The 55,290-nt window shown below is 70.6% G+C and carries 50 protein-coding genes and 1 pseudogene; 27 read left to right on the top strand and 24 right to left on the bottom strand.

Annotated features, from left to right (window positions below):
* The first annotated feature begins 340 nt into the window (after positions 1-340).
* Positions 341-913 carry a hypothetical protein gene (locus ACFZDC_RS11455; RefSeq protein ID WP_391322544.1) on the top strand — a complete coding sequence of 191 codons (573 nt, stop codon included), beginning with the start codon at positions 341-343 and terminating at the stop codon, positions 911-913.
* On the opposite strand, the gene ACFZDC_RS11460 is transcribed toward ACFZDC_RS11455, so the two are convergent.
* The 4 genes from ACFZDC_RS11460 to ACFZDC_RS11475 all read right to left on the bottom strand — a co-directional run bounded on the left by ACFZDC_RS11460 (position 885) and on the right by ACFZDC_RS11475 (position 3,662).
* A complete protein-coding gene (locus ACFZDC_RS11460; protein WP_391322546.1) occupies positions 885-1,502 on the bottom strand; it encodes a Maf family nucleotide pyrophosphatase in 618 nt (205 codons plus the stop codon). The two genes, ACFZDC_RS11455 and ACFZDC_RS11460, sit on opposite strands and share 29 nt — an antisense overlap.
* A 39-nt stretch (positions 1,503-1,541) precedes the next feature.
* On the bottom strand, positions 1,542-1,670 hold the full coding sequence (gene mmpB / locus ACFZDC_RS11465) for a morphogenic membrane protein MmpB (RefSeq protein WP_391322549.1): 129 nt from the start codon (positions 1,668-1,670) through the stop codon (positions 1,542-1,544).
* Positions 1,671-1,835: 165 nt separating this feature from the next.
* Positions 1,836-2,045 carry an acyl-CoA carboxylase epsilon subunit gene (locus tag ACFZDC_RS11470; RefSeq protein WP_391322551.1) on the bottom strand — a complete coding sequence of 70 codons (210 nt, stop codon included), beginning with the start codon at positions 2,043-2,045 and terminating at the stop codon, positions 1,836-1,838.
* A gap of 24 nt (positions 2,046-2,069) precedes the next feature.
* Positions 2,070-3,662, bottom strand: a complete 1,593-nt coding sequence (locus tag ACFZDC_RS11475; protein WP_391322553.1) for a carboxyl transferase domain-containing protein — start codon at positions 3,660-3,662, stop codon at positions 2,070-2,072.
* Positions 3,663-3,773: 111 nt separating this feature from the next.
* Between ACFZDC_RS11475 and ACFZDC_RS11480 the strand changes: the two genes are divergently transcribed.
* Positions 3,774-4,634, top strand: coding sequence for a biotin--[acetyl-CoA-carboxylase] ligase (locus ACFZDC_RS11480; RefSeq protein WP_391322555.1), 861 nt, complete (start codon positions 3,774-3,776; stop codon positions 4,632-4,634).
* 740 nt (positions 4,635-5,374) lie between these two features.
* Entirely contained in the window at positions 5,375-6,499 is a 1,125-nt protein-coding gene (locus ACFZDC_RS11485) for an adenylate/guanylate cyclase domain-containing protein (protein ID WP_391322557.1), read from the top strand.
* Positions 6,500-6,502: 3 nt separating this feature from the next.
* Here the strand turns inward: ACFZDC_RS11485 and ACFZDC_RS11490 are convergent, their stop codons facing one another.
* Positions 6,503-7,099 (bottom strand): hypothetical protein, encoded by a 597-nt coding sequence (locus tag ACFZDC_RS11490; RefSeq protein ID WP_391322559.1) that lies wholly within the window; start codon positions 7,097-7,099, stop codon positions 6,503-6,505.
* Between the two features lie 203 nt (positions 7,100-7,302).
* Between ACFZDC_RS11490 and ACFZDC_RS11495 the strand changes: the two genes are divergently transcribed.
* The 3 genes from ACFZDC_RS11495 (at position 7,303) to hutH (ending at position 11,006) form a co-directional block, all read left to right on the top strand.
* Positions 7,303-8,097 carry an enoyl-CoA hydratase-related protein gene (locus ACFZDC_RS11495; RefSeq protein ID WP_391322561.1) on the top strand — a complete coding sequence of 265 codons (795 nt, stop codon included), beginning with the start codon at positions 7,303-7,305 and terminating at the stop codon, positions 8,095-8,097.
* A 100-nt stretch (positions 8,098-8,197) separates the two neighbouring features.
* On the top strand, positions 8,198-9,385 hold the full coding sequence (locus ACFZDC_RS11500) for a diguanylate cyclase domain-containing protein (protein WP_391322562.1): 1,188 nt from the start codon (positions 8,198-8,200) through the stop codon (positions 9,383-9,385).
* Between the two features lie 64 nt (positions 9,386-9,449).
* Positions 9,450-11,006, top strand: coding sequence for a histidine ammonia-lyase (hutH, locus tag ACFZDC_RS11505; RefSeq protein ID WP_391322829.1), 1,557 nt, complete (start codon positions 9,450-9,452; stop codon positions 11,004-11,006).
* Between the two features lie 92 nt (positions 11,007-11,098).
* On the opposite strand, the gene ACFZDC_RS11510 is transcribed toward hutH, so the two are convergent.
* A complete protein-coding gene (locus tag ACFZDC_RS11510; RefSeq protein WP_391322564.1) occupies positions 11,099-11,893 on the bottom strand; it encodes a hypothetical protein in 795 nt (264 codons plus the stop codon).
* A 42-nt stretch (positions 11,894-11,935) separates the two neighbouring features.
* Complete coding sequence (locus tag ACFZDC_RS11515) at positions 11,936-12,262, bottom strand: hypothetical protein (protein ID WP_391322566.1); 327 nt, start codon at positions 12,260-12,262, stop codon at positions 11,936-11,938.
* Between the two features lie 110 nt (positions 12,263-12,372).
* Here ACFZDC_RS11515 and ACFZDC_RS11520 point away from each other — a divergent pair, with 110 nt between their 5' ends.
* From ACFZDC_RS11520 to ACFZDC_RS11535, 4 genes and pseudogenes are all read left to right on the top strand, one after another.
* A complete protein-coding gene (locus ACFZDC_RS11520; RefSeq protein WP_391322567.1) occupies positions 12,373-12,720 on the top strand; it encodes a hypothetical protein in 348 nt (115 codons plus the stop codon).
* A gap of 218 nt (positions 12,721-12,938) precedes the next feature.
* Complete coding sequence (locus tag ACFZDC_RS11525; RefSeq protein ID WP_391322569.1) at positions 12,939-14,186, top strand: Ig-like domain-containing protein; 1,248 nt, start codon at positions 12,939-12,941, stop codon at positions 14,184-14,186.
* A 305-nt stretch (positions 14,187-14,491) separates the two neighbouring features.
* Positions 14,492-14,833 (top strand): annotated as a pseudogene (locus ACFZDC_RS11530) (ATP-binding cassette domain-containing protein); the annotation flags it as partial.
* A 254-nt stretch (positions 14,834-15,087) separates the two neighbouring features.
* Positions 15,088-18,387 (top strand): S8 family serine peptidase, encoded by a 3,300-nt coding sequence (locus tag ACFZDC_RS11535; RefSeq protein WP_391322571.1) that lies wholly within the window; start codon positions 15,088-15,090, stop codon positions 18,385-18,387.
* A gap of 78 nt (positions 18,388-18,465) precedes the next feature.
* Here the strand turns inward: ACFZDC_RS11535 and ACFZDC_RS11540 are convergent, their stop codons facing one another.
* On the bottom strand, positions 18,466-19,365 hold the full coding sequence (locus ACFZDC_RS11540; protein WP_391322573.1) for a helix-turn-helix domain-containing protein: 900 nt from the start codon (positions 19,363-19,365) through the stop codon (positions 18,466-18,468).
* A gap of 171 nt (positions 19,366-19,536) precedes the next feature.
* On the opposite strand from ACFZDC_RS11540, the gene ACFZDC_RS11545 reads away from it, so the two are divergent.
* Positions 19,537-20,580: an alcohol dehydrogenase catalytic domain-containing protein gene (locus ACFZDC_RS11545; RefSeq protein WP_391322575.1), complete on the top strand. Its 1,044-nt coding sequence runs from the start codon at positions 19,537-19,539 to the stop codon at positions 20,578-20,580.
* A gap of 265 nt (positions 20,581-20,845) precedes the next feature.
* On the opposite strand, the gene ACFZDC_RS11550 is transcribed toward ACFZDC_RS11545, so the two are convergent.
* The gene (locus tag ACFZDC_RS11550) at positions 20,846-22,123 is read right to left on the bottom strand and encodes a GNAT family N-acetyltransferase (protein ID WP_391322577.1); all 1,278 of its coding nucleotides are present in this window, start codon (positions 22,121-22,123) and stop codon (positions 20,846-20,848) included.
* A gap of 293 nt (positions 22,124-22,416) precedes the next feature.
* On the opposite strand from ACFZDC_RS11550, the gene ACFZDC_RS11555 reads away from it, so the two are divergent.
* Entirely contained in the window at positions 22,417-22,749 is a 333-nt protein-coding gene (locus tag ACFZDC_RS11555) for a hypothetical protein (RefSeq protein WP_391322580.1), read from the top strand.
* Positions 22,750-23,081: 332 nt separating this feature from the next.
* Here ACFZDC_RS11555 and ACFZDC_RS11560 read toward each other — a convergent pair whose 3' ends face one another.
* Positions 23,082-24,200 carry a hypothetical protein gene (locus tag ACFZDC_RS11560; protein ID WP_391322582.1) on the bottom strand — a complete coding sequence of 373 codons (1,119 nt, stop codon included), beginning with the start codon at positions 24,198-24,200 and terminating at the stop codon, positions 23,082-23,084.
* Positions 24,201-24,342: 142 nt separating this feature from the next.
* On the opposite strand from ACFZDC_RS11560, the gene ACFZDC_RS11565 reads away from it, so the two are divergent.
* Entirely contained in the window at positions 24,343-25,497 is a 1,155-nt protein-coding gene (locus tag ACFZDC_RS11565) for a cystathionine gamma-synthase (protein ID WP_391322584.1), read from the top strand.
* A gap of 103 nt (positions 25,498-25,600) precedes the next feature.
* Here ACFZDC_RS11565 and ACFZDC_RS11570 read toward each other — a convergent pair whose 3' ends face one another.
* From ACFZDC_RS11570 to ACFZDC_RS11580, 3 genes are all read right to left on the bottom strand, one after another.
* The gene (locus ACFZDC_RS11570) at positions 25,601-25,849 is read right to left on the bottom strand and encodes a hypothetical protein (RefSeq protein ID WP_391322587.1); all 249 of its coding nucleotides are present in this window, start codon (positions 25,847-25,849) and stop codon (positions 25,601-25,603) included.
* Positions 25,850-25,874: 25 nt separating this feature from the next.
* Positions 25,875-26,378, bottom strand: a complete 504-nt coding sequence (locus ACFZDC_RS11575) for a sigma factor-like helix-turn-helix DNA-binding protein (RefSeq protein WP_391322589.1) — start codon at positions 26,376-26,378, stop codon at positions 25,875-25,877.
* A gap of 129 nt (positions 26,379-26,507) precedes the next feature.
* Positions 26,508-27,014, bottom strand: a complete 507-nt coding sequence (locus ACFZDC_RS11580) for a MarR family transcriptional regulator (protein WP_391322831.1) — start codon at positions 27,012-27,014, stop codon at positions 26,508-26,510.
* Positions 27,015-27,176: 162 nt separating this feature from the next.
* On the opposite strand from ACFZDC_RS11580, the gene ilvA reads away from it, so the two are divergent.
* The 3 genes from ilvA (at position 27,177) to ACFZDC_RS11595 (ending at position 30,440) form a co-directional block, all read left to right on the top strand.
* On the top strand, positions 27,177-28,406 hold the full coding sequence (gene ilvA, locus ACFZDC_RS11585; RefSeq protein ID WP_391322591.1) for a threonine ammonia-lyase: 1,230 nt from the start codon (positions 27,177-27,179) through the stop codon (positions 28,404-28,406).
* 196 nt (positions 28,407-28,602) lie between these two features.
* The gene (locus tag ACFZDC_RS11590) at positions 28,603-29,586 is read left to right on the top strand and encodes an ATP-binding cassette domain-containing protein (protein WP_391322593.1); all 984 of its coding nucleotides are present in this window, start codon (positions 28,603-28,605) and stop codon (positions 29,584-29,586) included.
* Positions 29,583-30,440, top strand: coding sequence for an ABC transporter permease (locus ACFZDC_RS11595; protein WP_391322596.1), 858 nt, complete (start codon positions 29,583-29,585; stop codon positions 30,438-30,440). Before ACFZDC_RS11590 ends, ACFZDC_RS11595 begins: the two co-directional genes overlap by 4 nt.
* A 73-nt stretch (positions 30,441-30,513) precedes the next feature.
* Here ACFZDC_RS11595 and greA read toward each other — a convergent pair whose 3' ends face one another.
* Positions 30,514-31,014: a transcription elongation factor GreA gene (gene greA, locus ACFZDC_RS11600; RefSeq protein WP_391322598.1), complete on the bottom strand. Its 501-nt coding sequence runs from the start codon at positions 31,012-31,014 to the stop codon at positions 30,514-30,516.
* 235 nt (positions 31,015-31,249) lie between these two features.
* Entirely contained in the window at positions 31,250-31,648 is a 399-nt protein-coding gene (locus ACFZDC_RS11605; RefSeq protein WP_391322600.1) for a DUF4307 domain-containing protein, read from the bottom strand.
* Between the two features lie 158 nt (positions 31,649-31,806).
* Here ACFZDC_RS11605 and mca point away from each other — a divergent pair, with 158 nt between their 5' ends.
* Together mca and ACFZDC_RS11615 are read left to right on the top strand one after the other, a co-directional pair.
* Entirely contained in the window at positions 31,807-32,688 is an 882-nt protein-coding gene (gene mca / locus ACFZDC_RS11610) for a mycothiol conjugate amidase Mca (RefSeq protein WP_391322602.1), read from the top strand.
* The gene (locus ACFZDC_RS11615) at positions 32,681-32,920 is read left to right on the top strand and encodes a hypothetical protein (RefSeq protein ID WP_391322604.1); all 240 of its coding nucleotides are present in this window, start codon (positions 32,681-32,683) and stop codon (positions 32,918-32,920) included. The genes mca and ACFZDC_RS11615 overlap by 8 nt, the downstream gene beginning before the upstream one ends.
* An 8-nt stretch (positions 32,921-32,928) precedes the next feature.
* Here the strand turns inward: ACFZDC_RS11615 and ACFZDC_RS11620 are convergent, their stop codons facing one another.
* Positions 32,929-36,132, bottom strand: coding sequence for a tetratricopeptide repeat protein (locus ACFZDC_RS11620; protein ID WP_391322606.1), 3,204 nt, complete (start codon positions 36,130-36,132; stop codon positions 32,929-32,931).
* Between the two features lie 205 nt (positions 36,133-36,337).
* Positions 36,338-36,727: a hypothetical protein gene (locus ACFZDC_RS11625; RefSeq protein WP_391322608.1), complete on the bottom strand. Its 390-nt coding sequence runs from the start codon at positions 36,725-36,727 to the stop codon at positions 36,338-36,340.
* A 122-nt stretch (positions 36,728-36,849) separates the two neighbouring features.
* Between ACFZDC_RS11625 and ACFZDC_RS11630 the strand changes: the two genes are divergently transcribed.
* The 6 genes from ACFZDC_RS11630 to ACFZDC_RS11655 all read left to right on the top strand — a co-directional run bounded on the left by ACFZDC_RS11630 (position 36,850) and on the right by ACFZDC_RS11655 (position 46,170).
* Positions 36,850-37,440, top strand: a complete 591-nt coding sequence (locus ACFZDC_RS11630; protein ID WP_391322610.1) for a helix-turn-helix domain-containing protein — start codon at positions 36,850-36,852, stop codon at positions 37,438-37,440.
* Positions 37,421-39,454 carry a DUF255 domain-containing protein gene (locus tag ACFZDC_RS11635; RefSeq protein ID WP_391322612.1) on the top strand — a complete coding sequence of 678 codons (2,034 nt, stop codon included), beginning with the start codon at positions 37,421-37,423 and terminating at the stop codon, positions 39,452-39,454. The genes ACFZDC_RS11630 and ACFZDC_RS11635 overlap by 20 nt, the downstream gene beginning before the upstream one ends.
* A gap of 215 nt (positions 39,455-39,669) precedes the next feature.
* Positions 39,670-40,938: a glycosyltransferase gene (locus ACFZDC_RS11640; protein ID WP_391322614.1), complete on the top strand. Its 1,269-nt coding sequence runs from the start codon at positions 39,670-39,672 to the stop codon at positions 40,936-40,938.
* On the top strand, positions 40,935-42,587 hold the full coding sequence (locus ACFZDC_RS11645) for a phospholipid carrier-dependent glycosyltransferase (RefSeq protein WP_391322615.1): 1,653 nt from the start codon (positions 40,935-40,937) through the stop codon (positions 42,585-42,587). The genes ACFZDC_RS11640 and ACFZDC_RS11645 overlap by 4 nt, the downstream gene beginning before the upstream one ends.
* Positions 42,584-43,768 carry a glycosyltransferase gene (locus tag ACFZDC_RS11650; RefSeq protein ID WP_391322617.1) on the top strand — a complete coding sequence of 395 codons (1,185 nt, stop codon included), beginning with the start codon at positions 42,584-42,586 and terminating at the stop codon, positions 43,766-43,768. Before ACFZDC_RS11645 ends, ACFZDC_RS11650 begins: the two co-directional genes overlap by 4 nt.
* Positions 43,765-46,170 carry a galactose oxidase-like domain-containing protein gene (locus ACFZDC_RS11655; RefSeq protein ID WP_391322619.1) on the top strand — a complete coding sequence of 802 codons (2,406 nt, stop codon included), beginning with the start codon at positions 43,765-43,767 and terminating at the stop codon, positions 46,168-46,170. The genes ACFZDC_RS11650 and ACFZDC_RS11655 overlap by 4 nt, the downstream gene beginning before the upstream one ends.
* Here the strand turns inward: ACFZDC_RS11655 and ACFZDC_RS11660 are convergent.
* The 5 genes from ACFZDC_RS11660 to ACFZDC_RS11680 all read right to left on the bottom strand — a co-directional run bounded on the left by ACFZDC_RS11660 (position 46,154) and on the right by ACFZDC_RS11680 (position 48,907).
* Positions 46,154-46,486, bottom strand: a complete 333-nt coding sequence (locus tag ACFZDC_RS11660; RefSeq protein WP_391322621.1) for a hypothetical protein — start codon at positions 46,484-46,486, stop codon at positions 46,154-46,156. The genes ACFZDC_RS11655 and ACFZDC_RS11660 overlap by 17 nt on opposite strands.
* Positions 46,487-46,534: 48 nt before the next feature.
* Positions 46,535-47,266, bottom strand: a complete 732-nt coding sequence (locus ACFZDC_RS11665; RefSeq protein ID WP_391322623.1) for a Mut7-C RNAse domain-containing protein — start codon at positions 47,264-47,266, stop codon at positions 46,535-46,537.
* Between the two features lie 33 nt (positions 47,267-47,299).
* Positions 47,300-47,941: a TetR family transcriptional regulator gene (locus tag ACFZDC_RS11670; protein WP_391322625.1), complete on the bottom strand. Its 642-nt coding sequence runs from the start codon at positions 47,939-47,941 to the stop codon at positions 47,300-47,302.
* The gene (locus tag ACFZDC_RS11675; protein ID WP_391322627.1) at positions 47,938-48,084 is read right to left on the bottom strand and encodes a hypothetical protein; all 147 of its coding nucleotides are present in this window, start codon (positions 48,082-48,084) and stop codon (positions 47,938-47,940) included. The genes ACFZDC_RS11670 and ACFZDC_RS11675 overlap by 4 nt, the downstream gene beginning before the upstream one ends.
* Positions 48,085-48,193: 109 nt before the next feature.
* Positions 48,194-48,907, bottom strand: a complete 714-nt coding sequence (locus ACFZDC_RS11680; RefSeq protein ID WP_391322629.1) for a hemolysin III family protein — start codon at positions 48,905-48,907, stop codon at positions 48,194-48,196.
* A 280-nt stretch (positions 48,908-49,187) separates the two neighbouring features.
* On the opposite strand from ACFZDC_RS11680, the gene ACFZDC_RS11685 reads away from it, so the two are divergent.
* Positions 49,188-51,011, top strand: coding sequence for a phosphoenolpyruvate carboxykinase (GTP) (locus ACFZDC_RS11685; protein ID WP_391322630.1), 1,824 nt, complete (start codon positions 49,188-49,190; stop codon positions 51,009-51,011).
* A 526-nt stretch (positions 51,012-51,537) separates the two neighbouring features.
* On the opposite strand, the gene ACFZDC_RS11690 is transcribed toward ACFZDC_RS11685, so the two are convergent.
* Entirely contained in the window at positions 51,538-51,954 is a 417-nt protein-coding gene (locus ACFZDC_RS11690) for a hypothetical protein (RefSeq protein WP_391322633.1), read from the bottom strand.
* Positions 51,955-52,168: 214 nt separating this feature from the next.
* Here ACFZDC_RS11690 and rfbA point away from each other — a divergent pair, with 214 nt between their 5' ends.
* Both rfbA and rfbC read left to right on the top strand, forming a co-directional pair.
* On the top strand, positions 52,169-53,122 hold the full coding sequence (gene rfbA / locus ACFZDC_RS11695; protein ID WP_391322635.1) for a glucose-1-phosphate thymidylyltransferase RfbA: 954 nt from the start codon (positions 52,169-52,171) through the stop codon (positions 53,120-53,122).
* A gap of 597 nt (positions 53,123-53,719) precedes the next feature.
* On the top strand, positions 53,720-54,325 hold the full coding sequence (gene rfbC / locus ACFZDC_RS11700) for a dTDP-4-dehydrorhamnose 3,5-epimerase (protein ID WP_391322637.1): 606 nt from the start codon (positions 53,720-53,722) through the stop codon (positions 54,323-54,325).
* A gap of 224 nt (positions 54,326-54,549) precedes the next feature.
* On the opposite strand, the gene ACFZDC_RS11705 is transcribed toward rfbC, so the two are convergent.
* Positions 54,550-55,290: hypothetical protein (locus ACFZDC_RS11705; RefSeq protein WP_391322639.1), on the bottom strand; the 741-nt coding region annotated here is incomplete at its 5' end.

Here is a 55,290-nt window from a genome sequence, read left to right on the forward strand (position 1 = left end):
GCACTTCGACCCGTCCCCAGTGGTGAGCTTGCCCACACGGAGCGTGATGCGGGGCTCGCCCGACCCGCGAAATCCCTTGTCACCCCTTGGTACGCAGGACTCCTTCGGGAAACCCTAGCTCCGTCGTGTGGTCAAGGTCTCTGTGAGAGCGTGCCGCGGGCCACTCCGTTTCTTTGTCGAGTCCCTACGAATGGCCCAATGATTCTTTGCCGCCGACCGAACCCTTGTCCCAGGGTTTACCCGTTAGTAGCGTTCGCGATGACTCGAACGTACTTCAGGTAACAGCAGCTCTGCTCGGGCTGAGGTCGAAAGTGGGTGGGGGCTGGTGGTACGCAGACCGGTGGCGTGGGTCGTGGCGGTCGTCCTCTTGGCCGAGGCGTTCGTGATCGCGGGGCTGAACTGGTTCCTCGGAGTGGTCGTGGACCGGCAGAAGATGTCCCTGGCCGGCCTCGACCCCGACGTCATGTCGACGTCCTCGAAGATCGGCGGCCTCGTCTTCGGCCTCTACTTCGCCCTGTGCGCCCTGGTGGCGCTGCTCGTCGCGATACGCAACCGGGCTCCCGCCGGATTCGGCCGGATTCTGCTGGTCAGCGCCGCGGTGGTGCACGGCCTGCTGGGCGCGTTCGCCTGGGGTCTGGTGGGCTGGACGGCCTTCCTCTTCATGGTGGTGGTGCTCGCCCTCGTCGTGCTGCTCCTGATGACGTACGACCATGACGGCGGCCGGGCACAGGGTGCCTCCGGCGGTGGCGCCGGAGGGCAGGGCGGCGACCCGAGGGCGCAGGACGAGCCGGTCGATGCTCCGGGCAGAGCGGCCGAGTCGCACAGTCGTACGGGTGGGCCGCAGGACGGGGACGAGGAACCGCAGGACTCCGTCCCGGCCCAGGTCACTCAGCCGGCGCCCACAACTCCGTGATGCCGACACCCAGTTCGGCCAGCAGCCGCCGCACGAGGGGCAGGCTGATGCCGATCACGTTGCCGTGGTCGCCGTCGATGCCCTCGATGAACGGCGCCGAACGGCCGTCCAGGGTGAACGCTCCGGCGACGTAGAGGGGTTCGCCGGAGGCGACGTACGCGGCGATCTCCTCGTCCGAGGGCTCGCCGAAGCGCACGACGGTCGAGGCGGTCCCGGAGACGTACCGCTTGGCCGCCGTGTCCCAGACGCAGTGGCCCGTCTGGAGGGTGCCGGCCCGCCCGCGCATGGACTTCCAGCGGGCGGTGGCCTCCTCGGCGTCGGCGGGCTTGCCGAGGGCCTGCCCGTCCAGTTCCAGCACCGAGTCGCAGCCGATCACCAGGGCGCCCTGCACCTCGGGCTTCGCCGCCACGACGGAGGCCTTGGCCTCGGCGAGGGCGAGCGCCAGCTCGGCGGGGGTGGGCGCGGTGACGGCGTCCTCGTCGACCCCGCTGACGATCACCTCGGGCGCGAGGCCTGCCTGGCGCAGGAGGCCCAGCCGGGCGGGGGACTGGGAGGCGAGCACGAGTCGTCTGCGCGGCTTAGCAGTCATGCGGTCAGGTTAGCGGGGTCGCCGCCCGGGGTCGCTGCGCTACCGCAGGCCGATCACGATCATCCCGAGCAGCATGGCCAGGGCCAGGACGAGACCGAGCCGCCGCAGCATCTCCTGCATGTCGCGCAGTTCTTCGGGCGGCTCGTTCTCGGGGTCTGACCACAGCATTCTTCCAGCGTGCGGCCTGCTGTGTGCCGGGTGCCTGAGTACGCGTACTCATGTTGCACCCGGCACCGCACTGAACCGCGCCCACGCGGCGGGGCCGGGTACGGACTGTGCCGGTATGCGGCGGGGCCGCATACCGGCACAGTCCGCGCCCCCGGCCGGCTGCCCTCAGCTCGGCCAGTAGGTCCGGGTCCAGGACGCCGGACCCGGCTGGGGCAGGCGCGCGGCCGCGATGCGGGACGGGTCCGACCAGGAGTCCCGGGGGCCGGGCGCGCCGGGCGGCGTTGCCGCTGCCGCCACGGCGCGGGCGCGGACCACCGCCAGGGCGGCGGCCAGCTCCTCCGGGGTCGGGTTGCCTCGTACGACCTTGATGTTCATGACCGCTCCCAGGGTCCGCGGGGCCTAGAGGGGGATGTTGCCGTGCTTCTTCGGAGGCAGGGATTCCCGCTTGGTGCGCAGCTGACGCAATCCGCGGACGACATGGGCGCGGGTGTCGGACGGCATGATCACCGCGTCGATGTAGCCGCGCTCGGCCGCGACGTAGGGGTTGAGCAGGGTGTCCTCGTACTCCTGGATGAGCCGGGCCCGGGTCGCCTCGCCCTCTCCCGTCGCCTCAGCCTCGGCGATGGTGCGGCGGTGCAGGATGTTGACCGCGCCCTGGGCGCCCATGACGGCGATCTGGGCGGTGGGCCAGGCGAGGTTGAGGTCGGCGCCCAGGTGCTTGGAGCCCATGACGTCGTAGGCACCGCCGAAGGCCTTGCGGGTGATGACGGTGATCAGCGGGACCGTCGCCTCCGCGTAGGCGTAGATCAGCTTGGCGCCGCGGCGGATGATGCCGGTGTGCTCCTGGTCGACGCCCGGGAGGAAGCCCGGCACGTCCACGAAGGTGAGCACCGGGATGTTGAAGGCGTCGCACGTGCGTACGAAGCGGGCGGCCTTCTCGCTGGCGTCGATGTCGAGGCAGCCGGCGAACTGCATGGGCTGGTTGGCGACGATGCCCACGGGGTGGCCCTCGACCCGGCCGAAGCCGGTGACGATGTTCGGTGCGAACAGTGCCTGCGTCTCGAAGAACTCGGCGTCGTCCAGGATGTGTTCGATCACCGTGCGGATGTCGTACGGCTGGTTCGCGCTGTCCGGGACGAGCGTGTCCAGCTCGCGGTCCTCGTCGGTGACCGAGAGGTCCGCCTCCTCCGGGAAGACGGGGGGCTCGCTGAGGTTGTTGGACGGCAGGTACGACAGCAGCTGCTTGACGTACTCGATGGCGTCCTTCTCGTCGCCCGCCATGTGGTGGGCCACGCCGGAGGTGGAGTTGTGGGTGCGGGCGCCGCCCAGCTCCTCGAAGCCGACGTCCTCGCCGGTGACGGTCTTGATGACGTCCGGGCCGGTGATGAACATGTGCGAGGTCTGGTCGACCATGACCGTGAAGTCGGTGATGGCCGGGGAGTAGACCGCACCGCCCGCGCAGGGGCCGACGACCAGGCTGATCTGCGGGATGACGCCGGAGGCGTGGGTGTTGCGGCGGAAGATCTCGCCGTAGGCGCCCAGGGAGGCCACGCCTTCCTGGATGCGGGCGCCGCCGGAGTCGTTGATGCCGATGACCGGGCAGCCGGTCTTCAGGGCGAAGTCCATGACCTTGACGATCTTCTGGCCGTAGACCTCGCCGAGGGCGCCGCCGAAGACGGTGAAGTCCTGCGAGAAGACGGCGACGGGGCGGCCGTCCACGGTGCCGTAGCCGACGACGACGCCGTCTCCGTACGGGCGGTTCTTGTCCAGCCCGAAGTTGGTGGAGCGGTGCCGGGCGAACTCGTCCAGTTCGACGAAGGAGCCCTCGTCGAGCAGCAGCTCGATCCGCTCACGGGCCGTCAGCTTGCCCTTCGCGTGCTGTTTTTCGACGGCGCGCTCCGAGCCGGCGTGCGTCGCCTCATGGATACGGCGTTGCAGATCCGCGAGCTTGCCCGCGGTCGTGTGAATGTCGATCTCTTCCGGCTCGGACATCGGGATCGCGGCTCCCTGCCTGCTCAAAAGGGGGGACGGTTACTCATCCGTAGAGTAGTGGTGTGTCTCGGTGTCGGCAGTGCGGCGTTTCCCACACCTAGGGTGACTTGCATGACGCCGCACAATGCATCAGACGACAGCCGTTGGTCCGACCTGGACCGTCCGCCCTTGAACGCCGCGGCGCTGCGCCGCGGGCTCGTCCGGGAGGGCAGCCTGTGGTCGGAGGTCGAGCTCGTCCAGCGCACCGGTTCCACCAACTCCGACCTGGTGGCCCGGGCCGCGGCCGGCAAGGCGGGGGAGGGAGCGGTGCTGGTCGCGGAGGAGCAGACGGCCGGGCGGGGCCGCCTGGACCGCCAGTGGACGGCACCGGCGCGCTCCGGTCTCTTCTTCTCCGTCCTGCTGAAGCCCTCCGAGGTGCCGGTGGCCCGCTGGGGCTGGCTGCCGCTGCTCACCGGGGTGGCGGTGGCGACGGGGCTGTCCCGGGCGGCAGGGGTGGACACGGCCCTGAAGTGGCCGAACGACCTGCTGGTGACCGTGGGAGGCGAGGAGCGCAAGGCCGGGGGCATCCTCGCTGAGCGGGCCGGCGACGACGGCGTGGTCATCGGCGTGGGCATCAACGTCTCCCTGCGGGCGGAGGAGCTGCCGGTCCCCCAGGCCGGGTCGCTGGTGCTGGCCGGCGCGGTGAGCACGGACCGGGATCCGCTGCTGCGGGCTCTGCTGCGGTCGCTGGAGGACTGGTACGGGCGGTGGCGGGCGGCGAGCGGTGATCCGGTGGCCAGCGGGCTGCAGGAGACGTACGCCGCGGGGTGCGCGACGCTCGGGCGGGTGGTGCGGGCGGAGCTGCCCGGGGATCGTTCCGTGGTGGGGGAGGCCGTGGCGGTCGACGGCGACGGACGCCTGGTCATCGCCACGGAGTCGGGCGTGCAGGAGCCGGTGGGGGCGGGGGACATCGTGCATCTGCGACCTGCGTGAGGGTGCCTGCGGCGCCTGCGCGCGGAGTGAGGGTGCCCTTGGTGTCTGTGGGGCTGGTCGGGCGTCGTGGCATCTGTGACGTCTGTGCGGCTGCCTGGGAGGTTGCGGGTAGCGCCCGTGCGTCCACTGGGGTGCGCCGGCGTCCGTGCGGCTCGGTGGGGGTGCGCCTGGCCTCTGTGCGGTGCGTTGGGGGTGCGCCTGGCGTCCGTGCGGTTCGGTGGGGTGTGCGGAGCGCCTGTGCAGTTGGGTGGCGCGTCTCTGTGGCGTCCGTGCGGCCTGCGTGACGGTGCCTGCGGTGTCTGTGTGACTGGGCGGGGTGCAGGAAGCGCCTGTGCGGCTCGTGGGGTGTGCCTGGCCTCTGTGCGGTGCGTTGGGGGGCTGCGGTGTCTGCGCGGCGGGTGGGGTATGCGTGGCGTGTGCGGCGGGTGGGGTGTGTGTGGCAGGTGCGGCGCATGTGCGGTTGGGTGGGGGTGCGCCCAGCGCCCGGTGTCGCCGGGTGTCGCGGCCGTGTCCGGGGGTGCCGTCCTCGGAACGGCGCGGAATCGGTCGGCCGCCGACGTGCTGGTGTCGACGCGCCAACCGCTGCGGGCGGACACCCCCGACCCGTCCCCTTCCCCGCCGTGGATGACCGGGGGTGGGCTGACTCCCTCGGCCGAACCCGACCGAGTGAGCTGGCGCACACCTGCCGTAGAGTTGAGGCCGGTCGAACCTGACCGTGGCAGATCGGAAGGGCAGCAGGCGTGACCGTCGACGACACGGGCTCCGGCGCGGACGCGGACGGCCGGGTGGACCCCGACGCCGCCGACTCCGGCGAGGATCCGCTTGCCCTGCGTCTCGAGCAGCTCATCCTGGGCGCCGAGCGGCGCTACACCCCTTTCCAGGCGGCCCGCAGCGCCGGTGTCTCCATGGAGCTGGCGTCGCGGTTCTGGCGGGCCATGGGGTTCGCGGACATCGGACAGGCCAAGGCGCTCACCGAGGCCGACGTACTGGCGCTGCGGCGCCTCGCCGGTCTGGTCGAGGCGGGGCTGCTGAGCGAGGCCATGGCGGTGCAGGTGGCCCGGTCCACGGGGCAGACCACCGCCCGGTTGGCGGAGTGGCAGATCGATTCCTTCCTGGAGGGGCTGACCGAGCCGCCCGAGCCGGGCATGACCCGCACCGAGGTGACGTACCCGATCGTCGAGCTGCTCCTGCCCGAGCTGGAGGAGTTCCTGGTCTACGTCTGGCGCCGCCAGCTCGCCGCCTCGGCGGGCCGTGTGGTGCAGACCGCCGACGACGAGGAGATGGTCGACCGGCGGCTCGCGGTCGGCTTCGCCGATCTGGTGGGGTTCACGCGGCTGACCCGCCGGATGGAGGAAGAGGAGCTCGGCGAGCTGGTCGAGGCCTTCGAGACGACGGCCGCCGACCTGGTGGCCGCGCGTGGCGGCCGGCTCATCAAGACCCTCGGTGACGAGGTGCTGTACGCCGCGGACGACGCCGGCACGGCCGCGGACATCGCCCTGCGGCTGGTCGAGACGATGTCGAACGACGAGACCATGCCGGAGCTGCGCGTGGGCATGGCCTTCGGCACGGTGACCACCCGCATGGGTGATGTCTTCGGTACGACGGTCAATCTCGCCTCCCGCCTGACGTCCATAGCGCCGCGCGACGCCGTGCTGGTGGACAGCGCCTTCGCCGAGGAGCTGATCCGCAGCGGCGAGGCACCCGCCTCGGAGGCGGAGGCGGCGGAGGCCGCGGCCGCGGCGGAGAAGGAGGGCGAGGAGCCGCCGACGTACCGCTTCGCGCTCCAGCCGATGTGGCAGCGCCCGGTCCGTGGGCTCGGCGTGGTCGAGCCGTGGTTGCTCACCCGTCGCGACAGCCAGGCCTGAGGGCTACCGCCGCGCGACGCCCGGCAGGTCCACGCACAGGCCGATCACCGGTACGCACGCCTCGCCACCCGGCGCGGGCGCGGTCGTGCTGTGGCTCGGGGTCGGTGTCGGGGTCCGGGCGGGCGTGGGTGTCGTGGTCGCCGGGCGCGGTCCCGTCGTGGTCGGTGTGCTCGTCGGCCGCGGGGTGCCCGTCGGGATGGTGGTCGGGACGCCGGTGCTGCCGGGGAGCGAGGTGGGGGTGGCCGACGGCGTGGGAGTGGCCCTGCCCGTCGTCGGTGCGGCGCTCACCCCGCCCATGACCGAGGTGGCCGAGGGCGGTGCCGTGGGGTCGGAGCCTTGAGGGGCGGCCGAGCTGTCGGTGACGTCACCGGTCGGGTCGAGCCGCGGCTCCGCCTCCGCCGTCCCCGGGGCGCCGACCCTGGTCTCCGGGGCGACGCGCACCAGGCTGAGGACACCGGCGACGAGCGCGAGGCCGCCGGCGGCGAGCAGTATCTTGCGGGGGCGGGGCTTGCGGTGCCGGCCGCGGGCCGCGGCGTGCGGGCCCTGTTCCGCCGTTGCCGCCCGATCGGCCTGCTGGTCCTGCGCACGTATCGGTGTCATGAGGTTCCCTCCCCGCCGCGCGCCGGGGGCGCGTCGTGGCGGAGCGCACGCTATGCGCTCCTGTGGGCGGTGTGGGGTGAGACGGCCGGGATGTCACTCGAACGGGGGTAGAACAGCGGGCGGGGGCGGCTCTTTCCCGGTGCGGGGTACGGCTGCGATGATCGGGCCGACAGTGAGTTAACCCGCGTTAACCGGAGGGTGTCATGAGCGAGGAGCGGTTCGGGGAGTTCGTGCTGGTGCGGCGGCACGGGCACGTGGCGGAGCTGGTACTGGACCGGCCCAAGGCCATGAACGCCGTCTCGACGGGGATGGCCCGCTCCCTCGGGAGTGCCTGCACCGCGCTCGCCGCCGACCGGGAGGCGCGCGTGGTCGTGCTGACCTCCTCCCATGACAGGGCGTTCTGCGTGGGGGCCGACCTGAAGGAGCGGAACTCCTTCAGTGACGCGGACCTGGTGCGCCAGCGGCCGGTGGCGCGCGGGGCGTACACCGGGGTGCTGGAGCTTCCGATGCCGACGATCGCCGCGGTGCACGGCTTCGCGCTGGGCGGCGGTTTCGAACTGGCCCTGTCCTGCGACCTGATCGTGGCGGACCGTACGGCGGTGGTGGGGCTGCCGGAGGTGTCCGTGGGCGTGATTCCCGGGGGCGGCGGTACGCAGCTGCTGCCGCGGCGGGTGGGGGCGGCGCGGGCGGCCGAGCTGATCTTCTCGGCCCGGCGGGTGGAGGCGGCGGAGGCCGCCGAGCTGGGGTTGGTGGACCAGCTGGTGGAGGAGGGGCGGGACCGCGAGGAGGCGCTGGCGCTGGGGGCGCGGATCGCCGGGAACTCGCCGGTGGGGCTGCGGGCGGCGAAGCGGGCGCTGCGGCTGGGGCACGGGCTGGATCTGCGGGCCGGACTGGAGGTCGAGGACGCGGCGTGGCGCTCGGTGGCGTTCTCGGGTGACCGGGCGGAGGGGGTGGCGGCGTTCAACGAGAAGCGCAAGCCCGAGTGGCCCGGCGAGTGAGGGGCTGGGGCACCGGCTACGGCCCGGGACGAGCCGGCTGCAGTCCACCTGATCGCCGCACCAATGTCCCGAATGGCGCCATTTCTCCTAACCTGGAGTGATGGGTGAGGACAAGCGGCTCGCCGCTGTGGTGGCGCTGGCTCAGGGGATGGCGGCGGCACACACTCCGCGGGAGTCGTGGCGGGCCGCCGCTCTCGGTGCGTGCCGTGCGCTGGACGGCAACTTCGCCGCGCTGTCGGTGTGGGAGCGGGAGCTGGGGCGGTTGCGGGTGCTCGTGAACGTCGGGGAGCGCCGCCCGGACGAGGAGGAGTTCCCGGAGCTCGAGGCCTATCCGGTGCACCAGTTCCCGGAGATCACCGAGTTCCTGCACGAGCGGTGGGCAGGAGGCGGCGGGCCGAACGCGTGGGTGGAGACCGCCGAGGGCACGGCGGCCGGTACCCCCGGTTACTTCCACCAGCGGGTCGCCGCCCTGCGCCGCAGGGGGCGCGGCTGCTGCGTCGTCGCCCCGGTCGTGCTGCACGGCAGGGCCTGGGGCGAGCTGTATGTGGCCCGCGCGATCGGGGTGCCGGTGTACGGGCGGCCCGACGCCGACTTCGCCACCGTGCTGGCCGCCGTCGTCGCCGCCGGGCTCGCCCAGACCGAGCGACTGGAGGAGGCGCACCGGCTCGCGTTCACCGACGCCCTCACCGGCCTCGCCAACCGCCGCGCCGTCGACGTGCGCCTGGAGGAGGCCGTCGAGCGGCACCGCGCGGACGGCGTGGTCGTCAGCCTCGTCGTCTGCGACGTCAACGGGCTCAAGCGGGTCAACGACACCCTGGGGCACGCCGTCGGCGACCGACTGCTGGAGCGTTTCGGCTCCGTGCTGTCGCTGTGCGGGGCGATGGTGCCGGGCGCGCTGGCGGCGCGGCTCGGCGGTGACGAGTTCTGTCTGCTGGCCGTGGGCCCACCCGCCGACGACGTGGTCAAGGCGGCGGACGAACTGTGCCGCCGGGCGGCGGAGCTGGAGCTGGGTGAGGGGGTGGCGTGCGGGCTCGCCTCGACCGAGGACGCCATCGGACCGGTGCCCTCGGCCCGGCGGCTGTTCCGGCTGGCCGACGCGGCGCAGTACCGGGCCAAGGCCATGCGGGCGGACCGGCCGGTGGTGGCGGGCCGGGAGGGGCCGGACGATCCTGTCGTACGCCTCGCCGACGAACCGCCGCCCGAGCAGGCCGAGCGGGGCGAGCGGCGCCGCTTCCGCGGCCGCCGGTCGTGGGGGGCCGACCGTGAGGTGAAGCACACGGATCGGTAAGGGTCACTCCGGTTCTCCGCTAGTGACATCAACGCATTCAATGCGTACGCTCCTGAATATGGATATGCACACTGTGGTGGTGGGGACGTCCGGGGTCACGGCGTCCGACGTTCTCGCCGTGGCGCGCGGCGGTGCCCGCATCGAGCTGTCGGCGGAGGCGGTGGCGGCCCTCGCGGCGGCCCGGGAGATCGTGGACGCGCTGGCGGCCAAGCCGGAGCCGGTCTACGGCGTCTCCACCGGCTTCGGAGCCCTGGCGACCCGGCACATCAGCCAGGAACTGCGCGCCCAGCTGCAGCGCAACATCGTCCGCTCGCACGCCGCCGGCATGGGCCCGCGAGTCGAGCGCGAGGTCGTACGGGCCCTGATGTTCCTGCGCCTGAAGACCGTCTGCTCCGGCCACACCGGTGTCCGGCCCGAGGTCGCGCAGACCATGGCCGACGTGCTGAACGCCGGGATCACCCCGGTCGTGCACGAGTACGGCTCCCTCGGCTGCTCCGGCGACCTGGCTCCGCTCTCCCACTGCGCCCTCGCGCTCATGGGCGAGGGGGACGCGGAGGGCCCCGACGGGATCGTGCGGCCCGCCGGCGAGCTGCTCGCCGAGCACGGGATCCAGCCCGTCGAGCTGCGCGAGAAGGAGGGCCTGGCCCTCCTCAACGGCACCGACGGCATGCTCGGCATGCTGATCATGGCCCTCGCCGACCTGGACACCCTCTACAAGTCCGCCGACATCACCGCCGCCCTCAGCCTCGAGGCGCTGCTCGGCACGGACAAGGTCCTCGCCCCGGAGCTGCACGCCATCCGCCCGCACCCGGGCCAGGGCGCCTCCGCCGCCAACATGCTCGCCGTGCTCAAGGGCTCCCAGCTCACCGGACACCACCAGGACGACGCCCCGCGCGTCCAGGACGCCTACTCCGTGCGGTGCGCCCCGCAGGTCGCCGGCGCCGGACGCGACACCCTCGCGCACGCCCGCCTCGTCGCCGAGCGGGAACTCGCCTCCGCCGTCGACAACCCCGTCGTGCTGCCTGGGGGCATCGGCTCCGGGGGAGGCCGCGTCGAGTCCAACGGCAACTTCCACGGCGCGCCGGTGGCCTACGTCCTGGACTTCCTCGCCATCGCGGCCGCCGACCTCGGCTCCATCGCCGAGCGCCGCACCGACCGGCTGCTGGACAAGAACCGCAGCCACGGCCTGCCGCCGTTCCTCGCCGACGACGCCGGCGTGGACTCCGGTCTGATGATCGCCCAGTACACGCAGGCCGCCCTGGTCAGCGAGATGAAGCGGCTCGCCGTACCGGCCTCCGCGGACTCCATCCCGTCCTCCGCGATGCAGGAGGACCACGTGTCCATGGGCTGGTCGGCCGCGCGCAAACTGCGCACCGCCGTCGACAACCTCACCCGGATCATCGCCGTCGAGCTGTACGCCGCCACCCGCGGCATCGAACTGCGCGAGGGCCTGGCCCCGGCGCCCGCCTCGCAGGCCGTGATCGAGGCCGTGCGCGCCGCCGGTGTGCAGGGCCCGGGTCCGGACCGGTTCCTGGCGCCCGACCTGGCCGCCGCCGACGCGTTCGTCCGCGGGGGCCACCTGGTCGCCGCCGTGGAGACGGTCACCGGACCGCTGCAGTAAGAACCAGCACCGCTGCAGCAAGAGCAAGGACCGCTGCGGTAAGGGCAAGCGCAAAGGGGGCCCGTCTCGTGCGGCAGGGCCCCCTTTTGACGTCACTTCAGCTTGGCCGCCTGGGCCGTGACGACCGCGCCCGGCACCGAGTAGGCCTTCTCGGCCATCATCGCGCCGATGTTGACCGTGGTGTACGGCGCGAGGTTGTTCCCGTGGCGCACCACCTGGACGTGGACCGGAGCGGTGTCCCCGTCCTCCATGTCGCTGGTCGCGGCGAAGGCCACCGACGCGTCGCCCGTACCCGAGGACTTCTCCTCGGCCACCTTCGCGAACTTCGCCCTGTCGCCGGCCTGGTCGCCCGTGAAGCCGCCCGCGCAGGCCTTCACCGCGTCGGAGACCGACCGCATCGCCTTCTCGGCGCCGTCCCCGTCGTACGAGGACAGGACGACCACCGTCGTGTCGCGGTCCATCGAGTCCTTGAGCGCGTCCTCGAACTTGCCGTCGGTCAGGTCGGCCATGGACGTGGCGTCGTCCGTCGGGTCCTTCTTGTCCTCCTGGACCGTGCGGTTGGTCTCCGTCGCGGCGTCGCCCGGCGCGATGCCGGTCATGACGCGGAGCAGCGGGCCGCACTGCGCGTCATCGGCCTTGACCGCGCTCTTGGCGGGGGTGCCGCCCTGGACGGCCTCGACCTTGTAGCCGGTCACGTCGCCCTTGGCGAGGATCAGCTTCTTCAGCTCGGCGGCGCTCAGCGCCTTCGCGGCCGGCTGCCCGGCCTCGCCGCCCTTGCCGTCCCCGGCGTCCTTCGAACCCCCGTCGGAGCAATCCGTGATGAGGGCGAGCGACAGTGCACCGACAGCCACGGTGGCGCACAGCCGCACACCCGATGATCTCTTCATGGGCGGACTGGGCGTTCTCCGTCAAGGAATCGTCAAGCGGGATTAAAAGCCGAGGCGTTCCCGCCGCACCGAATACACCACGAATCCGGCGCCGATGGCGAGGAACGCGCTGCCGCCGATGACGTACGGCGTGGTGTCGAAGCTGCCGGTGTCCGCGAGCCGTGTGCTGTCCGGGCTGCCCGTGCCGTCGTCGGCCGCGGCCTCGGACAGCGCCTCCGCCTGCTGTGTGACCTGCGACGTCGCGGTCGTGGCCGTCGTCTCTCTCGCCGAGTCGTCCTGCGACGCGTTGGCGGACGGAACGAACCACAGGGCGCACAGCAGGGTCCCCGCGGCGGTGGCGGTCAGCAACGGACGGCGAGCGGATGACACGGAATATCGATCCCCCTTGTGGCGCTGGCGAATTGGCCGTGTGGGGCGATGTTAGTGAAAGTCGCGGGTCACGGGAAAGTCACGGGAGGTTTCAGCCGTAGGCTCTCGTCATGAGCACGGAAGAGACATCACGGTTTGTACGACTTCGGGTGGAGCTGGTCCTCGAGGTGCAGGGCGAAGGCGAGCTGACCAAGGCCGCGTTGCGCCGGCTGGCCTCCGATGCGGAGCTGCCCCTGGAGGAGCGGACGCACGCCGAGAACGCTGTGACGGAAGACACCGCGGAGGCCCTCGCCTATCTCGTGGACCCGTTCGACCTGGTCAGCGAGGTACCCGGCGTGGAACTCCAGCAGGCTTCCTGGTCCAGCGAGCGGATCGAGTACGACCCTGACTCGCCCGAGTGGGACCTGGACGAGGATGATGGGGAGGACGACGAAGAAGAAGAGGACGGCATCGGCTGAGCGTCCCGGGGCACCCATGACCCCGGACGGCAACCGCCGTCCGGGGTTTTGTCGTCTCAGGGGGCGCACGGACGACTTCCGCACCACCCGCCGCGGGCGGACGTGGTGCGGCCCACACATGCGAACCATGTGGAAAGGGGCGAAGCGTTCGTAGCGTTGAAGGTTCTCAACGGGGACTCGGGGTTTCCGCGATTTCAGCAACGATGGAGAAGCGTGTGATGACGGACAGTAAGCGGCGCAAGGGCCTGACGGTCGCGTCCGCACTGCTCGGCGGTGTGCTGGCACTCACCGGATGTTCCGGCGGCGGCAACGCCAAGGCCACCGACAACGGCGACACCTCCCAGGCCAAGGCCGACGAGGCGGCGGCCAAGAAGTCGTCCGAGGCCCAGATCACGATCACGCCCAAGGACGGCTCCAACAACGCCTCCATCAACAACTCGGCCGCCGTGAAGGTCGCCAAGGGCACGCTCACCGGCGTGACGATGACCACCGCCGACGGCAAGGCCGTCGCGGGCGCGCTGTCCGCCGACAAGACCAGCTGGAAGCCCACCGTCCAGCTGGCGCGCTCGACCACCTACAAGGTCGCCGCGGAGGCCAAGGACTCCGCCGGCCGGGTCGCCAACGAGAACGCCTCCTTCACCACGGTCTCCCCGGCCAACAGCTTCATAGGCAACTTCACGCCGGACAACGGGGCCACCGTCGGCGTGGGCATGCCGGTGTCGATCAACTTCGACAAGGCGATCACCAACAAGGCCGCCGTCCAGAAGGGCATCTCGGTCACCTCCAGCAGCGGGCAGGAGGTCGTCGGTCACTGGTTCAACGCCAACCGCATCGACTTCCGTCCGGAGACGTACTGGAAGGAGAACTCCACCGTCACGCTGAAGCTCGACCTCGACGGTGTCCAGGGCGCCAGCGGCGTCTACGGCGTGCAGCAGAAGACGGTCACCTTCCACATCGGCCGCAACCAGGTCTCCTACGTCGACGCGCAGACCAAGCAGATGAAGGTCACGCAGGACGGCAAGGTCGTCAAGACCATCGCCATCTCCGCGGGTTCGCCGGAGCACAAGACGTACCAGGGCGTCATGGTGATGTCCGAGAAGTTCCAGCAGACGCGCATGAACGGCGCGACCGTGGGCTTCACCGACGACGACGGCAAGGGCGAGTACGACATCAAGGACGTGCCGCACGCCATACGCCTCACCAACTCCGGCACCTTCCTGCACGGCAACTACTGGGGCGCGCCGTCCATCTTCGGCAGCGTCAACACCAGCCACGGCTGCGTGGGCCTGCCCGACGCCAAGGGCGCCAAGGACCCGAACACTCCGGCCGCGTGGATGTACAGCCACTCGCTGATCGGTGACGTGGTCGTCATCAAGAACACCGGCGACAAGACCGTCGCCCCGGACAACGGCCTCAACGGCTGGAACCTGGACTGGGCGCAGTGGAAGGCCGGTTCGGCCGTCTGACACCTGGTTCACAGTCCTTCCAGTGCCGCCCCCGGGGGCGGCACTGGTGTTTCCGGGCCCCGGCACAGCCTTCTCATCCGTCTTTCATCCCGGCCTTGTCGAGTCACCACCTGCCGTACCCAGCTTGCGGCGCATGTTCTTCACCTACCTGAGGCGCGAACAGCGCCGCCGTGGGAAGGCGACCCTCGTCGTCGCCCACGGACCCGCGTTGGGCATCGCACGGGTCATCCCGGTCATCCTGGTCAGCTCCGTGTCCAACGGCATGGGCAAGGCGCAGGACAAGGACCCTTCATGCCCTCGACGGCGTGGACCTCACCGTCGGCGACGGCCTCGTCATCCAGGGCCGGGCCGGCGGCACATCCACCCTCCCGCAGATGCTCGGCGGTCCCGACCGTCGCACCTCCGGCGAAGTCGTCCTCGACGGCACCGGCGAGGCCAAACTCTCCGAGGCCCGCCTGACAAGGGTCCGCAGCGAGAACATCGGCTTCGTCTTCCAGTCCTTCGACCTCATCCCCACCCGCACCGCGCAGGAGAACGTGGAGACCGCCCTCGTACCGCTCGGCGTGAAGGGGAGGGAACGGCGCGAACGGGCCGCCGAGGCGCTGACCTCGGTCGGTCTCGGCGAGCGCCTCGCCGACCTGCCCTCCGCGGGCGCCTGACGACGTATAACACCGTTCGCACGTAAGGGACTTCCCGATTCTGTAACGGTGTCTGCCCCGGCGCGTAACAGTTCCGGGCAGCGCTTTCTTGCGGTCCTCTCATCTCTTGAGGCGTCTGATCGCCCCCCGGCATACTTCGTGACCCGGGGGGTTGACGTGCAGGTGTACGAAACTACCCCCGGCCGGGTGAATGGGGATTTCGCCCGGTACTTCATCTCCAGGGGGAGAACTTGCGCAGACAAGTGAAAAGAGCAGCTGCGGCCACGGTGGCCACCGCCGCAGCCGTCGCCCTCGCAGCGGGTATGACCAGCCCCGCGTCGGCGAAGCCCGCGCAGCAGACCTCGGTCGCTGCCGCGTCACTCACCGCCAAGCACCACGTCACCCTGATCACCGGTGACCGCGTCGCCCTCGACGCCAAGGGCCGCGTCGTCGGCCTGCAGCGAGCCAAGGGCCGTGAGCACATACCCTTCCAAGTCCGCAAGGCGGCCGGACACACGCTGGTCGTCCCCGCCGACGCGGCCCACCTGGTCGCCTCCGGCAAGCTGGACCAGCGCCTGTTCGACGTCACCGAGCTGAACAAGGCCGCAACCCGCAAGGCCCAGAAGAACGGCCTGAAGGTCATCGTCGGCTACAACGGTGCCGCCACGGGCGCCAAGGCCGACGTCCGGGACGCGGGCCGGCTGCGCCGCAGCCTGAAGGCGCTGAACGCGGACGCCGTGCAGACCCCCGTCAAGGACACCGCCGAGCTGTGGGACGCCGTCACCAACGGCGACAAGACCGCCTCCGGCATCGCCCACGTCTGGCTCGACGGCGTACGCAAGGCCGCCCTCGACACGTCCGTGCCGCAGATCGGCGCCCCGACCGCATGGGCCGCCGGCTACACCGGCAAGGGCGTGAAGGTCGCCGTCCTGGACACCGGTGTGGACACCACCCACCCGGACCTGAAGGACCAGGTGATCGAGTCCAAGAACTTCTCGACCGCCGCCGACGCCACCGACCACTTCGGTCACGGCACGCACGTCGCCTCCATCGTGGCCGGCACCGGCGCCAAGTCGGGCGGCAAGTACAAGGGCGTCGCTCCGGACGCCAAGATCCTCAACGGCAAGGTCCTGGACGACACCGGTTCCGGTGACGACTCCGGCATCCTCGCCGGCATGGAGTGGGCCGCCTCGCAGGGCGCCTCCGTCATCAACCTGAGCCTCGGCGGTTACGACACGCCCGAGATCGACCCGCTCGAGGCCGAGGTCAACAAGCTCTCCGCCGAGAAGGGCGTCCTGTTCGCGATCGCCGCGGGCAACGAGGGCCCCCAGTCGATCGGCTCGCCGGGCAGCGCGGACGCCGCGCTCACCGTCGGCGCCGTCGACAAGAAGGACAAGCTGGCGGACTTCTCCTCCACCGGCCCGCGCGCCGGCGACGGCGCCATCAAGCCGGACGTCACCGCGCCCGGCGTGAACATCACCGCCGCCGCGGCCAAGGGCAGCGTCATCGACCAGGAGGTCGGCGAGAAGCCCGAGGGCTACCTGACCATCTCCGGCACGTCGATGGCCACCCCGCACGTCGCGGGCGCCGCCGCGATCCTGAAGCAGGAGCACCCCGACTGGGGCTACGCCGAGCTGAAGGGCGCGCTCACCGGCTCCGCCAAGGGCGGCAACTACACGCCGTTCCAGCAGGGGTCGGGCCGCATCGCGGTCGACAAGGCCATCAAGCAGTCCGTGATCGCCGAGCCGGTCTCGATCAGCTTCGGTGTGCAGCAGTGGCCGCACACCGACGACAAGCCGGTCACCAAGCAGCTGACGTACCGCAACCTCGGCGACAAGGACGTCACGCTCCAGCTGGCCGGCACCGCCACCAACCCCAAGGGCCAGGCGGCTCCGTCGGGCTTCTTCAAGCTGGCCAGGACGACGGTGACCGTCCCGGCCCACGGCACGGCCTCGGTCGGTTTCACCGTCAACACCAAGCTGGGCGGTACGGTCGACGGCGCCTACTCCTCCTACGTGACCGCGACCGGCGACGGGCAGACCATCCGCACGGCCGCCGCGGTCCAGCGCGAGGTGGAGTCGTACGACGTCACGCTGAAGTTCATCGGCCGTGACGGCAAGCCGGCCCCGTACTACGACACCGACCTGACCGGTGTGGCCGGCCTGGCCAACGGCCAGTGGCTGAACCCGTACGACAAGTCGGGCACGGTGAAGGTGCGCGCGCCCAAGGGCACGTACATCCTCAACACCGCCGTCTACGGTGACCCGGAGGACGCGACCAAGGGCATCGACTGGATCGCCCAGCCGAAGCTGACCGTCTCCAAGAAGCAGACGATCACGATCGACGCGCGCAAGGCCAAGCCGGTGAACGTCACCGTCCCGGCCACGGGCGCCAAGTCCGTGTTCGCCTCGCCCGAGTGGGACGTCACCATCGGCGACGGCCAGTACGGCTACGGCTTCTTCCTGGACTCGTACAAGAACTTCCACACCGCCCACCTGGGCCCCCAGCTGCCCTCCGGCACGCTGTACCAGCAGTGGGACGGCCACTGGTCCAAGGGTGCCACCGAGGAGTACGACGTCACCTCCGGCGGCCCGGTCAAGCAGCTCGCCACCGGCTTCACCAAGCACTACAAGGCGAGCGACCTGGCCACGGTCAAGGCCCGGCTGGGTGCCGCCGCGAGCGGCAAGAAGGGCTCCGTCAGCGCGGTCGGCTGGCTGCCCGGCAGCTCCGGCGCCTCCTCCGTCGGCCTCACACAGAACCTGCCCGGCACCCGCACCCTGCACCTGTCCGCCAAGGGCGGCGTGAAGTGGGAGCTGGAGTTCGAGCAGGACGGCGGGGTCGACCAGGACGGCTTCCCGATCACCGAGGCGGGCTACGGCCTGGGTGCGCAGGCCTACGCGGCCGGCAAGACGTACACGAAGACCTTCAACACCGCGGTCTTCGGCCCGCACGTCAACGCCGACTTCGGCGTCTACCGGGACGGCAACGAGATCTACGGCTCGCTGCCGCTGTTCGCAGACGGTGCCAAGCACGCCGGTTCCTCGCTCTTCACCTCGGTGGACACGACCCTGTACCGCAACGGCACCAAGGTCGGCTCCAACCACGACCCGCTGTTCGGCGAGCCCTTCAAGGTTCCCGCCGGTGACGCCGCGTACAAGCTGACCACCTCGGTCAAGCGCTCGGCGAAGGTGGCGGAGGCCTCCTCGCGGATCGACGCGACGTGGACCTTCCGCTCCAAGAAGCCGTCCAACGGCGTCGCCAAGCTCCCCGTGTCCGCCCTGCACTTCGGCGCCACGACCGGCCTGGACAGCCGGGTCGAGGCCGGCAAGACGGTCACCTTCCCGGTCACCGTGGAGGGCGCGGCCGCGGGCAGCAACCTGAAGTCCCTGACGGTGTACGTCTCCTACGACGGCAAGACCTTCAAGAAGGTCGACGTCCGCGGTGGCAAGATCACCGTGAAGAACCCGGCGAAGGGCAAGGCCATCTCCTTCCGCGCCAAGATCGCCGACAAGAAGGGCAACACCTCGGCGATCACGATCTACAACGCGTACTACGGCAAGTGAGCCACCAGTAGCCGAGTGGACGGGTAACGGACGGCCCGCCGGAAGCCATGCTTCCGGCGGGCCGTTCGCGTGGCCGTCTCAGGCGGAGGGCACCGCCCGGGTCGCGTCCGTGCCCCAGCTGGCCAGCAGGCGCAGGGATTCCGCCGAGGGGGAGTGCGGCTCGGCGTGGTAGGTGATCAGGGCCTGGTCGGTGTCGTCCGCCACCCTGAACGTCTCGTAGCTGAGCAGGAGGTCGCCGACCAGCGGGTGGTGCAGCCGCTTGACGCCGTGGCCCTTCTCCTTGACGTCGTGGGTCGCCCACAGCCGCCGGAACTCCTCGCTCTTGACGGACAGCTCGCCGACCAGCGCGGACAGGCGGGGGTCGTCCGGATAGCAGCCGGCGTCCATGCGCAGGACGCAGACGATGTCGATCGCCTTCTGCTCCCAGTCGATGAACAGATCCCGGTACTCGGGGCGCAGGAAGACCAGACGGGCCCAGTTGCGGTCGGCCGGCGGAAGCTCCGCCCAGTCGCCGAAGAGCGCGGCTGCCATCCGGTTCCAGGCCAGGATCTCCGCGCGGCGGCCGGCTATGTACGCGGGCACGCCGTCCACAGTGTCCAGCAGCTGGCGCAGTGCCGCCCGCACCTGCTGCTGCCGTGCCGCCGGTTTCTTCTTGTGCGCCTTCGGCTTGGCCAGGTGGGTGAGGTGCGCCTGCTCGGCGTCCGTCAGGCGCAGGGCACGGGCGATCGAGCCCAGCACCTCGGCGGAGACATTGCGTCCGTTGCCCTGTTCCAGACGGGTGTAGTAGGCCACGGACACCCCGGCCAGCTGGGCCAGCTCCTCGCGGCGCAGCCCCGGCACCCGGCGGTGCCGCCCGAAGTCCGGCAGCCCCACGTCCTCCGGCTTCAGCCGGGCCCGTCGGCTGCGCAGGAACTCGCTCAGCTCGGCCCGCCGGTCCAGGGGCCGGCCGGCGGCGACCGCTTCCGGCTGTTCGTCCATGAGCCCAGTATTCATGGTCGTACGCACACCAACCTGATCCCGCCAGTGGTAGGCACAGCAGTCGTACGAAGACGTGTGGCCTGGGTGCCGGGCGAAACCTGGGGCAGGCTGGATGCCGTACCCGGTCGGAAGGCAACCGGGCACGGAACACTCTGCTAGGAGAACCCCGGCATGACCACTGTTGCTGCTTACGCCGCGCCCGCCCCGAAGGCCCCGCTGGAGCGGACGACCATCGAGCGGCGCGCGGTCGGCGAGTTCGACGTCCTGATCGACATCGAGTTCGCCGGTATCTGTCACTCCGACATCCATCAGGCCCAGGACGGCTGGCGCCCCGGCATCTTCCCGATGGTCCCCGGGCACGAGATCGCGGGCGTCGTCTCGGAGGTCGGCTCCGGTGTGACGAAGTTCGCCGTGGGCGACCGGGTGGGCGTCGGCTGCATGGTCGACTCCTGCCGCGAGTGCGACAACTGCAAGGCCGGCCTGGAGCAGTACTGCTCCACGGGCGGCACCATCTGGACGTACAACTCCGTCGGCAAGGACGGTGAACCCACCTACGGCGGCTACTCGCGGAAGATCGTCGTCGACGAGAACTACGTCGTCCGCGTCCCCGAGGGCCTGTCGCTGGACGTGGCCGCGCCGCTGCTCTGCGCGGGCATCACCACCTACTCCCCGCTGAAGCACTGGAACGCCGGCCCCGGCAAGAAGGTCGCGGTGGTCGGTCTCGGCGGTCTCGGCCACATGGGCGTCAAGATCGCGCACGCGCTGGGCGCCGAGGTCACCGTCCTGTCGCAGTCCCTGCGCAAGAAGGACGACGGCCTCAAGCTCGGTGCCGATCACTACTACGCCACCAGCGACCCGAAGACCTTCGAGGAGCTGGCGGGCACCTTCGACATCATCCTCAACACCGTCTCGGCCCCGCTCGACTTCGCCGCCTACCTGTCCCTGCTGCGCACGGACGGCACCATGGTGAACGTCGGCCTCCCCGAGGAGCCGGTGCAGATCGAGCTCCAGTCGCTGTTCGGCAACCGCCGCAGCGTGAGCAGCTCCGGCATCGGCGGCATCGCCGAGACCCAGGAGATGCTCGACTTCTGTGCCGAGCACGGCCTCGGTGCCGAGATCGAACTGATCAGCGCCACCGAGATCAACGAGGCGTACGAGCGGGTGCAGGCGAGCGACGTCCGCTACCGCTTCGTCATCGACACCGCCACCATCTGACCGTCCCGGCCCCGCCCGGCCCGGCAGCCCCAACGGGCGCCGGCCGGGGCGGTGGGCCGGCCGGGGTGGTGGGCCGGCCGGGCGCGGTCGGTGCCGAGCACCCGAGCCCATCCGGGTTCCTCCCCTTGTGCGAGTTTCGCGAGGGGCGAATGTACGGGGCAGGAGCCGACACGTCTCCCCGACTACCCCGCACCGGCGAGCGGGGAGGAGTCGAGCGACCGGGCCGAGTTGCCGGAACCGGGTCGGCCGCGCGCAGGCGTCCGGCTCAGAGACGGCTGTACTTCTCGATGTCCTCGGTGAACTCCTCGATGGCGCGTGCCGTGAGCGTGGGCCGGGTGTCGGCGATGGCGGCCATGTAGTCCTCGGTGGTGGCCGGTCGGCCCTGCCGCTGTGTGATCTCGCGCTCGAACGCCGCCTGCGCGCCCTTGCGGGCGGCGAATTCGATGTCGGCCGGGGTGAACAGCTCGCTCGCCTCGACCAGTCGCCCGATGTCCACCGAGTCGCCGGCGGACCTGAGATAGCGGGCCCAGATCGCCGCGCGGGCGGTCGGGTCCGGCGGGCCGACGGGAAGGACGTAGTCGAACCGGCCCGGCCGCAGGAACGCCGCGTCCAGAGAGCGCACGGAGTTGGTGGCGCAGGCCAGCAGCCGCGCGTCGTGCTCGCGGAAGCCGGGGATGAGTTTGAGCAGCTCGTTCGTCACCCCGTGCCCGGGATCGACCGCCTTCCCGGACCGCACGCCGGCGATCTCCTCGACCTCGTCGATGAAGAGCAGCACCGAATCCAGCTCCGCCAGCTCCGCGAACGCCTCCCGCAGCGCCGCGGCCAGTCCTTCGCTCGTGTCGGCCGCGAGCCGGGACGGGAAGAGCTCCACGAACGGCCAGCCGAGCCGCGAGGCCACCGCCTTGGCGAAGCTCGTCTTCCCGGTGCCGGGCGGGCCGAACAGGATGACCGCCTTGGGCGGGTCGACACCGTAACGGTCGGCCAGCGCAGGTTCGGTCAACGGGAGCACGACACGGCGTTCGACGACCTGCTTCTCCCGCTCCATGCCGGCCATCGCGTCCCAGAGGCCTTCGGGCAGCATGCGGCCGCCCAGCGCCGCGAGGACGTCGGCGTTGCCGGAACCGGGCGGTTCGAGCTTCTCGTAGTAGGTCAGGCCGTCGTGGAACCGGTAGCCCGAGTTCTCCAGAGCCTTCGTCCCGGCGGCGCCCGAGGGCAGCAGCGCGCTGATGTGGCGCACGCCCAGCGCGCGCAGGCGGCGCTCCAGCTCGACGAGCAGCGCACTGCCGACCCCGCGCTCACGCCAGCGGGAGGCCAGTGCCACCAGGACGACCCACGCTCGCCTGCCGTACGCCTGAGCCACGGCCATGCCCACCAGCTCGTCGCCCACCACCGCCACCACCGCCGGCTGGCCGGCCTTGGCCGCGGCCATCACCTCGGACACCGGAAACACCGATTCCGCGTCGGCCTGGCGGCTCTGGTCCCAGATCTGAATGGCCTGGTCGAGATCGTCGTCGTGATAGTCGCGCAGATGCCAGGCGGGCATCGCCACCACCTCATCCGGACCGGGAGTCCCATTGTCCCCCGCGGGCACGCCGTTCTGCCTGCGGGCACGGGCACCAATCCCGAAGGGCGCCGCCCACGTATTGCAAGTAGAACGTGAAGTCTGGAGGCACGCTCCTGGTCGGCTGGTCCCCGTGCGGCGGGATCCTGGATGCGCGAGATGCTCCTCGACGCGCGGGGCGACGCCCGCGACCGTGCCGCACCCGCGTGCGGCTGCGGCCATCCCTCTCGTGCGGCTGAGTCGCCCGAGACGATGGAAGGAAAGGTGTATCCATCATGCGAGCACAAGGCGTCAGGCGTCTCGTCGCGGCGTCCGCGTCAAGCATTCTGATGGCCGGCGGCGCCGCGCTCGGCGCAGCGGGCACGGCCACGGCAGCAGCCCCTGCCGTGCACACCCATGCGGTCACCGACAACTGCTTCGACCGTGGCGATGGGCGCTGCTTCAACAACGACAACGGGCGCTGCTTCGACCATCGCGGGTTCTGCTTCGACCACAACCGCTTCGACAACCGCTTCGACAACCGCTTCGACAACCGCTTCGACCACCGTTTTGACCACCGCTTCGACCACCGCTTCGACAACGGAGTCATCGTGATCATCGTGTCCTAGCACGAGGCCGGTCTTCTCGGCGTCGACCAACGGGGAAGCGCACCCAACGATCCGCGTAAGTGTGCCGCGGAAACGGGTGGCACTGTGGTGGGCCGACGGCAGTCCGGCCCACCACAGCGCTGGGAGCAGTGCCCCGAGGCGCGCGAGCAGGTGTCACGGGTGGCTGCGCCCGCACCATGGAGGCGAACACCCCCCGCGCCGTGGGCGCCGGTCGTCAGCCGCCGGCCGGGGCGACGCCGATTCGAGTACCGGTCAGGGCCGCCTCTCCGGTCCGGGTCAGGACGTCTCCTCGGCCCTGTCACAGGTCGGCAGGGCAATCCCGGTGATCGCGGTCAGCCGGGCAGGCTCGCCGGGCTGCCTCCGTTCGCCTCGTATCCGGCCACCGCCAGCGCGCGGTAGAGGGCGAAGTCGGCGGCCGGGTCGGCGGACAGGGTCCAGGGCAGTGCGCCGACGTGGCCGTCGACGTGTATCAGCTGGCCCATGGCCTCCGCCCAGCGCTCGGCCCGCACCAGGAAGAAGACCAGCAGGTGGCGGACGTGCGCGAGCACCGGGTCGTCGGGGCGGGCCGCGTGCACCGCGTGCAGGGCGCCGTGCATCGCCTTGGTGACGACCTCGCTCTGGTAGAAGCTCGCGACCAGGTTCACCTCGGGGAGGTGCTCGAAGACCGCGAACAGCGGCAGGGCGGCGAGCAGCGAGCCGTCGGGGGCGCGGGCCGCCGCGGCCTCGGCGAAGGCGTACGCCTGCTCGCGCGAGCCGTGCCACTTCTCGCACCAGTAGTGCAGCGCGGCCAGATGCGCGCCCATGTGGTGGGGTGCGCGGTCCAGGATGCTCAACCAGAGCTTCTCGAACTCCGGCTGCGGATAGGCGAGGCCCCGGGCGATGGACAGCTCGACGATGTACGGCACCGGGTCGCCGGGGGCCAGCAGCGCCGCCTGCCCGCAGGCCTCCCCGGCCTCCTCCATGATGATCCGGAAGTCGTCCGTGCCCGGCGTCGACGTCCGCCAGGCCTGTTGCACCAGGAACTCGGCGTGCACGGCCGCGGCGCCCGCGTCCTTGGGCTGCTCGGCCCGCCACACCCTGAGCCACTGCCCGCCCGGCGTCTCGTGCACCCCGCCCGGCCGCTGCCGCAGCTCCAGGGCCGCCGCACCGGCGAAGGCCTGCACACGCTGCCAGCGCAGCTCGCCCTCGGCCTCGGTGCCGGCCAGCAGCTGCTGCGCCGCCCGGTAGTCCTGTGTCCGCTGCACCAGGTCCAGGACGTCCAGCAGGTCCTGGTCGGGACCGGGCATCCGCACGTCCAGCTCCTCCTGGCGCACGAAGCCGTAGTTCGCCGGGTCGGCGGCGTCCGGGTGGCCCGCGGGAACCAGCCCGATCGCCCCGCGCCTGCGCCGCAGCAGCGGCAGCAGCACGAAGCTCAGCAGGAGCAGCGCCATGAGCAGCCAGAGAATCGCCATGCGTCAAGCGAACCAGACGCCGCCGACAATTGGCCAACCCCGCCCGCCGGCCTGTGGAAAACCTCGCGCACGGCAGTTCGGGACCGAGTCGGACGCCGACGGGGACGTCACCATCCGGCCGAGCGCACTACGCTCGGTGCACATGAGCGACAGGCACATCAGTCAGCACTTCGAGACCCTCGCGATCCACGCGGGCAACACCGCGGATCCCCTCACCGGCGCGGTCGTCCCGCCGATCTACCAGGTCTCGACCTACAAGCAGGACGGCGTCGGGGGCCTGCGCGGCGGCTACGAGTACAGCCGTAGCGCCAACCCGACCAGGACGGCCCTCGAGGAGAACCTCGCCGCGCTGGAGGGCGGCTGCCGCGGTCTCGCGTTCGCCTCCGGCCTCGCGGCCGAGGACACCCTGCTGCGTACGCTGCTCAGCCCCGGCGACCACGTGGTGATCCCGAACGACGCCTACGGCGGCACGTTCCGCCTCTTCGCCAAGGTCGTCACCCGGTGGGGCGTGGAGTGGTCCGTCGCCGACACCAGCGACCCGGCCGCGGTCCGGGCCGCGATCACCCCGAAGACCAAGGTCGTGTGGGTGGAGACCCCCTCCAACCCGCTGCTCGGCATCACGGACATCGCCGCCGTCGCCCAGATCGCCCACGACGCGGGCGCGAAGCTCGTCGTCGACAACACCTTCGCCACGCCCTACCTCCAGCAGCCGCTGTCGCTCGGTGCGGACGTGGTCGTGCACTCCCTGACCAAGTACATGGGCGGCCATTCGGACGTGGTCGGCGGTGCGCTGATCGTCTCCGACCAGGCGCTGGGCGAGGAGCTGGCCTACCACCAGAACGCGATGGGCGCCGTCGCCGGCCCCTTCGACTCCTGGCTGGTGCTGCGCGGCACCAAGACCCTCGCGGTGCGCATGGACCGGCACAGCGAGAACGCCACCAGGATCGCCGACATGCTGACCCGGCACGCGCGGGTGACCGGCGTGTTGTACCCGGGCCTGCCGGAGCACCCCGGGCACGAGGTGGCCGCCAAGCAGATGAAGGCGTTCGGCGGCATGGTGTCCTTCCGGGTCGAGGGCGGGGAGGAGGCCGCCGTCGAGGTGTGCAACCGCGCCAAGGTCTTCACCCTCGGCGAGTCCCTCGGCGGTGTCGAGTCGCTCATCGAGCACCCCGGCCGGATGACGCACGCCTCCGCGGCCGGCTCCGCCCTGGAGGTCCCCGCCGACCTGGTACGCCTGTCCGTGGGCATCGAGAACGTGGACGACCTGCTGGAGGACCTGCAGCAGGCCCTGGGTTAGGGCCTGTCCGGCGGATCATGCCGGCATCGCGGGGCATGGCACGCCCCTGTACCGACAAGTCACCGTTGCCCGGAGCCGGCCCGATCCGCAGGACAGATCCCGGTCACCAGCCGGTGACCGGTGGAGTCGTCTGGGACGGCGGCTCCGCCCAGGGGTGGGCCTCGGCCGCCCACACGGTGAACGCCAGTGCCGCGGCGCACAGCAGCAGCCACAGCAGGCGGTGGGCGAGCCGCGTCCGCCGCAGCAGGCGGTCGCCGCGGCGGACGGCCTCGCCGTACAGGTCCGGGGGCACGGGCGCCGGGGTCTGCTCCAGGATCCGCCGTACAGCGGCCTCCCTCTGGGGACGGTTCACCGCGCCCTCCCTCGCGCCGGCTGCCTCATGACGGCGCCACCTCGGTGCCCACCGTGCGCGGAGCGGTCGTACGCGCCGGATGCAGCACGGTCGCCGTGGCGCGGTCGCAGATCGCGTGCACCCGCTCGACGGGCAGGCCGAGCAGGGCCGCCGTCTGTTCCTCGGCTACTCCCTCGTACATCCGCAGCACCAGGATCAGCCGTTCCCGCGCCGTCAGGGCGGCGAGCGGAGTGCCGGGATGCGGCCGGGTGCGGCCGAGGACGATGTGCTCGTGCCACGTCCCGCGCGCGAAGCGGGTGGCGAGATACTGGCGGGCGTGGTCGTAGGGGTCGTCGCCGCGCAGCCGGTCCCAGCAGGCGTAGGTGTGGGCCAGTGCCAGGGTCAGCAGGCGCCGCGCGCGCGGGTTCGCGTCCGGCGCCTCCGCGGTGAGCAGCGTGGCGGTGTGCTGCAGCCGCCCTGCCGCACCCGCGACGAACGCCTCGAACTCCCGGGCCCGGCGGGCATCGCGGGACGCCTGCCGATCACGCACCACGCCTCCCCCCTGAGGGGCCCTGTCCGGTACGGGACGGTCGAACCGCGTACACCGCAGGACCCGGTCTCATATGAGGCCGGCGGCGGCCCGCGGTCAAGGCTCCGTACCGCACCGGTGCCGTGTTCCTCAGGAGGCCGGCGACTGCTCCGCGGACGGCACCCCCTGGACCGCCATCCTCGCCGAGAGCGCGGTGTTGAAGCGCGTGAGGAGCGTGCAGAACTGCTCGCGCTCCTCCGGTGCCCAGTCGTGTGTCAGCTCGGCCATCAACTGACGCCTCGAGGAGCGCACTTCCTCCAGCCGCGAGACCCCGCGCGGGGACAGCTGGAGCACCACCGCACGCCCGTCCTCCGGGTGCGAGGTGCGCTTGACGAGCCCGGTGTCGACCAGGGGAGCCACCTGCCGGGTGACCGTGGAGGAGTCGATCCCCATGCTCGCGGCGAGCGCCTTGACGCCCATGGGGCCTTCCTTGTCGAGGCGGTTGAGCAGCAGGTACGCGGCGCGGTCCATGGAGTTGCGCACCTGCCCGACGCCGCCGAGCCGGGTCTGTTCGGCACGGCGGGCGAACACCGCCACCTCGTGCTGGAGGGTGTCGAGAAGACCGGGGTCACCGACGGTCGTCATGTCCATCGACATTTCAGGTGTTGTGGGCATGGCCGGAGGCTCGCTTCATGAAGGGCTGCTGGGTTGGGGGACAGGGTACGCGGCCCGGGGGCGGACCGTACCGGCGCTGCGCAAACCGGTCTCGGAGCTTGGTCACACCCGTCGTGCGCGACCGTGAACTGCGAGACTTGCGTCATGAGCTACGGTACGGCTGACTCCTTGCGCTCCGTCACCCTCGACGATGTGCGCGGAGCCCAGAAGATGCTCTCCGGTGTGGCCCGCGTGACCGCGATGGAGGGCAGCCGGCATCTGTCCCAGCTGGTCGGCGCGGCGGTGCACCTCAAGTGCGAGAACCTGCAGCGGACCGGGTCGTTCAAGCTGCGCGGCGCCTACGTCCGGATCGCCGGGCTGTTGCCGGAGGAGCGTGCCGCCGGCGTGGTGGCCGCGAGCGCAGGGAACCACGCGCAGGGCGTGGCGCTCGCCTCCTCGCTGCTCGGCGTGCACGCCACCGTGTTCATGCCGAAGGGCGCCCCGCTGCCGAAGATCAGCGCGACCGGGGACTACGGCGCCGAGGTGCGCCTGCACGGCCAGGTGGTCGACGAGACGCTGGCCGCGGCCCAGGAGTACGCGGCCGCGACGGGCGCGGTGTTCATCCACCCCTTCGACCATCCCGACGTCATCGCCGGTCAGGGCACGGTCGGGCTGGAGATCCTGGAACAGTGCCCGGAGGTGCGCACCATCGTCGTCGGGATCGGTGGCGGCGGGCTCGCGGCGGGCATCGCGGTCGCCGTGAAGTCCCTGCGGCCGGACGTCAGGATCATCGGGGTCCAGGCGGAGGGCGCCGCGTGCTATCCGCCCTCGCTCGCCGCCGGCCGTCCGGTGTCGGTGGAGAACCCGGCCACGATGGCCGACGGCATCAAGGTGGGGCGGCCGGGCCTGGTGCCGTTCGGGATCATCGAGGAGCTGGTGGACGAGGTGCGCACGGTCAGCGAGGACCAGTTGTCGGCCGCGCTGCTGCTGTGCCTGGAGCGGGCCAAGCTGGTCGTGGAGCCGGCCGGGGCGAGCCCGGTCGCGGCCCTGCTCGGCGAGCCCGGTGCCGTCCCCGGCCCGGTGGTCGCCGTGCTGTCCGGCGGGAACGTGGACCCGGTGCTGCTGCAGCGGGTGCTGCGGCACGGCATGGCCGCGCAGGGCCGCTACCTGGCCGTACGGCTGCGGCTGACGGACCGCCCGGGCGCCCTCGCCACGCTCCTCGGGGTGTTGTCAGTGGTCGACGCTAACGTCCTCGACGTGAGCCACGTACGAACCGACCCCCGGCTCGGGCTCACGGAGGCGGAGGTGGAGCTGCACCTCGAGACGAAGGGACCGGTGCACTGCGCCGAGGTCGGCCAGGCCCTGCGCGAGGCGGGCTACACGGTCATCGACTGAGGCGGCCGAGGCTCGAAGCAGCGGTGTCACTCGTTCGGGGAAAGCCATTGAGAGACGCGATACATCGCGTTACTGTGTGATGTGTGGCCGCCGATCCGTCGCCGTGTTCGCGGAAAGCCCAGGTGGAAAACCGCAGGCGGAGCCGGGCGCGCATACCTAGCCTTTTCCGAAGAATCCCCGACGACGTGGAGACCACATGCCAGGCGCCATCTATGCCGAAGGTCTGGTGAAGACCTTCGGCGACGTGAGAGCACTGGACGGCGTCGACCTCGATGTCCCCGAGGGCACCGTCCTCGGCCTGCTCGGGCCGAACGGCGCCGGCAAGACGACGACGGTCCGCTGCCTGACCACACTGCTGCGCCCCGACAGCGGCCGGGCGGTCGTAGCCGGCGTGGACGTGCTCAAGCACCCCGACACCGTGCGCCGCTCCATCGGCCTGTCCGGCCAGTTCGCGGCGGTCGACGAATACCTGACCGGCCGGGAGAACCTGCAGATGGTCGGGCAGCTGTACCAGATGAAGGCCAGGGCGGCCAAGCAGCGGGCAGCCGAGCTGCTCGACCAGTTCAACCTCGCGGACGCCGCCGACCGCCCCGCCAAGACCTACTCCGGAGGCATGCGCCGCCGGCTCGACCTCGCCGCCGCGCTCGTGGTCTCACCGCCCGTGATGTTCATGGACGAACCGACCACCGGCCTCGACCCGCGCAACCGCCAGCAGCTGTGGGAGGTCATCAAACAGCTCGTCTCCGGTGGTACGACCCTGCTGCTGACCACGCAGTACCTGGAGGAGGCCGACCACCTCGCGCACGACATCGCGGTCGTCGACCAGGGCCGCGTCATCGCCAAGGGCACCTCCGACCAGCTCAAGGCCCGCACCGGCGGCGAGCGCGTCGAGGTCGTGGTGCACGAGCGCGAGCGCATACGGTCCGCCGCCGAGGTGCTGCGCGGCTTCGGCAAGGGGGACACCACGGTCGAGGAGCACACCCGCAAACTCACCGTCCCCGTCACCGGTGGCGCCAAGCTGCTCGCCGAGGTCATCCGGGAGCTGGACACCCGGGGGATCGAGATCGACGACATCGGGCTGCGCCGCCCCACTCTCGACGACGTCTTCCTGTCCCTGACCGGGCACGTGGCCGAGGCAGCCGGAAACGACCAGGAGAACGGCAAGGAGGCCGTGAAATGAGTGCCGTCAACGACGCCGTGCCCCTCGCGGCGCCCGGCAACCCGATCGGCCGGTCCGTCCACGACTCGCTGATCGTCGCCAAGCGCAACTTGATTCGCATGTCCAGAATCCCCGAAATGGTGATATTCGGGCTGATTCAGCCGATCATGTTCGTGGTCCTGTTCACCTACGTCTTCGGCGGCTCCATGAAGATCGACGGCAGCACGAGCGCGACCGACTACAAGAACTTCCTGATGGCAGGCATCTTCGCGCAGACCGTCACCTTCGCCACCGCCAGCTCCGGCGCGGGCATCGCCGACGACATGCACAAGGGCCTCATCGACCGCTTCCGCTCCCTGCCCATGGCGCGCGGCGCGGTGCTGACCGGGCGGACCCTCGCCGACCTGGTCCAGACGGCGCTCACCCTGCTGGTCCTCGCCGTCGTCGGGCTCCTGGTCGGCTGGCGCGTGGGCACCTTCCACGACACCAACGTCGGCAGGGTCCTCGCCGCCTTCGGGCTGCTCCTCCTGCTCGGGTACGCGTTCACCTGGATCGGCGCCCTGATCGGGTTGACCGTACGCACCCCCGAGGCGGCCACCTCCGGCGGACTGATCTGGCTCTTCCCGGTGACCTTCCTCTCCAACGCGTTCGTGGACATCAGCAACATGACCCCGTGGCTGCGTCACATCGCCGAGTGGAACCCGTTCAGCGCCACCGTCCAGGCGACCCGCGTGCTCTTCGGCGACCCCGGCCAGTCCGACTCGACCGCCTGGCCCATGCAGCACTCGGTCGCGGCCTCACTGACCTACTCGGTCCTGATCGTCGTCGTGTTCCGCACGCTGGCGGTGCGGAAGTACCGCTCGGCCACCGCCTGACGGTACGACGACGCCCCCGGCGTCCATGGAATCCCATGGACGCCGGGGGCGTGGTCCAAGCTGGGGGCCGGGGTCAGCTCGAGTACGGCTCGGCCTTCAGGATCCGCACCGAGGCCTTCTTGCCGTTCGGCAGCTCGTACTCCGCGTCCTCGCCGACCTTGTGGCCGATGACGCCGGCGCCGAGCGGGGACTGCGGCGAGTACGTCTCGATGTCGGAGCTCGCGTACTCGCGGGAGGCGAGCAGGAACGTCAGCGTGTCGTCCTCGTCACCGTCGAAGGCGATCGTGACGACCATGCCCGGCGCGACGGTACCGTCCGCGGAGGCCGGAGCCTCGCCCACCTGGGCGTTCTCCAGAAGCTGGGTCAGCTGGCGCACACGCAGCTCCTGCTTGCCCTGCTCCTCCTTGGCGGCGTGGTACCCGCCGTTCTCGCGCAGGTCGCCCTCCTCACGCGCGGCCGCGATCTTGGCGGCGATCTCCGTGCGCGCAGGACCAGTAAGGTACTCAAGCTCGTCCTTGAGCTTGTTGTACGCCTCCTGGGTCAGCCAGGTGACGTTCTCGCTGGTCTGGGTCACAGGGTGCTCCTCGTCGGTACTGGGAATACAAAGCATCGCCCTACCCAGAAGAATGTTCCCTCTTGGATGGGCGAAACCACGAGCCTAACAATTCAATGGCGGAAGGGGGAGGACATAAGCCATCAGAATCACATCAACGCAGGTCAGCGTATACGCATTCCGGGTGACGGAGCGGCCGGATCAGCCGGATCAGCCGGAACCGGCGGGATCAGCCGGACCGGACGGGTCAGGCGGATCAGTCCGCGTGGCACCCGAGCAGCTCGGCCGTCGTCCCCTTGGCCGTCGTACGGAGCGTGACGACCTTGTCGATGCGCGTGGCCGAACCGGTGAAGCGGAAGTCCGCCCGGCCCACCTCGGCGCCGTCGGCCGACTGGGAGCGCAGGGTGCAGTAGCCGGTCGCGCCGGAGTCCTTGTGGACCTCCAGATGCACCTGGACCGCCTCGTCCGAGGCCTTGAAGGCGATCACCTGGGCGCTGATCTGGCTCTGCGCGACGTAGTGGTAGGCGAAGTAGCCGACCAGTGCGAGCAGGGCCGCGCCCAGCACCGAACCGGCGATCCTGAGCTTGCGATCGACGCGCTCGTCCGAGGAGCGGCCGTAGCGGCCCTCGGGCAGCCGCGTGCTCGCCGTACTCATGATCGTCCTCTCCGCGGAATTATTCGCCCCCCGATTCGGTCACTATAGAAGCCTCCCGCCCGCCGCCCGAGCACCGCCCCTCAAGGACGCCCCTGCGGGGCGGCACCTGTATAACTGCACCCCACGACGCGGGGCGCCGACTTACCGAGGATTGAGTCTTGACTGACCAGTTGCGACTGATGGCCGTTCACGCGCACCCCGACGACGAGTCGAGCAAGGGCGCGGCCACCATGGCGAAGTACGTGTCCGAGGGGGTGGACGTGCTGGTGGTGACCTGCACCGGCGGAGAGCGCGGCTCCATCCTCAATCCGAAGCTGCAGGGCGACAAGTACATCGAGGAGCACATCCACGAGGTACGCAAGAAGGAGATGGACGAGGCCCGCGAGATCCTCGGCGTCAAGCAGGAGTGGCTCGGCTTCGTCGACTCGGGCCTGCCCGAGGGCGACCCGCTGCCCCCGCTGCCCGACGGCTGCTTCGCCCTGGAGGACGTCGACAAGGCGGCTGGCGAACTGGTGAAGCAGATCCGCTCCTTCCGCCCGCAGGTGATCACCACCTACGACGAGAACGGCGGCTACCCGCACCCCGACCACATCATGACCCACAAGATCTCGATGGTGGCGTTCGAGGGAGCGGCGGACACCGAGAAGTACCCCGAGGCCGAGTACGGCCCGGCCTACCAGCCGCAGAAGCTCTACTACAACCAGGGCTTCAACCGCCCCCGCACCGAGGCCCTGCACAAGGCCATGCTGGACCGCGGCCTGGAGTCGCCGTACGGGGAGTGGCTCAAGCGCTGGAAGGAGTTCGAGCGCAAGGAGCGGACGCTGACCACGCACGTTCCGTGCGCGGACTTCTTCGAGATCCGCGACAAGGCGCTGATCGCGCATGCCACGCAGATCGACCCGGACGGCGGGTGGTTCAAGGTGCCGATGGAGCTGCAGAAGGAGGTCTGGCCGACGGAGGAGTACGAGCTGGCGAAGTCCCTCGTCGATACCTCCCTCCCCGAGGACGACCTCTTCGCGGGCATCCGCGACAATGCCTGACATGAGCGCAAGCGTGAGCCTGGCAGTGACGCACCTCGTCCCCCTCGCCGGTGAGGTCGACAAGAACAAGGTCACCCCCGGCGTCCTCGGCTTCATCGTGTTCGCGGTGCTGGCCCTGGCGGTGTGGGGCCTGATGAAGTCGATGAACAAGCACCTGCAGAAGGTCGACTTCAAGGAGGCCCCGGACGGCGTGGCGGAGGCGAAGCCCGACTCCCCGGCCAAGCGGGGCTGACCGCAAGGTCAGTGCCCCGCCGGTACCGCCACCCCCATCACCTCCCGGGCGTGGCGGTCCGGGGTCATGCGCAGGCGCCAGGCCTGCCAGCCCGCCTCCAGGTTCACGCCCCGCTCCAGCAGCAGGGCGTAGGCCGACAGCCAGTCGTCCAGTTTCTCGTCGCGCAGCGGATGGGTGGCGCGGGCCAGCTGGGCCAGCTCCTCCTGGGCGACCGCGGTGCCCACGTCGACGCCGCCCGGCGACGCGTACGGCAGCAGGGTGCAGCGCAGGAAGCGGGCCCAGTCCTCACCGCGCCGGTCGCCGTAGGACGTGAACAGGGTCAGCGCCTCGTCGCACAGGGACAGCGCCTGCTGGTTCCGGGCGTTGCCCGCGTCCACCACCGCCAGCTCCAGGCACGTCCAGGCCTCCCCGTGGGCGACGCCGATGCGCTGGAAGTCGGCGCGGGCGTCCACGAGCAGCTGGCGGGCGAAGCCCGAGTTGCGCAGCGAGCCGGTCTGCGCGGCCCGCTGGTCACGGGTGACCCGGGCCGAGTGGTGCCGGGCGCAGGCGAGGCCGTAGACATCGCGCATCCGGGAGAACATCTGCCGGGAGCGTTCGAGGTCGCGGACCGCCTGGTCCAGCTCGCCGGTCTCCTCCAGGGCCTGGCCGAGGTAGTACAGCGTCCACGCCTCGCCGCGCGCGTCCTCGTTCTCCCGGTGTCGGGCCGCCGCCTGGCGCAGGGCCTCGACGGCGGGGGTGGGGTCGCCGTCGACCAGCCGCGCCCGGGCCAGCTGGGTCAGCGCCCAGGCCTCCCCGCGGGCGTCGCGCGTACGGCCGTACCGCTCCAGGGCGGCCCGCAGCTCCGTCTCCGCGCGCGGTACGTCGCCCATGCGCAGGGCCAGCTGACCGAGCTGGAAGTGGGCCCAGGCCTCGCCGTGCACCGAGCCGCCCTGGGAGTGCAGGACCAGGGAACGGGTGAGCAGGTCCAGGGCCTCCGAGAGGCGGCCGCGGTCGCGCTGGACCGCGGCCAGCGCGTGCATCGTCCAGGCGCGGTCCGTCGCCAGCTCCGGGGCGGCCTGCAGGTCCAGGGACTCCTGGAGCCTGGCTGCGGCCTCGGTCAGCTGGCCCTGATGGTGCAGGGTGATCCCGAGGGACGTCAGGGCGCGGGCGGCGCCCGCGTCGTGGTGGGCCTCCCGGTAGAGGTCCACCACGGAGGCGAGCGTGGTGCGTGCCTTGTCGAGTTCACCGAGCTGGCGGGCCGCGATACCGGTGCGCCACTGCACCGAGCGCACCAGCAGGCCCTCGTCCACGGCCTGGGCCAGCTCGCTGATCTCGCCGAGCCGGTAGAGGTCGCCGCGCAGCAGGCAGTAGTCGCACAGGGCGCCGAGCAGGTTCAGCACGGCCGACTGGTTCACGCCCTCCGCGTGGCGCAGCGTCGCCGTGATGAAACTGGACTCGTCGTCCAGCCAGCGCAGCGCCTCGTCCAGCGAGGTGAAGCCGTGCGAGCCGAACCGGTCCGAGCGCGTCGACATGTTGCCGTCGACCAGGCGCAGCACCGAGTCGGCCAGTTCCGCGTAGTTCACGATCAGCCGCTCCTGCGCCGCCGTGCGCTCGGCCGGGTCCTCCTCGTCCAGCAGCCGGGCCTGCGCGAAGGCACGCACCAGGTCGTGCAGCCGGTAGCGGCTGCCGCGCACGTGGTCGATCAGGCCGGCCTGCGCGAGTGCCACCAGCCGGCGCGTGGCCTCCTGCTCGTCCGTGGCCAGCAGCGCGGCGGCCGCCGCCGCGCCGAGCGAGGCCCGGCCGGCCAGCGCCAGCCTTCTCAGCAGCCGGCGCTCGCTCGCCTGCTGGTCGGTGTAGCGCAGCCACAGCACGCGCTCCACCGGCTCCACCGGGCCGTAGGCGCCGAGATCGGAGGCCAGCTGCCGGGACGAGCGCGGGCCCAGCGAGGAACCGGCGACGCGCAGCGCCAGCGGCAGGCCTCCGCACAACTGCCGGATACGGTCGGTGGACTCGGCGTCGTACGGGCCCGACGTGTCCTGCGCGGCCGCGCTCAGCAGTTCCTCGGCGCCCGCCGCGTCCAGCGCCTGGACCGGCAGGTGGTGCACCCAGGCCGGCAGGTCCGCGGGCAGCTCGAGCGAGGTTCGGGCGGTGACCAGGACCAGACTGTCGGAGTGCTCGGGCACCAGGGCGCGCACCTGCTCCGCGTCCGAGGCGTCGTCCAGCACGATCGTCACCGGCAAGCCGGTCAGCTGCCGGTGGTACAGCTCGCCGAGCCGCTTGACCTGCTGGTCGGGTGAGGAGCGTTCACGGAACAGCAGCTGCTCGCGGGGGGCGCCGAGCCGGTTGAGCAGGTGCAGCAGGGCGTCCCGGGTGGGCAGCGGCGGCTCCTCGCGGCTGTCGCCGCGCAGATCCACGACGACCGCGCCACGGAAGTGGTCCTTGAGGTCGTGCGCCGCACGGACCGCGAGTGTCGTACGGCCCGAGCCGGGCTCTCCGTGCAGCACGACCACCGTCGGCCGGGTCTCGGTGGCGGCCCGGGCCGCCTGCGCCCACTGCCTGATCCGCGCCAGCTCCTGGCGACGCCCCGCGAACGGGCCGTCCGGCTCCGGCAGTTGTGCGAACGACTGCTCCAGCACCGTACGCCTGCGGGCCGCCGCGCTCTTGTCCGCGCCGCGCAGCGCCGGGCCGTTCGCCTTCTTCGGGCCGGTGGAGGCGCTGAGCACCCGTTGCTGGTCGAGGAACGGGCGGATGCCGCGCACCTCCAGTGCCGTCAGCCACTGCAGCCGCAACTGCTCCGGGCCGCCGGGCTGTCCGGCCGCGCCCGCGCGATGGTGGGCGGCGGGCAGATGGGAGCCGGCCACCTTCAGCACGGTGGCGGCGGCCCCCGCCGCGCCCACGGCGGCGCCCGCTCCGACGGCCGTGCCGGCACCCGTGCCGAGGGACAGGTCGGCGACGGCGGCGGCCACCGCGGCGACCGCGGCCACCAGCAAGGCCGTTCCGGCACCCTCGCGCGTGTACCGCTGGCCGAAGGTGAGGCGGCCCGCCTCGGTCTCGTCGAGCGTGCCCGTGTAGGCCTCGTACTCCTCGGCGGCCGTCTGTGCCATGGCGTCCAGCGCGCCGCGCGCCCGCGCCAGCAGCAGGTGTCCGTCGGTCCGCCCGCCGGAGCGCCGTACCTCCTCCTCCACGGCCCGTGCCAGCAACCGCTCGGCGTCCACCCGATGGCCGTCCCGCATGTCCCGTCCCCCTCCGGCGGCAACTCCTGTGCCTACGAGTGTCCTTGGGGGAAGCCGGCAGCGCGAGGGGGCGAAGATCAGGGGGTGGGTGAGGGTTTGGTGGCAACCGCCTTGCGGCGGGCCGTGTTTCTGCGGGGGCGCGAGGACTGACGACTCGTGAGGCAGGGAGCGCGGACCCGAAAGGACCTCGTGGCATGGGCCGACGCTACGAGGACTCCGGGTGGCCGCGCCCCTTGGACAGCGCCAGGAGCACACACGCCCCCGCCAACACCCCCTCCGCCACCGCACACGCGACCGCCTCGGCGAGCTGCGCACCGGCCGATGCCGTCGTTATGTCGAACCACGCGTCCAGCACCGCCACCGCCGCCGTCGCGGAGGCCGTGAGGCGGGCCCGGGGATCCCCGCGCAGTCCGAGTAAGGCCGTGGTGGCGCAGCCCGCCGCCAGGAGTGCGTCGAGGCCGATCCAGGCCAGTGACCAGTGCCGTACCTCCGTGCTGCCGGGCAGGGTCAGGGCGAGCACCACCATCCACGGCACGAGGAGGACGGCTCCCGCCCCGAGCAGGAGCAGCATCCACCTCTTCAGCGCGACCTTCATGAAAGAACCCCCGTCCGATCGTCTCTCGTCTGCTCCCCACCATAGACCGCAGAGAAATTTCTGCAAAGGAAAATCGGCAAACATCGGGGACGACTCGGGGTGCTCAGGGTTACGGTGGCCGCATGACCGACGGCATGCCCGAGATGACCAGCCTTGAGCGCACCGCTCTCTACAAGTCCCTCGGCAATCCCCTGCGCCGCCGGATCCTCGACTACCTCGGCCGGCACGGCGAGGCGAACTCCACCGTCCTCGCCCGCGAACTCGGCGAAAGCTCCGGGACCACCAGCTACCACCTGCGCAAACTCGCCGAGCAGCGGCTCATCGAGGAGATTCCGGAGAAGTCCGGCGGGCGCGAGCGCTGGTGGCGGTCCCTGCCCTTCAGCCACACCACCCCCGACCCGGCCGCCATGTCCCCCGAGGAGTACGCGGCCGCCGCACAGCTCGCCCACCTCAAGATCGAGTTTGACACCGCCCTCTACCGCCGCGCCCACCAGGAGTACCGCGGCCCCGAGGGCTGGGCCCAGGTCCAGCGTCACGGTACGTGGATGACCAGGGACGAACTGCTGGCCTTCATGCGGGACTACCACGCCCTGCTCCACCGCTACGGTCATCCACGCGAGACGGCGCCCGACGAGGCGCGCCCGGTGCTGATGCGTTTCTACGCGGTGCCGGAGCCCGTGGGAGAGTGGAACGGTGAACCGACTGGCCCATGAGACGTCTCCGTATCTGCTCCAGCACGCCGACAACCCCGTCGACTGGTGGCCCTGGTCGGCCGCGGCCTTCGAGGAGGCCCGCGAGAGTGGCAAACCGGTACTGCTGAGCGTCGGGTACAGCAGCTGTCACTGGTGTCACGTCATGGCCGAGGAATCCTTCGAGGACCGGGCCACCGCCGACCTTCTCAACGAGCACTTCGTCAACATCAAGGTCGACCGCGAAGAACGCCCCGACGTCGACGCCGTCTACATGGAGGCCGTGCAGGCGGCCACCGGGCAGGGCGGCTGGCCCATGACCGTGTTCCTCACGCCGGACGCCGAGCCCTTCTACTTCGGGACGTACTTCCCGCCGGAGCCCCGGCACGGCATGCCCTCGTTCCGGCAGGTGCTGCAAGGGGTCCGGCAGGCCTGGGACGAGCGGCGGGAGGAGGTCGGCGAGGTGGCCGGGAAGATCGTGCGCGATCTCGCCCAGCGGGAGATCGGCTACCAGACCGCCCAGCTTCCCGGCGAGCAGGAGCTCGCGCAGGCCCTGCTGGGGCTCACCCGCGAGTACGACCCGCAGCGCGGCGGATTCGGCGGCGCGCCGAAGTTCCCGCCCTCCATGGTCCTGGAGTTCCTGCTGCGGCACCACGCGCGGACGGGTGCCGAGGGCGCGCTGCAGATGGCGCAGGACACGTGTGAGCGGATGGCCCGGGGCGGTCTCTACGACCAGCTCGGCGGCGGGTTCGCCCGGTACTCCGTCGACCGCGACTGGATCGTGCCGCACTTCGAGAAGATGCTGTACGACAACGCGCTGCTGTGCCGGGTCTACGCCCATCTGTGGCGGGCCACCGGGTCCGACCTCGCCCGGCGGGTCGCGCTGGAGACCGCCGACTTCCTGGTGCGAGAACTGCGCACCGGTGAAGGAGGGTTCGCCTCGGCCCTCGATGCCGACAGCGACGACGGGAGCGGGCGGCACGTCGAGGGCGCGTACTACGTGTGGACCCCCGAGCAGTTCCGCCGGATCCTCGGGGAGCAGGACGCCGACCTCGCCGCGCAGTACTTCGGGGTGACGGAGGAGGGCACGTTCGAGCACGGGCAGTCGGTCCTCCAGCTTCCGCGGAGCGAGGGCGTGTTCGGGGCCGAGAAGGTCGAATCGATCAAGGGGCGCCTCCTGCGGGCGCGGGCCCAGCGGCCGGCTCCCGGCCGGGACGACAAGGTCGTCGCCGCCTGGAACGGGCTCGCGATCGCCGCGCTCGCCGAGACCGGGGCGTACTTCGGGCGGCCCGACCTCGTCGATGCCGCCGTCGGCGCCGCCGATCTCCTCGTACGGGTGCATCTCGACGAGCACGCCCGGCTCGCCCGGACCAGCCGGGACGGTCGAGTGGGGCCCAACGCCGGTGTACTGGAGGACTACGCCGATGTCGCCGAAGGCTTCCTGGCGCTCGCGTCCGTGACCGGCGAGGGCGTCTGGCTGGACTTCGCCGGGCTGCTCCTCGACCATGTGCTGACCCGCTTCACCGACCCCGCGAACGGCGCCCTGTACGACACGGCCTCCGACGCCGAGCGGCTCATCCGCCGGCCCCAGGACCCCACGGACAACGCCACCCCGTCGGGCTGGACCGCGGCGGCCGGCGCGCTGCTGGGTTATGCGGCCCACACCGGCGCCGAAGCCCACCGGACCGCCGCCGAGCGGGCGTTGGGCGTCGTCAAGGCGCTCGGACCGCGTGTGCCGCGGTTCATCGGCTGGGGGCTGGCCGTCGCGGAGGCACTGCTCGACGGGCCCAAGGAGGTCGCGATCGTCGGACCGTCCCTCGCCGACGAGCGGACAGCCGCCCTGCACCGTACGGCCCTGCTCGGCACCGCTCCGGGTGCTGTCGTCGCCGTCGGGACTCCGGACAGTGACGAGTTCCCGTTGCTCGCCGATCGTCCGCTCGTCGGCGGTGAACCGGCGGCGTACATCTGCCGTAACTTCACCTGTGACGCGCCGACGACGGATGCGGAACGACTGGGGGTGGCGCTCAATGCCCGCTGAGCGGTGGAAACGCGCGGGGGAGCGGAGCGTCGAACTGTCCAAATGTGAGCAGGTGTTCGGATAGATCCCGCTACCCGCACCACCGTTCCGAAACACACTATTTATCGGAACAGGTCTCGCCCTTCACGGAACCCCCCTAGTCTCTCCACAGCGACGTGACGGGTGTGACTCACCGTTGCGTCCCCGGGGGTACATGGGGATCTGGGGGGATCTGTTTGCTGACGTCTGTCTTCATCGCTGCCGTCTCGCTGGCCTTGTTCTGGGTGGCGGCCTTCACCTTGTGGTGGCAGATGCACGCGTGGCGTACGCCCGAGGTGCTCGCCTCCACCCGGTTCAACAGACCGGACGGGGACGAGCACCTGTCGTTCTCCCTGCTCCTGCCGGCACGGCACGAGCAGGCCGTGCTCGACCACACCATCCAGCGGCTGCTGGAGTCCACACACACCGACTTCGAGATCATCGTGATCGTCGGGCACGACGACCCCGAGACCACCGCGGTGGCCGAGCAGGCCGCCGAACGCGACCCGCGCGTGCGTGTCGTCGTCGACACCCACGAGAAGAAGAACAAGCCGAAGGCCATGAACACGGCGCTGCCGCACTGCCGCGGTGACGTCGTCGGGGTCTTCGACGCCGAGGACCAGGTCCACCCGGAGCTGCTCGCCCACGTCGACCACGCCTTCCGCACGACCGCGGCGGACGTGGTCCAGGGCGGGGTCCAGCTCATCAACTTCCACTCCAGCTGGTACAGCCTGCGCAACTGCCTGGAGTACTTCTTCTGGTTCCGCTCCCGCCTGCACCTGCACGCGCAGAAGGGGTTCATCCCGCTCGGCGGGAACACCGTCTTCGTGCGGACCGACGTCCTCAGGGAAGCGGACGGCTGGGACCCCCACTGCCTCGCCGAGGACTGCGACCTGGGCGTGCGCCTGTCCAGCGTCGGCAAGAAGGTCGTCGTCGCCTACGACTCGGACATGGTCACCCGTGAGGAGACGCCGGGCTCGCTGATGTCACTGCTGAAGCAGCGCACCCGCTGGAACCAGGGTTTCCTGCAGGTGTACCGGAAGAAGGACTGGAAGCAACTCCCGGCGCTCGGACAGCGGTTACTCGCCCGGTACACGCTGATGACCCCGTTCCTGCAGGCCTTCTCCGGCGTGATCATCCCGCTCAACGCGGGCGTGGCGCTCTTCCTCGACGTGCCCGTCGGCGTCGCCTTCCTCACCTTCCTGCCGCTGGTCACGGCCGCCGTCACCTTCGTCTTCGAGGTGGTCGGCCTGCACGACTTCGGCAAGCAGTACGGACTCAGGGTCCGCCCGGTCCACTACGTCAAACTCGTCGTGGGCGGCCCCTTCTACCAGGTCCTCCTGGCCGGGGCCGCGATCCGCGCCGTATGGCGCGAGCAACACGGCCGCACCGACTGGGAGTTGACCACGCACGTCGGCGCGCACCTCACCGCGGCCGAGCCCATCCGAGAGGACGTTCCCGCGTGACCTCCACTCTTCCCGCGGCGACCACTGCGAAGGTCCCCGCGGAGCGCGAGCCTGCGCCTGACACACGTTCGACCGGCCGAACGAGCCCGCCGGAGCGGCTCCGGTCCTTCCGCTCCGACCTGCTGCTGTGCGGACTCCTGCTCGCGGTGATCCTCCTGGTCCAGGGCTGGAACATCGCCGACTACCCGACCCTCAGCGACGACGAGGGCACCTACCTCGCCCAGGCCTGGGCCGTGCAGCACGGCAAGGGCCTGGCCCACTACACCTACTGGTACGACCATCCGCCGCTGGGCTGGGTCCAGATAGCCCTGCTCAGCTGGATACCCTCGGCGATCAGCCCCGGCTCGATGACCGTCGGCAGCATGCGGCCCACCATGCTCGTGATCAGCGCATTCAGCGCGGTGCTGGTGTACGTGCTCGGGCGCCGGCTCTCCCTGCCCCGCTGGGCCGCCGGGCTCGGCATGCTCCTGTTCGGGCTCTCCCCGCTGGCGGTGGTCCTCCAGCGGGAGATCTTCCTCGACAACATCGCCGTGATGTGGCTGCTGCTGGCGTTCTGCCTCGCCGCCTCGCCCAGCCGGCACCTCTGGCACCACTTCGGCGCGGGTCTCGCGGCCGCCGCGGGGGTCCTCACCAAGGAGACGATGCTCGTCGTCCTGCCCGCCCTGTTCGTCACGATGTGGCGGCACAGCCACCGCGACACGCGTAAGTTCGCCCTCACCGGGGCCGTCACCGCCTGCGTCCTGATCGGTTTCTCCTACCCGCTCTTCGCCCTGCTGAAGGGTGAGCTGTTCCCGGGCAGCGGGCACGTCTCCCTCTGGGACGGCATCAAGTACCAGATGTCCAGGCCCGGTTCCGGATTCATCCTGGACAGCGCCTCCGGCTCGTACGGCGTGCTGCACTCCTGGCTGTACTACGACCGGGTCCTGCCCCTCGGCGGCCTGGCCGCAGCCCTGCTGCTGATCGTCACCTGGCGCTGGTCGGTCACCGCCCGCGCCCTGGCCGGACCGGCCCTGACCGTGGCGATCCTGGCCACGGTGGCCCTGCGCCCCAACGGCTATCTGCCCGCCATGTACGTCATCGGCGCCCTGCCCTTCCTCGCCCTGGTCCTCGCGGGAGGCACCGCCTCCGTCGCCCACGGGGTGCTGCGCCGGTGGCGCGGAGAGGGCGAGAAGCGGTACGTCACCGGCGGCCGGTACGCGCTGGCCGTCGTACTGGCCCTCGCGGCGGGCGCCTACGTCGTACCGCACTGGTACGACGGCGACCGCACCGCCCTCACCGCGGACGCCAACCGGCCCTACCGGCAGGCCTCCACCTGGCTCAGCACACAGGTCGAGAACCCGAAGGACACCCGGGTCCTGGTGGACGACGCCCTCTGGCTGGACCTCGTGCACGCCGGATACCGGCCCGGGCTCGGCGCCATCTGGTTCTACAAGGCGGACCTCGACCCGGCCGTCACCGAGACGATGCCGCACGGCTGGCGGGACATCGACTACGTCGTCGCCTCGCCGACCGTCCGGCGCGACGCCCGGGACCTGCCCAACGTCAAGGCGGCCATCCGGCACTCCGAGCCGGTCGCCACCTTCGGCACCGGAGAAGACCGCATCGAGATCCGGCGGATCGGGCCGGCAGCCGCGGGAGGCGCGCGATGAGCAGCCACGAGCACACCGTCCCGGCCGCCGGCCTTGACGCCGCGGAGGTCGCCGAGCCCGGCGCCGTCACCATCGTCGTACCGACCTTCAACGAGTCGGCGAACATCCGGCAGTTGCTGCACCAGATCACCGCGTCGGTACCCGCGCGGCTGCCCTGCGAGGTCGTCTTCGTGGACGACTCCACCGACGACACCCCCGAGGTGATCCGCGAGGCCGCACAGGACTGCCCGTTCCCGGTGGCCGTGCTGCACCGCGAGGAACCGGTCGGCGGGCTCGGCGGGGCGGTGGTCGAGGGGCTGAGGGCGGCGGCCTCGGAGTGGATCGTCGTGATGGACGGCGACTGCCAGCATCCGCCGTCCCTCGTACCGGAGCTGGTGGCCACCGGCGAGCGGTCGAACGCCGGCCTTGTCGTCGCCTCCCGGTACATCAAGGGCGGCAGCCGGGCCGGCCTCGCCGGCAACTACCGGGTGGCCGTCTCGCGCGGCGCGACCTGGCTCACCAAGACCCTGTTCCCGCGTCGGCTGCACGGCATCAGCGACCCGATGAGCGGCTTCTTCGCCATCCGGCGCAGCGCGGTCACCGCGGACGTGCTCAAGCCGCTCGGCTACAAGATCCTCCTGGAGCTGGCCGTACGCAGCCGTCCCCGGCAGGTCGCCGAGGTGCCGTTCGTCTTCCAGGACCGGTTCGCGGGCGAGTCCAAGTCGACCGCGCAGGAGGGCCTCCGCTTCCTGCGTCACCTGGCCGGGCTGCGCACCGCCTCACCCGTCGCCCGCATGGTCGGCTTCGGGCTGATCGGCGCGAGCGGATTCGTGCCGAACCTGGTCGGGCTGTGGGCGCTGACCGTGTTCGGCCTGCACTACGTGTCGGCCGAGATCCTCGCCAACCAGCTCGGCGTCGCCTGGAACTTCCTGCTCATCGAGCAGCTGCTGTTCCGTGACCGGCGTGGGCACCGCCGCTGGTGGGACCGCCTGGGCCGGTTCACGCTGCTCGCCAACGCGGACCTGGTGCTGCGCATCCCGCTGATCGCGGTGCTCGTCGGCCGGTTCGCGATGGGCGCGCTGCCGGCCACCGCGCTCGCGCTGGTCATGACGTTCGTCCTGCGCTTCGTCGGGACCGAGGCGCTGGTCTATCTCCCGCGACGCCGCCGCGGGGGTCGTACAACCGCAAGGAGAGCCGCGTGAAGAAGCACCGCAGACGGACCGCGCTGCTCGGGGTGGGGGCCCTGACCGCCGGTCTGCTGCTCACCTCACCCGAGTCGGCGGTGGCCGCGAACCTGGTGAAGAACCCGGGCTTCGAGACCGCCGGTACGGACGGCATGCCGTACTGCTGGGAGAAGTCCGGCTGGGGCGACAACGACTTCAGTTTCGCGACGGTGCCGGACGCCCACTCCGGCACCAAGGCCATGAAGGTCACGCTGACCCGCCGGGTCGACGGCGACCGCAAGGCGCTGATCACCGAGTCCACCGACTGCGCGCCGGTGGTGAGCGTCGGCAAGCAGTACGACCTGGGGCTCTGGTACAAGACCAGCACTCCGGACGCCAACGTCACCCTCTTCCGGCACGACACCACCGCCGGCTGGCAGTACTGGACCGACCTCAAGACCCTGGACATGGCGTCGGCCTGGACGCGGGCCACGGTCCGTACCCCCGCGGTCCCGGCGGGTACCGACCGGATCACCTGGGGTGTCTCCGTCTACGGCACCGGTTCGGCGACCACCGACGACTACACCATGGATCAGGTCCCGGACACGCTGCCGCCCGCCCAGTGCACCGGCACGGGCGACCAGTGCGCCAACGGCAGCTGGTCGGTGCTGCCGACGCAGAACCCGGTCCGGTCCATGCACTCCGTCGTGCTCAACAACGGCAAGGTGCTGCTGATCGCGGGCTCCGGCAACAGCGAGGAGAACTTCGCCGCGGGCAGCTTCACCAGCGCGGTGTACGACCCGGCCAAGGGCACGTACAAGCTGATACCGACGCCGAAGGACATGTTCTGCGCGGGGCATGTGCAGCTCCAGGACGGGCGGGTGCTCGTCATGAGCGGCAACAAGGCCTATCCGGTGGCGGGCGGGCACGGCTACGAGGGCTTCAAGGACTCGTACATCTTCGACCCGAAGACCGAGACCTACAGCAGGACCAACGACCTCAACGACGGTCACTGGTACCCGTCGGCGACCGAGCTCGGCAACGGTGACGTCATCTCCTTCGGCGGTCTGCGCGAGGACTCCACCGGCTCGGTGACCGCCGAGTACTGGTCGAACGCCCAGCAGAAGTGGCTGGCGCTGTGGCAGGTCAACCAGACCTGGTCGTACTGGGGTCTGTACCCGTCGATGGTCCTGATGCAGGACGGCCGGCTCTTCTACACGGGCAGCCACGTCTTCGGCAACAACATCCCCGGTACGGGCTCGGCGATCTACGACTACAACGCCAACACCGTCACGCAGGTCCCCGGGCTGCAGAACAAGGACCAGCGGGACCAGTCCGCGAGCGTGCTGCTGCCCCCGGCGCAGAACCAGAAGGTCCTCACCATCGGCGGCGGCAACATCGACTCCAACCCGGACGCGGGCCGCCTGACCGACCTGATCGACCTCAAGCAGGCGAACCCGTCCTACGTCGCCGGGCCGCCGATGCCGCAGGGCACGGTCGACCTCGGCAACGGCAAGATCGCCGAGACCGGCAACCAGGGCAAGATGTACGTCTCCGCCGTGCTGCTGCCCGACGGCAAGGTGCTGGAGACGGGCGGCGCCCTGCACAACCGCGCCAACCCGGTGTACGAGTCCTCGATCTACGACCCGAACACCAACACCTTCGACCCGGTGAACGCCGACCCCCAGTCCCGTGGCTACCACTCCTCGGCGTTCCTGCTGCCCGACGGCCGCGTGATGGCCACCGGCGACAACCCGGGCAACGGCACCTGGAACCACAACGTGTCGATCTACACCCCGCCCTACCTCTACAAGGGCACCCGGCCGGCGATCACCTCGGTGATCAACCAGGAGTGGAAGTACGGCGACACCCAGCGGATCACCGTCGACCGGCCCATCGCCAAGGCCGAGCTGATCCGCCCGGCCGCGGTCACCCACTCCTCCGACCCGAACCAGCGCTTCGTCGACCTGCCGCTCTCGGTGAGCGGCAACAACGTCGACCTGAACGTGACGAGCAACCCCAACCTGGCCCCGCCCGGCTGGTACATGCTCTTCGCGGTGGACGCGGGCGGGGTGCCCTCGGTGGCCAAGTGGGTGCACCTGTCGGGCCCGGCGGCCCTGAGCGCCTCCGCGGTCTCCCCGCACGTCCACTCCTTCGCCGACGCCCTGTCCGGCAAGGTCTCCGGGCCCGCCAAGAAGAAGACGTCGCAGCCGGTCAGCCCGACGATCTCCGGCTGCGACCGGCACTACGGCTCGGTCAACGTGTGCGTGCCGACGGTCTTCCCCTCCCAGGTGAAGAAGACGACCGCGGCCCGCTGCACCTGGCTGAAGCAGAACCGCTACGGCCGGCTGAAGGTCAACGGCGGGGACGATCCGCTGGGCCTGGACCGGAACCGGGACGGGGTGGCCTGCGGGAAGGGAGACGTCAGCCGCCGTAGCTGAGGATCAGCAGGACCACCAGGACCTGGGCGGCCCACTGGAGCGCCACGGCCCAGGTCCGCCCATCGGTCCACCCGCGCCGCGGCCAGAGCAGGGCCGCGAGGCCCGCGACGACGGCCGCGGCGAGACTGCCGTACACGAGTGCCCCCGGGACCTGGGGGCACTCGTCGTACGCGACGCAGCGGCTGCCGCGCTCGGTGCTGAGTGCGGCGATCGCCGCCAGGAGCACGCTCGGGATGAGCAGGGCCAGTCCCCACGCCGACCATCGGGTGAGGGCACGGCCGGGAGCCGGCGGCCGCGTGGAATGCGCTGTCGTCATGGACCCAGCCAACCGCCCCGGGGGTGCCCGAAGGATCGGCTCCGGTACTCAGTCGCCCTGCGTACGCATGCTCAACGCCCGTTCCACGACCGCCTCCAGCTGATCGTGGTGCGCGCCCTTCCAGTAGGCCCGGCCGCATTCCGTGCACTGGGCGAAGACGTCGTACGACCGTTTCGTGCCGCCCTTGAGCTGGGCGGCGACCTCTTCCTTGGTGGCCTCCTCGAGGAGGCCGTTGCAGGCGGTGCAGCGGGTCCAGGGCCGCAGCTCGGGGGCGAACCGGTCGAGGACGTCCCGAAGTTGGTCCTCCGGGTGGGTGCTGTAGATGTACGCCCCGGCCCACAGCTCGCGGCGGCGCAGCAGCCCCCGGTCGCGGCTGAGCATGACCCGCTTCTCCGCCGCCGAGCGGGCGGCCAGCGCCGGGTCGCCGATGTCGGTCGACTCGTAGGCCGTGTCCACGCCGAGCAGACGCAGTCGGCGGGCGAGCGTGCCGAGGTGGACGTCGAGCAGGAAGCGGAGGGGGGCGCCGGGGACCTGCTGGGGGCGCTCGACGGACCGCACCTCCACCGAGTCGCCCGCGCTGGGGATGTACGACGTCGGCACCTCGCGGCCGTTGACCCGCAGGGTCCCGACCTCGGTCAGCGGGACGCCGGTCGACTCGACCACGTGGCCGAGGGTCGAGACGCCGTCGATGGTGACGGGGGTGGCACCCCGGCGCCGCTCGCTCGGGACGAACACGGCCAGGTCGGGGCCGAACTCGACGTGGATCGCGGGACCGTTCACCCGGTCAGGATGCCACGGGAAGGGGCGCCGGGCTCAGGGATATCCGGTGGGGAGGCCTTGCTCCAGGACGTCCAGGGCCCGGTCCACGAGGTCGCGGAGTTCGCCCTCGAAGCCGCTCTCCGCCCAGTGCAGGTAGACCTCCATGAGGCCGCCGGTGAGGGACATCGCGTAGACGCGGACCTCGAGGCTGTCCGGGTCCAGGCCCGAGCGTTCGGCGATCGCTCCGCGCAGCAGGCGCCCGGTCTCCGACATGCTCTCGAACATCCGGGAGCGGACGGCGGGCACCTGCACCCCGAGGTGTGTCCGCATCCGGAGCACCTCGGGGTCCTGCGCCATCATCGCGTCCAGGGCCTTGTGGATCACGTACCGCAGCGAGTCCATCCACGACTCCCCGGCGGGCCGGGCGCGCAACTCCTCGAGCAGCAGCGGGTCGTACTCGTCCGTGAGGACGATGTCCTCCTTGGTCGGGAAGTAACGGAAGACGGTGGATGGCGACACCTCGGCCCGCTCGGCGATCTGCTCGATCGTCGTGGCGTCGTACCCCTGCTCCTTGATCAGCGCGTACGTCGCGGTGCGGATCGCCTCGCGGGTCTTGATCTTCTTGCGTTCCCGCAGGCCCAGCTGGGGCCGGTCGGCGGGGGAGAGGGGGGAACGTGCGGCCGTCATGGACGTCATTGTCCGGCATCCCTCCCCGACGTGGCCATGTCCGGGGTGTCGCGCGGCTCGTTCCGTGCGGCGGACGGCGTGCCCGGCAGGAATGCCGCGGCCGACAGCGCCGAGACAAGCGCCGCGATCCGCACGTGCGTGACAGTAACCATGAAATGAAAGTAACTCTCAAAATATAGTTACTTTCACGGGGAGTGACTTTCGGGCAGACGAAAAATGGCCACGGCTCGCAAGCCGTGGCCAGGGGGGTGGGGAAAGGGGTCAGGCGTGCTGGTACGCCACCAGCGAGATGCCGACGTAGTGGACGACGAACGCGGCGAGCGTGAGGGAGTGGAAGACCTCGTGGAAGCCGAACCAGCGCGGTGCGGGGTTCGGGCGCTTGATGCCGTAGATCACGCCGCCGGCGCTGTAGAGAAGGCCGCCGACGATCACCAGGACCAGGACGGTGATGCCGCCGGTGCGCAGGAAGTCGGGCAGGAAGAAGACGGCCGCCCAGCCCATCGCGATGTAGCAGGGGGTGTAGAGCCAGCGCGGGGCGCCGACCCAGAAGACGCGGAAGATGATGCCCGCGGCGGCCGCGGCCCAGATGCTCCACAGCAGCCACTGACCCTTGGCGCCGGGCAGCAGCAGCATGGTCAGCGGGGTGTAGGTGCCCGCGATGATCAGGAAGATGTTGGCGTGGTCGAGGCGGCGCAGCACGCCGTCCATCCGCGGGCTCCAGTTGCCCCGGTGGTACAGCGCGCTGACGCCGAAGAGCAGACACGCCGTGAGGGCGTAGATCCCGCAGGCGATGCGGCCTCTGGTGGAGTCGGCGAGGGCGGTGAGCGCGAGTCCCGCGATGAGTACGGCCGGGAACATGCCGAGGTGCAGCCAGCCGCGGAGCCTGGGCTTGACCGGATGCGGCAGGGTGAGCGCGACGGGACCGCGGCCGGCGGCCGGCGGGTCCATGGGCGCGTCGGGGGCGGACGCAGTCATGGGGGGCATGGTACCTACGGCTCCGTAAGTCGTGCGTCAGTGCGCAGGGGTGAGTGGGCGTAACGCAAAAAGTCCTTCTGTTGAACTCCATGTGCACGCAAAGAATCACGGAAACCGTGGGATTCCTCACGTCGCTCACCTGTGATGCCCTCTGGACAGATGCGCACTAGAATCGGATGATCAAATGAGTGCGGTCGGCACCGGATGAGCGGCTACGAAGCATCCGGGTCGCGGCCCCCACGGGGCGACAAGACAAAAACCCCCTCTTTTAGGAGCGATCGTGGCGCGCGACATCGCGGCTCCCACCGTCATCCCCACCAACCACCAGGAACTGATCTCGTGGGTCAACGAGATCGCCGAACTGACCCAGCCGGACAGCGTGGTCTGGTGTGACGGATCCGAGGCCGAGTACGAGCGACTGTGCGAGGAGCTCGTCGGCAAGGGGACCTTCAAGAAGCTCGACCCGATCAAGCGCCCACACTCCTACTACGCCGCCTCCGACCCGACCGACGTCGCCCGTGTCGAGGACCGGACCTTCATCTGCTCCGAGAAGGAGCAGGACGCCGGCCCGACGAACCACTGGAAGGACCCCGCGGAGATGCGGGAGATCTTCTCCGGTGACAAGGGCCTGTTCCGCGGCTCGATGCGGGGCCGGACCATGTACGTCGTCCCGTTCTGCATGGGTCCGCTCGGCTCCCCGCTGTCCGCGATCGGCGTGGAGATCACCGACTCCGCCTACGTCGCCGTCTCCATGCGCACCATGACGCGCATGGGCCAGGCCGTCCTGGACGAGCTGGGTGACAGCGGCTTCTTCGTCAAGGCCGTGCACTCGCTCGGTGCCCCGCTGGAGGAGGGCCAGCAGGACGTCCCCTGGCCGTGCAACACGACCAAGTACATATCCCACTTCCCGGAGAGCCGCGAGATCTGGTCGTACGGCTCCGGCTACGGCGGCAACGCCCTGCTCGGCAAGAAGTGCTACGCCCTGCGCATCGCCTCCGTCATGGCCCGCGACGAGGGCTGGCTCGCCGAGCACATGCTCATCCTCAAGCTCACGCCTGCGCAGGGTGAGTCCAAGTACGTCGCCGCCGCCTTCCCGAGCGCCTGCGGCAAGACCAACCTCGCCATGCTGGAGCCCACCATCTCCGGCTGGACCGTGGAGACCATCGGCGACGACATCGCCTGGATGCGCTTCGGCGAGGACGGCCGCCTGTACGCGATCAACCCCGAGGCCGGCTTCTTCGGTGTCGCGCCCGGCACCGGTGAGCACACCAACGCCAACGCGATGAAGACGCTGTGGGGCAACGCGGTCTTCACCAACGTCGCCCTCACCGACGACGGCGACATCTGGTGGGAGGGCATGACCGAGGAACTGCCCGCCCACCTGACCGACTGGAAGGGCAACGACTGGACGCCGGCCTCCGAGACCCCGGCCGCCCATCCCAACGCCCGCTTCACCGTCCCGGCCTCCCAGTGCCCGATCATCGCGCCGGAGTGGGAGGACCCCAAGGGCGTGCCGATCTCGGCGATCCTCTTCGGCGGCCGCCGCGCCACCGCGGTGCCGCTGGTGACCGAGTCCTTCGACTGGAACCACGGCGTCTTCCTCGGCGCCAACGTGGCCTCCGAGAAGACCGCCGCCGCCGAGGGCAAGGTCGGCGAGCTGCGCCGCGACCCGTTCGCGATGCTGCCGTTCTGCGGCTACAACATGGGCGACTACATGGCCCACTGGATCGACGTGGCCAAGGACAAGGAGCAGTCCAAGCTGCCGAAGATCTACTACGTCAACTGGTTCCGGAAGAACGACGAGGGCAAGTTCGTCTGGCCCGGCTTCGGTGAGAACTCCCGCGTCCTGAAGTGGATCGTGGAGCGCCTGGAGGGCAAGGCCGAGGGCGTCGAGACCCCGATCGGTGTCCTGCCGACCAAGCAGGCCCTGGACACCAACGGTCTCGAACTGTCCGACTCCGACCTGGACTTCCTACTGACGGTCGACAAGGAGGTCTGGCGCGAGGAGGCGGCCCTGGTCCCCGAACACCTCAACACCTTCGGCGACCACACCCCGAAGGAGCTGTGGGACCAGTACCGCGCGCTGGTGCAGCGCCTGGGCTGATGCCCCGATGAGCTCCGCGGCCGGCCGAGTGCCCTGACCAGCGACGTCACGACGGCCGGCCGCGGCGTCGCCCCGCAAGCGGCCGGTGATGCACAACGGCGTGCGCCATCGGCCCCTTCGGCGTGTGCGGTGGTCTCCTCGCCGGGTACCCGCCCCGCCTCCACGGCCACGAGAAACGGCAGCCCGCGCGCGGTGATCTCCTTCCGCCTGGCGCCTCCCGCTCCTGCGGAGACCGGGGCGTCTCGTCGAATCGAACGTGGCAACGCTGTGCAGGACGTAGTGCGTGGGGAGACGGGCGACGGCGGCGAGGTCTTCGGGCCTGGCCGACCGGACCTTGGCAGTGGGGGCAGTCGCAGGCCCTTTCTTTCCGCGGCACCGGCGATCAGCCACGATCAGCCACTACAGTGCATTCCGGCGCCGGACTACCGGTGACCACGCGGGCCAAGCCGCGCAGTTCCATGGCGCCCGGTCCGCGCGTCGCTGCGGGTGCACGCGGACCGGGGCCGTTCATGAAGCCCTGGAAGGGCTAGCCGGCGGCACTCCGCTCCTGCAGGGCCTGCGCGGCGGCGTGCGCGTCCATGCGCTCAGCCGCGAGGATCGCCGCCGCCGTGTTCGCCCGGGAGGCCGCGACGACGAGCGCGCGCCCGGCGAGCGCGTGGGCCCGCCGGTGCAGGGCGGAGACCTCCTGCGCGGCGGGCATCGAGGCACGGACCGGGGCGCGGCCTCCGCGCAGCCGGGCCACCAGCTCGGCGAGCCGCTCCGCCGCGGTGTCGAGTTCGGCGGAGGGGCCGGAAGAGCGCAACTCGTCCGTGACGGCGAGCAGCGCCGCGAGATGGCCCGCGAGCTGGATGTCCAGCTCCTCTTCGCGGGAGCGGTGCGGGAAGTCCGAGGTGGTGTCGGCCATCGTGCTGTGGACCGACTTGGTGCGGATCGGCTCGTACATGGGATGGCCTCCTGTGCGCTGACAGAAACCATCCTAGCTTGGAATTCGTCTAAAGTTGAGCCTGTTCGCGGAAGCGGGTCGTACGGTCACGCACGGTGAACCTTGCGCGGTCGGGCGCGTGGGTGGGCCGTGCGGGCCGGTGCCCGCCACACGTCCACACGCCACACCTTGCACGAAAAGTCCCATCTGCGGGCAATTCGCCTATGGTGATGCCGTGCGCGGAATTCTGTTGGCCGGGGGTACCGGCTCAAGACTGTGGCCGTTGACCCGTTCGGTGTCGAAACAACTGCTGCCGGTCTTCGACAAGCCGATGGTCTATTACCCACTTTCCACACTGCTGATGGCCGGCGTCCGGGAAATTCTGGTCGTCACCACCCCTGAAGACCAGGCCCAGTTCCGCCGGTTGCTCGGCGACGGCAGTCAACTGGGCCTGCGGCTGGAGTACGTGGCCCAGGAGCGTCCGGAGGGAATCGCCCATGCCTTCGTCCTGGGGGCCGGCTTCATCGGCGACGAGTCGGTCGCGCTGATTCTCGGCGACAACATCTTCCACGGCACCGGCCTGGGCACACGGCTGGCCCGCTATGACGACCTCGAGGGCGGCAGGGTGTTCGCCCATCAGGTCGCCAACCCCTCGGCCTACGGCGTCGTGGAGTTCGACGAGCGGGGCCGGGTGCTGTCCATCGAGGAGAAACCGGCCCGGCCGAAATCGCGGTACGCCGTGCCCGGACTGTACTTCTATGACAACCACGTCGTGGAGATCGCGCGCGGCCTGCGACCCAGCGCCAGGGGCGAGTTGGAGATCACCGACCTCAACCGCGTCTATCTGGAGGCCGGGATGCTGCACGTCACCCGGCTCGACCGGGGCACCGCGTGGCTGGACACCGGGACCTTCACCTCCATGGTTCAGGCGTCGGAATTCGTCCGGGTGATCGAGGAGCGTCAGGGCTTCAAGGTCGGCTGTATCGAGGAGGCGGCCTGGCGGGCAGGCCTGATCGACGACGACCGGCTCCGGGAACTGGCCCAGCCGCTGCTCAAGAGCGGATACGGCCATTACCTGCTGGGTCTGCTGGAGGATTACCGACACCTCGTGGCGCCCCCACGGGGCAGCGGCGACACCGCATCGCGTCGCGAGGAACTGCCCAGCACCGGGCCCGGAGCCTTTGTGTGACGACGTCCTTCTCCTGTCCCGACCGGGGAGTTCGACCTGGCCTTTGTCGCGGGTGCGGGACGACCGGTCCAGTGCCCCGGTAGCCGTCGTCCGCGATCCGTGGTCCTGCCGGCGGCGTCCTTCGCACCGGACAGCTGCCACGCCCACGATCAGTGCGGTGTCCCCACGGACCCACTGAACCGCTTTGCCTGCTGGAGGGGCGCCCACGGGTCCGAGGTGGTCGATGATGCGATCGACGGCGGACCTGGACCCCGAGCGGCGGTGCCAGTTGGGGCAGGGTCAGGTTTGTCCGCCAGTAGCGGCGACCGGCGGCACAGGTCCTCCAGCGGAAGGCTCCACATCCGGCGGGCGCACCGGATCCGCACCCGCGCGCTGCGGCGCGGTGATCAGCCGGGCGAATAACCGACGCGAGCTCAGCCCGGTGAACGGGGCTGTCCCGGACGGCTCGACGCCGCGATCACACCAGCCACAGCAAGATCATCGCAGCCGTGCTTCCAGCAGTTGTGGGACGGCCCTTGAAGCAGCACGGCTGACGTACCGAAGACGCGGACGTCAAGTCCGGCAAAAACAGCTGCGTTGTGGAAGGAAGTGGCCAGGATGCAACCACTGGGAATTGAAGGGGCGTGGGTGGACACCCCCACGGTGTTCACGGACGACAGGGGCCGATTCCACGAGTGGTTCAAGGGCGAGAGATTCCAGGATTCTCTCGGCCAGGGACTCCGCCTGGCGCAGGCCAACTGCTCCCGCTCCGCTCGTGGCACTCTCCGCGGTATCCACTACGCGTCGGTTCCGCCGGGACAGGCCAAGTACGTGACGTGCGTCGCCGGCGCCGTCCTCGACGTGGTGGTCGACATCCGCACCGGTTCCCCGACGTTCGGGAAATGGGAGGCGGTTCGGCTGGACGACGCGACACACCGTTCCGTCTACCTCTCGGAAGGGCTGGGCCACGCCTTCATGGCGCTGAAGGACAACTCCACGGTCGTCTATCTGTGTTCGGAGGGATACGCGCCACAGCGGGAGTTCGGGATCAGTCCGCTCGACCCGTCGCTGGCCATCGCCTGGCCCGAGGATCTCGTGCCGTGCCTTTCCGGCAAGGACGCGGCGGCGCCCACGCTGCAGGAGGCCGAACGCCAGGGCCTGCTGCCCTCATTTGCGGCGTGCGGCGCGTACCGCAGAAGGCTTGCGCTTGGGGAGTTCCACTGATCCGGAATTACCGGGCCGCTGAAATCATCGCGGCTCGTTACGGCCAGCCGGGTGATATTGGATTATGCCACGGGCCGATTCCCGGTCATCCCATCCCTCGAAGTGAACAATGGCCACCAGTGGTCACGATTCGGTGAGCGCACTCTTCGGGTGTGCTTGCGGTGTGGTCCCTCTCCCCAGTTTCGCGAGGAAGGTTCTCAGTGAGCCGTAGAACGATGCGGATTTCACGCGTGAAATCCGCCACCATGGTTTCGGTGGGCGCGCTTGCGGTTGTGCTCAACATCGCCCCGAGCACGGTGGCCGTCGCCGACGCGATCCACCGGTCCGGCGGGAACAGCAGTACGGGGCTGCCCGGCCCGAACGGTGCCACGAGTGCCACCCCGGGTAAGGCGAAGGCCGCCGACGTGAGCGACCCGCACCGCGACCGTGGTCCGCAGGGACCGCGTGGTCCGCAGGGACACACCGGCAGGACCGGCCCTCAGGGACCGCAGGGTGTCCCGGGTATCCCGGGTGTCCAGGGTCCGCAGGGTGACCTGGGTCCCCAGGGTCCGCGAGGCTTCCAGGGATTCCAGGGTGTTCCGGGCGTCCAGGGTGTTCCGGGCGTTCAGGGTCCGCAGGGTGACCTGGGTCCCCAGGGTCCGCGAGGCTTCCAGGGATTCCAGGGTGTTCCGGGCGTCCAGGGTGTTCCGGGCGTCCAGGGTCCCCAGGGTGACCTGGGTGCGCAGGGCTTCCAGGGTGTCCCGGGCGTCCAGGGTGTTCCGGGCGTCCAGGGTCCCCAGGGTGACCTGGGTGCGCAGGGCTTCCAGGGTGTCCCGGGCGTCCAGGGTGTCCCGGGTGTGCAGGGTCCGCAGGGCTTCCAGGGTGACCTGGGTGTGCAGGGTCCGCAGGGCTTCCAGGGTGACCTGGGTGTGCAGGGTCCGCAGGGCTTCCAGGGTGACCTGGGTGTGCAGGGTCCGCAGGGCTTC

The sequence above is a fragment of the Streptomyces sp. NPDC007905 genome, assembly GCF_042959345.1.
GTDB lineage: Bacteria > Actinomycetota > Actinomycetes > Streptomycetales > Streptomycetaceae > Streptomyces.

Coding starts and splice junctions, on each gene's coding strand:
- ACFZDC_RS11460 (WP_391322546.1), bottom strand. CDS start 1,502: ATGACTGCTAAGCCGCGCAGACGACTCGTGCTCGCCTCCCAGTCCCCC.
- mmpB (WP_391322549.1), bottom strand. CDS start 1,670: ATGCTGTGGTCAGACCCCGAGAACGAGCCGCCCGAAGAACTGCGCGAC.
- ACFZDC_RS11470 (WP_391322551.1), bottom strand. CDS start 2,045: ATGAACATCAAGGTCGTACGAGGCAACCCGACCCCGGAGGAGCTGGCC.
- ACFZDC_RS11475 (WP_391322553.1), bottom strand. CDS start 3,662: ATGTCCGAGCCGGAAGAGATCGACATTCACACGACCGCGGGCAAGCTC.
- ACFZDC_RS11480 (WP_391322555.1), top strand. CDS start 3,774: ATGACGCCGCACAATGCATCAGACGACAGCCGTTGGTCCGACCTGGAC.
- ACFZDC_RS11490 (WP_391322559.1), bottom strand. CDS start 7,099: ATGACACCGATACGTGCGCAGGACCAGCAGGCCGATCGGGCGGCAACG.
- ACFZDC_RS11495 (WP_391322561.1), top strand. CDS start 7,303: ATGAGCGAGGAGCGGTTCGGGGAGTTCGTGCTGGTGCGGCGGCACGGG.
- ACFZDC_RS11500 (WP_391322562.1), top strand. CDS start 8,198: ATGGGTGAGGACAAGCGGCTCGCCGCTGTGGTGGCGCTGGCTCAGGGG.
- hutH (WP_391322829.1), top strand. CDS start 9,450: ATGCACACTGTGGTGGTGGGGACGTCCGGGGTCACGGCGTCCGACGTT.
- ACFZDC_RS11510 (WP_391322564.1), bottom strand. CDS start 11,893: ATGAAGAGATCATCGGGTGTGCGGCTGTGCGCCACCGTGGCTGTCGGT.
- ACFZDC_RS11520 (WP_391322567.1), top strand. CDS start 12,373: ATGAGCACGGAAGAGACATCACGGTTTGTACGACTTCGGGTGGAGCTG.
- ACFZDC_RS11525 (WP_391322569.1), top strand. CDS start 12,939: ATGACGGACAGTAAGCGGCGCAAGGGCCTGACGGTCGCGTCCGCACTG.
- ACFZDC_RS11540 (WP_391322573.1), bottom strand. CDS start 19,365: ATGGACGAACAGCCGGAAGCGGTCGCCGCCGGCCGGCCCCTGGACCGG.
- ACFZDC_RS11545 (WP_391322575.1), top strand. CDS start 19,537: ATGACCACTGTTGCTGCTTACGCCGCGCCCGCCCCGAAGGCCCCGCTG.
- ACFZDC_RS11550 (WP_391322577.1), bottom strand. CDS start 22,123: ATGCCCGCCTGGCATCTGCGCGACTATCACGACGACGATCTCGACCAG.
- ACFZDC_RS11555 (WP_391322580.1), top strand. CDS start 22,417: ATGCGAGCACAAGGCGTCAGGCGTCTCGTCGCGGCGTCCGCGTCAAGC.
- ACFZDC_RS11560 (WP_391322582.1), bottom strand. CDS start 24,200: ATGGCGATTCTCTGGCTGCTCATGGCGCTGCTCCTGCTGAGCTTCGTG.
- ACFZDC_RS11565 (WP_391322584.1), top strand. CDS start 24,343: ATGAGCGACAGGCACATCAGTCAGCACTTCGAGACCCTCGCGATCCAC.
- ACFZDC_RS11580 (WP_391322831.1), bottom strand. CDS start 27,014: ATGTCGATGGACATGACGACCGTCGGTGACCCCGGTCTTCTCGACACC.
- ilvA (WP_391322591.1), top strand. CDS start 27,177: ATGAGCTACGGTACGGCTGACTCCTTGCGCTCCGTCACCCTCGACGAT.
- ACFZDC_RS11590 (WP_391322593.1), top strand. CDS start 28,603: ATGCCAGGCGCCATCTATGCCGAAGGTCTGGTGAAGACCTTCGGCGAC.
- ACFZDC_RS11595 (WP_391322596.1), top strand. CDS start 29,583: ATGAGTGCCGTCAACGACGCCGTGCCCCTCGCGGCGCCCGGCAACCCG.
- ACFZDC_RS11605 (WP_391322600.1), bottom strand. CDS start 31,648: ATGAGTACGGCGAGCACGCGGCTGCCCGAGGGCCGCTACGGCCGCTCC.
- ACFZDC_RS11615 (WP_391322604.1), top strand. CDS start 32,681: ATGCCTGACATGAGCGCAAGCGTGAGCCTGGCAGTGACGCACCTCGTC.
- ACFZDC_RS11620 (WP_391322606.1), bottom strand. CDS start 36,132: ATGCGGGACGGCCATCGGGTGGACGCCGAGCGGTTGCTGGCACGGGCC.
- ACFZDC_RS11625 (WP_391322608.1), bottom strand. CDS start 36,727: ATGAAGGTCGCGCTGAAGAGGTGGATGCTGCTCCTGCTCGGGGCGGGA.
- ACFZDC_RS11630 (WP_391322610.1), top strand. CDS start 36,850: ATGACCGACGGCATGCCCGAGATGACCAGCCTTGAGCGCACCGCTCTC.
- ACFZDC_RS11650 (WP_391322617.1), top strand. CDS start 42,584: ATGAGCAGCCACGAGCACACCGTCCCGGCCGCCGGCCTTGACGCCGCG.
- ACFZDC_RS11660 (WP_391322621.1), bottom strand. CDS start 46,486: ATGACGACAGCGCATTCCACGCGGCCGCCGGCTCCCGGCCGTGCCCTC.
- ACFZDC_RS11670 (WP_391322625.1), bottom strand. CDS start 47,941: ATGACGTCCATGACGGCCGCACGTTCCCCCCTCTCCCCCGCCGACCGG.
- ACFZDC_RS11675 (WP_391322627.1), bottom strand. CDS start 48,084: ATGGTTACTGTCACGCACGTGCGGATCGCGGCGCTTGTCTCGGCGCTG.
- ACFZDC_RS11680 (WP_391322629.1), bottom strand. CDS start 48,907: ATGACTGCGTCCGCCCCCGACGCGCCCATGGACCCGCCGGCCGCCGGC.
- ACFZDC_RS11690 (WP_391322633.1), bottom strand. CDS start 51,954: ATGTACGAGCCGATCCGCACCAAGTCGGTCCACAGCACGATGGCCGAC.
- rfbC (WP_391322637.1), top strand. CDS start 53,720: ATGCAACCACTGGGAATTGAAGGGGCGTGGGTGGACACCCCCACGGTG.